General features: G+C 45.1%; 55 protein-coding genes and 1 riboswitch (1 of these 56 running past the window's edge). Of the genes, 4 read left to right on the top strand and 51 right to left on the bottom strand.

The features are described 5' to 3' along the window. The 29 genes from atpD to CSV73_RS12680 all read right to left on the bottom strand — a co-directional run. Nucleotides 1–1,069, bottom strand: partial view of a F0F1 ATP synthase subunit beta gene (atpD, locus tag CSV73_RS12820; RefSeq protein ID WP_085132717.1) — the 5' portion only. It extends 347 nt beyond the left edge of the window; 1,069 of the gene's 1,416 nt are visible here — the first part of the coding sequence; its start codon is at nt 1,067–1,069; the stop codon falls past the left edge of the window. Between the two features lie 33 nt (nt 1,070–1,102). Next, nucleotides 1,103–1,960: an ATP synthase F1 subunit gamma gene (gene atpG, locus CSV73_RS12815; RefSeq protein WP_085132716.1), complete on the bottom strand. Its 858-nt coding sequence runs from the start codon at nt 1,958–1,960 to the stop codon at nt 1,103–1,105. A gap of 43 nt (nt 1,961–2,003) precedes the next feature. Continuing rightward, nucleotides 2,004–3,515 carry a F0F1 ATP synthase subunit alpha gene (gene atpA / locus CSV73_RS12810; protein WP_099627793.1) on the bottom strand — a complete coding sequence of 504 codons (1,512 nt, stop codon included), beginning with the start codon at nt 3,513–3,515 and terminating at the stop codon, nt 2,004–2,006. 24 nt (nt 3,516–3,539) lie between these two features. Next, the gene (locus CSV73_RS12805; RefSeq protein WP_085132714.1) at nt 3,540–4,076 is read right to left on the bottom strand and encodes a F0F1 ATP synthase subunit delta; all 537 of its coding nucleotides are present in this window, start codon (nt 4,074–4,076) and stop codon (nt 3,540–3,542) included. Beyond that, on the bottom strand, nt 4,073–4,624 hold the full coding sequence (atpF, locus tag CSV73_RS12800) for a F0F1 ATP synthase subunit B (protein ID WP_369802596.1): 552 nt from the start codon (nt 4,622–4,624) through the stop codon (nt 4,073–4,075). Before atpF ends, CSV73_RS12805 begins: the two co-directional genes overlap by 4 nt. Before the next feature lie 147 nt (nt 4,625–4,771). Beyond that, nucleotides 4,772–4,984, bottom strand: coding sequence for a F0F1 ATP synthase subunit C (gene atpE / locus CSV73_RS12795; protein WP_029053447.1), 213 nt, complete (start codon nt 4,982–4,984; stop codon nt 4,772–4,774). Nucleotides 4,985–5,054: 70 nt separating this feature from the next. Continuing rightward, nucleotides 5,055–5,765, bottom strand: a complete 711-nt coding sequence (gene atpB / locus CSV73_RS12790) for a F0F1 ATP synthase subunit A (RefSeq protein ID WP_085132713.1) — start codon at nt 5,763–5,765, stop codon at nt 5,055–5,057. A gap of 32 nt (nt 5,766–5,797) precedes the next feature. Continuing rightward, nucleotides 5,798–6,166 carry an ATP synthase subunit I gene (locus CSV73_RS12785; protein WP_099627792.1) on the bottom strand — a complete coding sequence of 123 codons (369 nt, stop codon included), beginning with the start codon at nt 6,164–6,166 and terminating at the stop codon, nt 5,798–5,800. 704 nt (nt 6,167–6,870) lie between these two features. Then, nucleotides 6,871–7,989 carry a non-hydrolyzing UDP-N-acetylglucosamine 2-epimerase gene (gene wecB, locus CSV73_RS12780; protein ID WP_085132711.1) on the bottom strand — a complete coding sequence of 373 codons (1,119 nt, stop codon included), beginning with the start codon at nt 7,987–7,989 and terminating at the stop codon, nt 6,871–6,873. Between the two features lie 15 nt (nt 7,990–8,004). Continuing rightward, a complete protein-coding gene (upp, locus tag CSV73_RS12775) occupies nt 8,005–8,634 on the bottom strand; it encodes a uracil phosphoribosyltransferase (protein WP_085132710.1) in 630 nt (209 codons plus the stop codon). A 107-nt stretch (nt 8,635–8,741) separates the two neighbouring features. Beyond that, nucleotides 8,742–9,290: a hypothetical protein gene (locus tag CSV73_RS12770; protein ID WP_099627791.1), complete on the bottom strand. Its 549-nt coding sequence runs from the start codon at nt 9,288–9,290 to the stop codon at nt 8,742–8,744. Between the two features lie 53 nt (nt 9,291–9,343). Then, a complete protein-coding gene (gene glyA, locus CSV73_RS12765) occupies nt 9,344–10,597 on the bottom strand; it encodes a serine hydroxymethyltransferase (RefSeq protein WP_085132708.1) in 1,254 nt (417 codons plus the stop codon). A 56-nt stretch (nt 10,598–10,653) separates the two neighbouring features. After that, complete coding sequence (locus CSV73_RS12760; RefSeq protein WP_199093104.1) at nt 10,654–11,199, bottom strand: TIGR01440 family protein; 546 nt, start codon at nt 11,197–11,199, stop codon at nt 10,654–10,656. An 18-nt stretch (nt 11,200–11,217) separates the two neighbouring features. After that, nucleotides 11,218–11,658: a ribose 5-phosphate isomerase B gene (gene rpiB, locus CSV73_RS12755; RefSeq protein ID WP_085132706.1), complete on the bottom strand. Its 441-nt coding sequence runs from the start codon at nt 11,656–11,658 to the stop codon at nt 11,218–11,220. 367 nt (nt 11,659–12,025) lie between these two features. Next, nucleotides 12,026–13,318: a methyl-accepting chemotaxis protein gene (locus CSV73_RS12750; RefSeq protein ID WP_099627789.1), complete on the bottom strand. Its 1,293-nt coding sequence runs from the start codon at nt 13,316–13,318 to the stop codon at nt 12,026–12,028. Further along, nucleotides 13,315–13,761: a low molecular weight protein arginine phosphatase gene (locus tag CSV73_RS12745; RefSeq protein WP_085132704.1), complete on the bottom strand. Its 447-nt coding sequence runs from the start codon at nt 13,759–13,761 to the stop codon at nt 13,315–13,317. Before CSV73_RS12745 ends, CSV73_RS12750 begins: the two co-directional genes overlap by 4 nt. 54 nt (nt 13,762–13,815) lie before the next feature. After that, a complete protein-coding gene (locus CSV73_RS12740; RefSeq protein WP_085132703.1) occupies nt 13,816–14,319 on the bottom strand; it encodes a manganese efflux pump in 504 nt (167 codons plus the stop codon). Nucleotides 14,320–14,398: 79 nt separating this feature from the next. Beyond that, nucleotides 14,399–15,430, bottom strand: a complete 1,032-nt coding sequence (locus tag CSV73_RS12735; protein WP_099627788.1) for an L-threonylcarbamoyladenylate synthase — start codon at nt 15,428–15,430, stop codon at nt 14,399–14,401. A 60-nt stretch (nt 15,431–15,490) separates the two neighbouring features. Beyond that, nucleotides 15,491–16,057 carry a stage II sporulation protein R gene (locus CSV73_RS12730; protein ID WP_085132701.1) on the bottom strand — a complete coding sequence of 189 codons (567 nt, stop codon included), beginning with the start codon at nt 16,055–16,057 and terminating at the stop codon, nt 15,491–15,493. A gap of 47 nt (nt 16,058–16,104) precedes the next feature. Next, nucleotides 16,105–16,956: a peptide chain release factor N(5)-glutamine methyltransferase gene (gene prmC / locus CSV73_RS12725; RefSeq protein WP_099627787.1), complete on the bottom strand. Its 852-nt coding sequence runs from the start codon at nt 16,954–16,956 to the stop codon at nt 16,105–16,107. Then, on the bottom strand, nt 16,949–18,025 hold the full coding sequence (gene prfA, locus CSV73_RS12720; protein WP_085132699.1) for a peptide chain release factor 1: 1,077 nt from the start codon (nt 18,023–18,025) through the stop codon (nt 16,949–16,951). Before prfA ends, prmC begins: the two co-directional genes overlap by 8 nt. A 92-nt stretch (nt 18,026–18,117) precedes the next feature. Further along, nucleotides 18,118–18,714, bottom strand: a complete 597-nt coding sequence (locus CSV73_RS12715; RefSeq protein WP_085132698.1) for a thymidine kinase — start codon at nt 18,712–18,714, stop codon at nt 18,118–18,120. 382 nt (nt 18,715–19,096) lie between these two features. Then, nucleotides 19,097–19,312 (bottom strand): 50S ribosomal protein L31, encoded by a 216-nt coding sequence (gene rpmE, locus CSV73_RS12710; RefSeq protein WP_085132697.1) that lies wholly within the window; start codon nt 19,310–19,312, stop codon nt 19,097–19,099. A 362-nt stretch (nt 19,313–19,674) separates the two neighbouring features. Further along, entirely contained in the window at nt 19,675–20,955 is a 1,281-nt protein-coding gene (rho, locus tag CSV73_RS12705; RefSeq protein ID WP_085132696.1) for a transcription termination factor Rho, read from the bottom strand. Nucleotides 20,956–21,115: 160 nt separating this feature from the next. Continuing rightward, a complete protein-coding gene (glpX, locus tag CSV73_RS12700; RefSeq protein ID WP_085132695.1) occupies nt 21,116–22,081 on the bottom strand; it encodes a class II fructose-bisphosphatase in 966 nt (321 codons plus the stop codon). A gap of 137 nt (nt 22,082–22,218) precedes the next feature. After that, nucleotides 22,219–23,496, bottom strand: a complete 1,278-nt coding sequence (locus tag CSV73_RS12695; protein ID WP_099627786.1) for a UDP-N-acetylglucosamine 1-carboxyvinyltransferase — start codon at nt 23,494–23,496, stop codon at nt 22,219–22,221. A gap of 20 nt (nt 23,497–23,516) precedes the next feature. Then, nucleotides 23,517–24,164 carry a fructose-6-phosphate aldolase gene (gene fsa / locus CSV73_RS12690; protein ID WP_085132693.1) on the bottom strand — a complete coding sequence of 216 codons (648 nt, stop codon included), beginning with the start codon at nt 24,162–24,164 and terminating at the stop codon, nt 23,517–23,519. A 96-nt stretch (nt 24,165–24,260) separates the two neighbouring features. Continuing rightward, a complete protein-coding gene (locus CSV73_RS12685) occupies nt 24,261–25,118 on the bottom strand; it encodes a class II fructose-bisphosphate aldolase (RefSeq protein WP_085132692.1) in 858 nt (285 codons plus the stop codon). 97 nt (nt 25,119–25,215) lie between these two features. Further along, on the bottom strand, nt 25,216–25,584 hold the full coding sequence (locus CSV73_RS12680; RefSeq protein WP_085132691.1) for a response regulator: 369 nt from the start codon (nt 25,582–25,584) through the stop codon (nt 25,216–25,218). Between the two features lie 232 nt (nt 25,585–25,816). Between CSV73_RS12680 and CSV73_RS12675 the strand changes: the two genes are divergently transcribed. Next, entirely contained in the window at nt 25,817–26,344 is a 528-nt protein-coding gene (locus tag CSV73_RS12675) for a DUF2529 family protein (protein WP_085132690.1), read from the top strand. Between the two features lie 568 nt (nt 26,345–26,912). Here CSV73_RS12675 and CSV73_RS12670 read toward each other — a convergent pair. From CSV73_RS12670 to CSV73_RS12630, 9 genes are all read right to left on the bottom strand, one after another. Next, nucleotides 26,913–28,514 carry a CTP synthase gene (locus CSV73_RS12670; RefSeq protein WP_085132689.1) on the bottom strand — a complete coding sequence of 534 codons (1,602 nt, stop codon included), beginning with the start codon at nt 28,512–28,514 and terminating at the stop codon, nt 26,913–26,915. A gap of 169 nt (nt 28,515–28,683) precedes the next feature. After that, complete coding sequence (gene rpoE, locus CSV73_RS12665; protein ID WP_099627785.1) at nt 28,684–29,247, bottom strand: DNA-directed RNA polymerase subunit delta; 564 nt, start codon at nt 29,245–29,247, stop codon at nt 28,684–28,686. A 940-nt stretch (nt 29,248–30,187) separates the two neighbouring features. Beyond that, on the bottom strand, nt 30,188–33,445 hold the full coding sequence (gene icmF, locus CSV73_RS12660; RefSeq protein WP_099627784.1) for a fused isobutyryl-CoA mutase/GTPase IcmF: 3,258 nt from the start codon (nt 33,443–33,445) through the stop codon (nt 30,188–30,190). A 68-nt stretch (nt 33,446–33,513) separates the two neighbouring features. Next, nucleotides 33,514–34,131 carry a TetR/AcrR family transcriptional regulator gene (locus CSV73_RS12655; RefSeq protein WP_085132686.1) on the bottom strand — a complete coding sequence of 206 codons (618 nt, stop codon included), beginning with the start codon at nt 34,129–34,131 and terminating at the stop codon, nt 33,514–33,516. A gap of 16 nt (nt 34,132–34,147) precedes the next feature. After that, nucleotides 34,148–35,287: an acyl-CoA dehydrogenase gene (locus CSV73_RS12650; protein WP_099627783.1), complete on the bottom strand. Its 1,140-nt coding sequence runs from the start codon at nt 35,285–35,287 to the stop codon at nt 34,148–34,150. 381 nt (nt 35,288–35,668) lie between these two features. Beyond that, on the bottom strand, nt 35,669–36,805 hold the full coding sequence (locus CSV73_RS12645) for an acyl-CoA dehydrogenase (protein WP_099627782.1): 1,137 nt from the start codon (nt 36,803–36,805) through the stop codon (nt 35,669–35,671). 32 nt (nt 36,806–36,837) lie between these two features. Beyond that, nucleotides 36,838–37,689: a 3-hydroxybutyryl-CoA dehydrogenase gene (locus tag CSV73_RS12640; RefSeq protein ID WP_085132683.1), complete on the bottom strand. Its 852-nt coding sequence runs from the start codon at nt 37,687–37,689 to the stop codon at nt 36,838–36,840. A 15-nt stretch (nt 37,690–37,704) separates the two neighbouring features. Further along, nucleotides 37,705–38,895: an acetyl-CoA C-acetyltransferase gene (locus CSV73_RS12635; RefSeq protein WP_085132682.1), complete on the bottom strand. Its 1,191-nt coding sequence runs from the start codon at nt 38,893–38,895 to the stop codon at nt 37,705–37,707. A 158-nt stretch (nt 38,896–39,053) separates the two neighbouring features. Beyond that, nucleotides 39,054–41,315 (bottom strand): (Fe-S)-binding protein, encoded by a 2,262-nt coding sequence (locus tag CSV73_RS12630; protein ID WP_099627781.1) that lies wholly within the window; start codon nt 41,313–41,315, stop codon nt 39,054–39,056. Nucleotides 41,316–41,732: 417 nt separating this feature from the next. On the opposite strand from CSV73_RS12630, the gene CSV73_RS12625 reads away from it, so the two are divergent. After that, nucleotides 41,733–42,932 (top strand): iron-containing alcohol dehydrogenase, encoded by a 1,200-nt coding sequence (locus CSV73_RS12625; RefSeq protein WP_099627780.1) that lies wholly within the window; start codon nt 41,733–41,735, stop codon nt 42,930–42,932. A gap of 242 nt (nt 42,933–43,174) precedes the next feature. Here CSV73_RS12625 and CSV73_RS12620 read toward each other — a convergent pair whose 3' ends face one another. The 13 genes from CSV73_RS12620 to CSV73_RS12560 all read right to left on the bottom strand — a co-directional run bounded on the left by CSV73_RS12620 (nt 43,175) and on the right by CSV73_RS12560 (nt 55,036). Continuing rightward, on the bottom strand, nt 43,175–43,756 hold the full coding sequence (locus tag CSV73_RS12620; protein WP_085132680.1) for a cob(I)yrinic acid a,c-diamide adenosyltransferase: 582 nt from the start codon (nt 43,754–43,756) through the stop codon (nt 43,175–43,177). Between the two features lies 1 nt (nt 43,757). Further along, nucleotides 43,758–44,141, bottom strand: a complete 384-nt coding sequence (locus tag CSV73_RS12615; RefSeq protein ID WP_099627779.1) for a bifunctional adenosylcobinamide kinase/adenosylcobinamide-phosphate guanylyltransferase — start codon at nt 44,139–44,141, stop codon at nt 43,758–43,760. Continuing rightward, nucleotides 44,093–44,686 (bottom strand): histidine phosphatase family protein, encoded by a 594-nt coding sequence (locus tag CSV73_RS12610; RefSeq protein ID WP_099627778.1) that lies wholly within the window; start codon nt 44,684–44,686, stop codon nt 44,093–44,095. The genes CSV73_RS12615 and CSV73_RS12610 overlap by 49 nt, the downstream gene beginning before the upstream one ends. Beyond that, nucleotides 44,647–45,411 (bottom strand): adenosylcobinamide-GDP ribazoletransferase, encoded by a 765-nt coding sequence (gene cobS / locus CSV73_RS12605; RefSeq protein ID WP_099627777.1) that lies wholly within the window; start codon nt 45,409–45,411, stop codon nt 44,647–44,649. The genes CSV73_RS12610 and cobS overlap by 40 nt, the downstream gene beginning before the upstream one ends. Before the next feature lie 12 nt (nt 45,412–45,423). Then, nucleotides 45,424–46,242 (bottom strand): cobyric acid synthase, encoded by an 819-nt coding sequence (locus CSV73_RS12600; RefSeq protein ID WP_099627776.1) that lies wholly within the window; start codon nt 46,240–46,242, stop codon nt 45,424–45,426. Beyond that, nucleotides 46,239–46,811, bottom strand: a complete 573-nt coding sequence (locus tag CSV73_RS12595; RefSeq protein ID WP_099627775.1) for a bifunctional adenosylcobinamide kinase/adenosylcobinamide-phosphate guanylyltransferase — start codon at nt 46,809–46,811, stop codon at nt 46,239–46,241. Before CSV73_RS12595 ends, CSV73_RS12600 begins: the two co-directional genes overlap by 4 nt. Next, nucleotides 46,793–47,866, bottom strand: coding sequence for a threonine-phosphate decarboxylase CobD (cobD, locus tag CSV73_RS12590; protein WP_099627774.1), 1,074 nt, complete (start codon nt 47,864–47,866; stop codon nt 46,793–46,795). Before cobD ends, CSV73_RS12595 begins: the two co-directional genes overlap by 19 nt. Further along, nucleotides 47,853–48,806: an adenosylcobinamide-phosphate synthase CbiB gene (cbiB, locus tag CSV73_RS12585; protein WP_099627803.1), complete on the bottom strand. Its 954-nt coding sequence runs from the start codon at nt 48,804–48,806 to the stop codon at nt 47,853–47,855. The genes cobD and cbiB overlap by 14 nt, the downstream gene beginning before the upstream one ends. After that, nucleotides 48,806–50,278, bottom strand: a complete 1,473-nt coding sequence (locus CSV73_RS12580; RefSeq protein WP_099627773.1) for an adenosylcobinamide amidohydrolase — start codon at nt 50,276–50,278, stop codon at nt 48,806–48,808. Before CSV73_RS12580 ends, cbiB begins: the two co-directional genes overlap by 1 nt. Before the next feature lie 2 nt (nt 50,279–50,280). Further along, nucleotides 50,281–51,273, bottom strand: a complete 993-nt coding sequence (locus CSV73_RS12575) for a FecCD family ABC transporter permease (protein WP_099627772.1) — start codon at nt 51,271–51,273, stop codon at nt 50,281–50,283. Then, a complete protein-coding gene (locus CSV73_RS12570; protein ID WP_099627771.1) occupies nt 51,266–52,252 on the bottom strand; it encodes an ABC transporter substrate-binding protein in 987 nt (328 codons plus the stop codon). Before CSV73_RS12570 ends, CSV73_RS12575 begins: the two co-directional genes overlap by 8 nt. 141 nt (nt 52,253–52,393) lie before the next feature. Then, nucleotides 52,394–52,520, bottom strand: a riboswitch (cobalamin riboswitch). 435 nt (nt 52,521–52,955) lie between these two features. Next, nucleotides 52,956–54,623, bottom strand: a complete 1,668-nt coding sequence (argS, locus tag CSV73_RS12565) for an arginine--tRNA ligase (protein WP_085132670.1) — start codon at nt 54,621–54,623, stop codon at nt 52,956–52,958. Then, nucleotides 54,620–55,036: a YwiB family protein gene (locus CSV73_RS12560; protein WP_085132669.1), complete on the bottom strand. Its 417-nt coding sequence runs from the start codon at nt 55,034–55,036 to the stop codon at nt 54,620–54,622. Before CSV73_RS12560 ends, argS begins: the two co-directional genes overlap by 4 nt. Before the next feature lie 158 nt (nt 55,037–55,194). On the opposite strand from CSV73_RS12560, the gene CSV73_RS12555 reads away from it, so the two are divergent. Both CSV73_RS12555 and CSV73_RS16760 read left to right on the top strand, forming a co-directional pair. Continuing rightward, entirely contained in the window at nt 55,195–57,249 is a 2,055-nt protein-coding gene (locus CSV73_RS12555) for a transglycosylase domain-containing protein (RefSeq protein ID WP_085132668.1), read from the top strand. A 34-nt stretch (nt 57,250–57,283) separates the two neighbouring features. Continuing rightward, a partial coding sequence (locus tag CSV73_RS16760) for a hypothetical protein (protein ID WP_233202899.1) occupies nt 57,284–57,671 on the top strand: 388 nt, incomplete at its 3' end.

Here is a 57,671-nt window from a genome sequence, read left to right as displayed (position 1 = left end):
CGATTTCTGCACTCAATGCACGTGAAGAAGAAGCTAGTGGATCCACAGCTGGGTAGATACCCATCTCTGAAAGTTTACGCTCCAAGTTCGTTGTTGCATCTAAGTGAGCGAAAGTTGTTGCCGGAGCTGGATCCGTATAGTCATCCGCTGGTACGTAGATAGCTTGGATCGATGTAACTGATCCTTTATTTGTAGAAGTGATTCGCTCTTGTAACTGACCCATTTCAGTTGCCAATGTCGGCTGGTAACCAACCGCAGAAGGCATACGTCCAAGTAGTGCAGAAACTTCAGAACCTGCTTGTGTAAAGCGGAAGATGTTATCGATGAACAATAGAACGTCTTGTCCTTGCTCATCACGGAAATACTCAGCCATAGTCAAGCCAGAAAGTGCTACACGCATACGTGCGCCTGGTGGCTCGTTCATTTGACCGAATACCATTGCCGTTTTCTTGATAACGCCTGAATCTGTCATTTCAAAGTACAAGTCATTTCCTTCACGAGTACGTTCTCCAACACCTGCGAATACGGAAATACCACCGTGTTCTTGTGCGATGTTGTTGATTAATTCCTGAATTAGAACTGTTTTACCAACTCCCGCACCACCGAAGAGTCCGATTTTACCACCCTTGATGTATGGTGCAAGCAAGTCAACTACTTTAATTCCAGTTTCAAGAATTTCTACCTCTGTAGAAAGGAATTCAAATGTTGGTGCAGAACGGTGAATTGGGTCACGTTGTGAATCAGCAGGAACTGGCTCACGCAGGTCAATTTCCTCACCTAGTACGTTAAATACACGTCCGAGTGTAACGTCGCCGACTGGAACAGAAATTGGTGCGCCTGTATTAATAACTGACGTACCGCGTTTCAGACCATCTGTCGAGGACATCGCAATCGTACGAACTGCATCATCACCAAGGTGAAGTGCTACTTCTAAAGTCAATACTTCAACCACTCCGTTGGAACGATCGATATTAACCTTCAATGCGTTATAGATCGCTGGAAGTTGCCCGTTTTCAAACTTTACGTCGACAACCGGACCCATAACTTGAAGAATATGTCCATTACTCATGCTTTTCCCTCCTGTCTTACTGTTTCAAATCTATTATTCGAGTGCTGCTACGCCGGCTACGATTTCAGTGATTTCCTGAGTGATCGCTGCTTGACGAGCGCGGTTAAATTGTAATGTTAACGAATCGATTAGGTCAGACGCATTGTCTGTCGCCGTCTTCATCGCTGTCATACTGGAAGCATGTTCGCTCGCTTTTCCATCGAGTACCGCTCCATAAATGAGGCTCTCCGTGTATTGTGGGAGAAGTGTTTCGAGAATCGCTTCTGCTGAAGGCTCGAACTCATAAGATGATGAAGCAGATACAGATGAAATATCTGTGAGTGGAAGCAATTTACGTTCAGTTGCTTCGTTGGAGATGGCGGAGATGAAGTGGTTGTAATACAAGTACACTTCATCATAAACGCCTTCTGTGAACATGCCAACAGCCCGATTCGCGATATCTTTTACTTCTTCAAAACGAGGGTGATCCGAAAGTCCAATCAGGCTTTCTTCGATCTGGTAACCCAGACGGTCGAAGAATTCATAGCCTTTACGACCGATCGCGATAATGACCACTTCATCTTTCGATTTATGGCGTTGTTCGATTGCACGGGTAACTGCACGGAAAATGTGCGAGTTATATCCCCCAACTAGTCCACGGTCAGAAGTGACTACGATGTACGCAGACTTCTTTACGGGACGTGCAGTTAATAGAGGATGTCCGGAATCTTTCGTTACGGCTGCAATGGCACCAACTACTTCTTCTACTTTATCCATGTAAGGTACGAATTTCTTCGCATTCACTTCGGCACGGTTCAGTTTGGAAGCAGATACCATTTGCATCGCTCTCGTGATTTGACTCGTCTTTTTTGTTGAAGCAATACGGCTTTCTATCTCGCGTAAGGACGCCACTGGCTATTCACCACCTTTATTTTTAGATCCATTCAATGAAAAGTTATGCTTCAGAAGTCACAAAGTTTTTCTTGAATTCGTTGAACGCTGCGCTCATTACGTCATCAGCTGGAAGATCTTTCGTTGTACGAATGTGGTCATACACTTCCGTATGGTTGGATTCTAACCAGCTAGTGATTTCACTTTCAAAACGCAATACGTCTTTTACTGGAATATCGTCGAGGTAACCGCGTGTCAGTGCATATAGACTGATTACTTGGTATTCGACTTTCAACGGCTTGTTCAAGTCCTGCTTCAAGATTTCAACTGTGCGGTGACCGCGGTCCAGTTTCGCTCTCGTAGTAGGGTCAAGATCCGAACCGAATTGTGAGAATGCTTCTAGTTCACGGAATGCTGCCAAGTCCAAACGAAGTGTACCGGCAACTTTCTTCATTGCTTTAATTTGCGCTGATCCACCAACACGGGATACGGAAAGACCGGCGTTGATCGCTGGACGTACACCTGAGAAGAATAGGTCAGACTGCAAGAAGATTTGTCCGTCTGTAATAGAAATTACGTTTGTTGGGATATAAGCAGAGATATCTCCTGCTTGTGTCTCAACGAACGGCAATGCTGTAATAGATCCTGCTCCTAGTTCGTCATTCAACTTCGCAGCACGCTCAAGTAGGCGGCTGTGTAGGTAGAAGACATCCCCTGGATATGCTTCACGACCCGGAGGACGACGAAGTAGCAAGGACAGTTCACGGTAAGCTGCTGCTTGTTTAGATAGATCATCATAAACGATTAGCACGTGCTTGCCTGCGAACATGAATTCTTCTGCCATCGAAATGCCTGTGTATGGTGCCAAGAAAAGCATTGGCGACGGGCTTGATGCAGATGCAGTAACTACGATTGTGTAATCGAGTGCACCGTTTCTGCGTAGAGTTTCAACAACTCCACGAACAGTAGATTCTTTTTGACCAATTGCAACATAGATACAGATCATGTCTTGGTCAGCTTGGTTTAGGATAGCGTCAATTGCAACAGTAGTTTTACCTGTTTGACGGTCACCGATGATTAATTCACGTTGTCCACGGCCGATTGGAACTAGAGCGTCAATCGCTTTGATTCCTGTTTGCAATGGTTCGTGAACTGATTTACGCGCCATAACCCCTTGTGCAGGGCTTTCGATAGGACGAGTTTTTGTTGTATTGATTGGACCTAGTCCATCAACTGGTTGTCCAAGTGAATTGACTACACGTCCGATCAATTCTTCTCCGACTGGTACTTCCATAATACGGCCTGTACGACGAACTTCATCGCCTTCTTTAATGTCTGTGTATGGCCCAAGGATAACGATACCTACGTTGTTCGCTTCCAAGTTTTGTGCCAGACCCATTACGCCGGTAGAGAACTCAAGAAGTTCCCCCGCCATGACATTGTCGAGGCCATGAGCAAGTGCGATACCGTCACCTACACGGATTACAGTACCTGTTTCACTTACTTCCATTTCAGACTGATAATTTTCGATCTGTTGTTTGATCAGACCGCTAATTTCCTCAGCTTTGATGCCCATGTATGTCACCCCTCTTAATTCAAATTAATTGATTAATTGACGTTCCAGACGCGCCAGCTTTGCACTGACACTACTGTCGTAAATTTGGTTGCCGATCTGAAGGCGGATGCCACCGATCAAGCTTGGATCAATAATGTTCTCGATATGCAATGATTGTTTTCCTACTTTGTGTGCAAAGGCAGTAGAGATAGCTGTACTTTCTTCATCTGAAAGCAAACGTGTAGAGTAGACTTTCGCTTCGGCAACTCCGGAAGCCTCGTTAGCGAGTTCCTGGAAGTCTTCGATTAGATTGCCTATTTCTTCAATACGGCCTGCATCGATCAACACATATAGTGTGTTCAATACAAGTTGGTTTGCTCCATTGAAAAGCTGTCCAATCAATTCTTTCTTCTTCTGAATAGAAAACTTTGGCGAAATTAATAACTCGTCAAATTGCTTTTCTTCAGCGAATACTTTTTGCAATTGTTTTAAATCAGTTTGCACGGAAAGCGTTTGTTGCTTTTCCTGTGCTGCTTCGAATAATGCAACGGCATAACGTTTTGCGATTACCGATTGGCTCATCGCCCTTCGCCTGCCTTCACAATCGTTTCTTCGATCAATGCACGGTTATCTTCCTCAGAAATTTCTTTCCCAAGAACCTTAGACGCAGCCAAGATAGAAAGAGATACGAATTCTTCGCGAACTGCTGCAACGGCTTTCTCTTTTTCGGTAACGATTTCGAGAGTTGCAGATTCTTTCATACGGTTTGCTTCAGCGCGTGCAGCCATAATTAGCTCTTCACGTTGAGCTTCACCTTGTTTCTTCGCACTCTCTACGATAGATTGTGCGCTTTCGCGTGCTTCTTTTAACAGAACACGTTGCTCTTCAAGAAGCTTTGCAGATTCTTGACGACTTGCTTCGGCTTGTTCGATCTCAGTAGCGATCAATTGCGCTCGTTGATCCATCACGCCCATTAACGGACCCCATGCAAACTTCTTTAGAAGTACCATGAGAATCGTGAAAAATACTACAGTGACGATAATGTCGCCTAAATTTAGACGTTGGTTTAAACTAGCTAAAAATCCTGCGTCAGCGTTTGCTGATAAGAGGACGAAGGTATCCAACACGATTGTTTCACTCCCTTCAAGAGCTCATGACTCTTTCGTTTCTTACTCTAATTGGAACACTCTATTCATTCAGATCTATCAATTGTTTAGTTGTTGACATAAAGCAATGGCGAAGACCTAGACTGCATGCTTCGCCATATAACACAAATATTATTTGTTCATTACGATAAACGCAATAACTGTTGCGATGATTGGAAGTGCCTCAACCAATGCAACACCAATGAACATTGTTGTTTGTAGAACGCCACGTGCTTCTGGTTGACGAGCGATCCCTTCAACTGTCTTAGAAACGATTAAACCGTTACCGATACCTGCACCAAGTGCACCTAGACCAACTGCAATAGCTGCTGCTAATAAACCCATACCTGCCATTTTGTATTTCCTCCTAATATTCTTTGTAGTTTTGTTCCCTGATTACAGGGTAAATATATGTTTAGTGATCTGTGCTGACCTTGTGAGCCATATAGACCATCGTTAACATAACGAAGATAAATGCTTGGATCGCCCCGATGAATACCGAGAAACCGAGCCATGCAAGTGCTGGTATAACAGCTCCGGCAAGACCGAAGATGCTGGAAGCACCCAATGTTGCAAGTAAACCAATCAAGATTTCACCTGCGAAAATGTTACCGTAAAGACGAAGACCGAGTGTCAACGTATTTGCGAATTCCTCAATGACCTTCAATGGTGCCAAGAATGGAATTGGCTGGAAGTACGTTTTCAAATACTTGCCCATTCCGAGCTGTTTCACACCATAGTAATGCGTTAACGCAACAACTGTAGCAGCGAGGGTTAACGTGATAACTGGATCGGCTGTCGGTGATTTCCACCAGAGTTGGTGATCCCATACGATTGCGAATGGAAGTCCAATCATATTTGCAACAAAGACAAACATGATCAAAGTGATGCCTAGTACGTGGAAGCGGCCTCCCGTTTTCCAGTCCATGTTATTTTTGATGATGCCTTTGACAAAGTCCATGACCCACTCCATGAAGTTCTGCATACCCGTAGGTTTCATTTGAAGCCGCCGTGTAGATGCAACTGCAATCAGGAAGACAATCAGACACGTTACAAATAACATCAGTATATTCGATGGGTTAAACCCAATTCCGAATAAAATAAACTGTGGATTTTCATGATTCACGTTTTTGTTCACCTCCCCTTGCTAGTAAAGTGTCATTGCTTTAAATGGAACAGCAGATGACCAGTAAACAGCAATGCATAGGGTATCATTAACCCGATTACCGTGCTGATCAGATCAAACTCCTCCGGCATAACGAGTGCAATGGCCGTAGCCCCTACACCTGATGCAAAACGTAAGCCCATACCTAATGACTTCGCTCGCTTCCCTTCATCGATAGACCGGTCAAACCGTTCCATCCGTCGAACGAGAATCCAAAAGTTATACATACCGAAAAGTGAACCTAAGATGAGCCCAGCGAAGATAGTCCGGTAGTCCAAGAAGAACCAACCGAGCACGAACAATGCAAGCAAAAAAAAGAAACTCTTCTTCTGCTGTTTGAAAATTTCCTGCATACTTTGCATTGTTTATTCTCCCAATTCGTATTTTGGATTACAGCGTCTGAAGTGTTCAGTAATTCCCGACTTGTGTCGAGCAGTGAGTCTTTGTCGTTTTGATCTTTTTCAACGACATAGATTCCTTGTGAAGAAATCTGGAAATTGTAAGTGAATCGCCTTTTCCGTCCACCAGGTGACGTTGCTATGTGCGACGTCGACAAAGAGTTAGGATGTAGCGCTTCCGAGTGAAGACTTGAAACCTACGAAACATGATTTCTGTACTCAATTTATGTATGAGTTCCTTATCAATCTTACCCTTTGTTAGCATACAATAGAGGGTTTTTTATGTCAATTGATTCAGGTGAATAAATTCACAATGTGTTCTCATTGTCAAACATTCGACATATTTGTTTTCTGGTTATATATGGTTATTTCATCGTTTTTTTAGAGTGAAATATTGTTAGTGTTTTCAGAATGAAATGTTCTAGAGTGCAGTGGTTTATTGCTATGGGAGGTCGGCAGAGTGTTGGGGTGAGCTGAATTCACAAAATAACTATAGTTCAAATACTATTGTCGGTGAGTGATGTAATTTCAACCACTTAGTAAATAGGTTTTAACATACGCCAGCTGGAGCTTCAACCCGAACTACAAGCCCCTCCCCTCTCTTGTCTTAGCCACTTTTATTTTCGGACAAAAAAACAGCAGATGAGAATTCTCTGCTGTTTCGGTTCTTATAATGAAGATAAATATTTGAGTAGCGACTCTACTATTCGTGCAGATGCATGGCCATCACCGTATGGGTTATGAGCCTTGGACATTTTTTCGTACTCCGCATCGTCGGATAGCAGCGCGTCGGAAAGTTGGAAGATGTTTTCTTCTTCTGTTCCCGCCAGGCGCAGTGTTCCTGCATCAATACCTTCTGGGCGTTCGGTTGTGTCTCGCAGAACAATAACAGGTTTTCCAAGCGATGGTGCTTCTTCTTGGATACCGCCTGAGTCTGTGAGGATAATGTGCGAACGCGCTGCGAAGTTGTGAAAGTCGAGTACTTCTAGCGGCTCGATTAGATGAATGCGGTCGTTGTCGCCTAACAATTCATCCGCCACTTCACGAACAGCCGGATTCATGTGTACTGGATAGATCACTTGGATGTCATCGTGTTTGTCGAGCAAGCGATTGATTGCACGGAACATATTGCGCATTGGTTCACCGAGGTTTTCACGTCGATGTGCAGTCAATAGCACTAACCGGTCGTCTCCCAGCTGATCAAAAATCGGGTGATGATAATCCGGATCTACCGTTGTTTGCAATGCGTCAATAGCCGTGTTGCCTGTGACGTAGATGCGATCTTTGTTTTTACCTTCATCGATCAGATTTTGTGCTGATTTCTCAGTCGGTGAGAAATGTAGATCGGCAATCACGCCTGTCAATTGACGGTTCATTTCTTCAGGGTACGGCGAATATTTATTCCATGTACGCAACCCCGCTTCAACGTGACCTACTGAAATTTGATTATAGAACGCAGCGAGACTGCCGATAAATGTCGTCGATGTATCACCGTGGACGAGCACGATATCCGGTTGCGCTTCTTTCATTACTTTGTCCAAACCTTCTAGGCCACGTGTTGCCACATCGATGAGCGTTTGGCGTTCTTTCATGATATTCAAATCATAGTCTGGTGTGATTTTAAATGTTTCCAGCACCTGATCCAGCATTTGACGATGCTGGGCAGTGACTGTGACGATGGATTCGATTTCATCCGGGTGCTTTTCCAATTCAAGAACAAGCGGCGCCATTTTGATAGCTTCCGGTCTCGTACCGAAAATCGTCATCACTTTCCATTTCTTAGTCAATGAATGATCCCTCCATTATTTCGTGCCGAATAAACGGTCACCCGCGTCACCTAGTCCAGGGACGATATAGCCGTGTTCGTCCAACTTTTCGTCTAGCGCCGCGATATACACGTCCACATCGGGATGTGCTTTCGTCAGAACTTCGACGCCTTCAGGAGCTGCAACTAGACACATAAATTTAATGTTAACCGCGCCACGCTTTTTCATTGAATTGATGGCTTCAACTGCAGTTCCCCCTGTCGCAAGCATCGGATCCACTACGATGAATTCGCGCTCAGCCACGTCAGAAGGCAATTTCACAAAGTATTCAACAGGCTTTAAAGTTTCTGGGTCGCGGAATAATCCAACATGTCCTACTTTTGCAGCCGGAATTAAATCGATAATCCCGTCTACCATGCCGATTCCCGCACGTAAAATCGGAACAATCCCTAATTTCTTTCCTGCCAAGATACGAGATTTAGCTTCGCAGACAGGTGTCTGGATCGTGATTTCTTGCGTCGGAAGATCACGTGTGATTTCGAAAGCCATAAGTGTGGCTAATTCGTTCACAAGCTCGCGGAATTCTTTCGTTCCTGTATCGGCCTTTCGTATAAACGTCAATTTGTGCTGAATTAATGGATGATCAAATACATGTACTTTTCCCATTGGTATCGCTCCTTTTCGGAATATCTTGTACATTATAACAGAAATCACGCGGCAGGCGCAGTGAACTTGTGTGATTTGTCATAATGAAAATAAAGCGGGGTGGACATTTAATCTTGTGAAGAATCATATTTCTTTTGGGAGCGCTCTATTGGCTGGTGGATTCGCTCTATCTTCATGCTTGAGCGCTCTATCAGCTGGCTGGGCCGCTCTATCTTCACGCTTAAGCGCTCTATTGGCCGGCCGATCCGCTCTATCTTCACACTTAAGCGCTCTATCAGCCGGCCGATCTGCTCTATCTTCACACTCGAGCGCTCTATTGGCCGGCCGATCCGCTCTATCTTCCCACTTAAGCGCTCTATCAGCTGGCTGAGCCGCTCTATCTTCACGCTTGAGCGCTCTATCAGCCGGCCGATCCGCTCTATCTTCACGCTTGAGCGCTCTATTGGCCGGCCGATCCGCTCTATCTTCCCACTTAAGCGCTCTATTGGCCGGCGGATCCGCTCTATCCTCCCACTTAACCGCTCTATCAGCCGGCCGGGCCGCTCTATCTTCCCACTCAAGCGCTCTATTGGCCGGCCGATCCGCTCTATCTTCACGCTTAAGCGCTCTATCCTCCCACTTAACCGCTCTATAACACCAAACTTCCGCTCATACACACTCGCCCACCACATAAAAAAGCGCCCGACACAAGGTCAAGGCGCTAGTTTTCTTACTTATATAGAGGATGCTGATCTGTTAGAGCTGTAACGGCTTTGCGTGCTTCGTCTTTTGCTGACGGGTCTTCGTGGTTTTTCAATAATGTTGCGATGATACGTCCCACTTCCACCATATCTTCTTCTACGAAACCACGAGTGGTAACAGCCGGTGTACCGATGCGGATACCAGAAGTGATGAATGGTCCTTCTGTATCGAATGGTACTGTGTTTTTATTTACTGTGATACCGATTTCGTCCAGTACGTGCTCTGCTACTTTACCTGTTAGTTCAAGTGATTTTAACTTCACAAGTACAATGTGGTTGTCTGTGCCGCCAGAAACGACGTCGATACCTTCTGATTGTAGTTTTTCAGCCAATGCTACAGCGTTTTTCTTTACTTGTTGTGCATATTCTTTGAATGAAGGATCCAATACTTCTTTGAACGCTACCGCTTTTGCAGCAATTACGTGCATCAAAGGACCACCTTGAACGCCTGGGAATACTGTTTTGTCGATTTTCTTGCCAAATTCTTCAGCTGTTTCTTCATTCAATAGAATGATCCCGCCACGTGGTCCACGCAATGTTTTATGCGTTGTGGATGTCACGAAGTGCGCGTGTGGTACTGGGTTTTGATGCTCACCTACTGCGACTAGGCCCGCGATGTGCGCCATATCTACCATCAAATATGCGCCGACTTCATCCGCAATTTCACGGAATTTCGCGAAGTCGATTGCGCGTGGATATGCACTTGCACCCGCAACGATCATTTTCGGCTTGTGCTCAAGCGCTTTTTGACGAACGTCTTCATAGTCGATCACTTCTTCTTCTTTTGTTACACCGTAATCTACGAAATTATAAAGCTTTCCGGAGAAGTTAACTGGTGAACCGTGTGTTAAGTGGCCGCCATGAGAAAGGTTCATCCCAAGAACTGTGTCGCCCGGCTCAAGTGCTGTGAAGTAAACTGCCATGTTTGCTTGAGCACCGGAGTGTGGCTGTACGTTTGCATATGCCGCGCCAAAAATTTCTTTTACGCGATCGCGTGCGATGTTTTCGACTACGTCTACGTGCTCACATCCGCCGTAGTAACGCTTGCCTGGATATCCTTCAGCATATTTATTCGTCAAGTATGATCCTTGTGCTTCCATTACCGCTTCCGTTACGAAGTTTTCAGATGCGATTAATTCGATGTTCGAGTTTTGACGGTTCTTTTCAGCCATGATTGCTTCATAAACTGCTGCATCATTGTGTTGTACATTGCTTAAGTCCATTGGATAGTATCCCCTTTTTTTCTGATAGTTTTATATTTTCTTGTATTGTACACGGTTTATTCGTATTTCGCACGACTTCCGCCAATTAATTTTGGACGAGTTGTCGCAAGCGTGATGACAGCTTCACCGATTTTATTAATCGACGTACGGATCGGTACGACAACCGGCTTCATTTGCATGCCAATTAACGTTTGTCCGATGTCGATGCCGGCATTTGCCTGCACTGATTCCACTACGACAGGATCGCTAAATTGTTTGTATGCATAGGTAGACATCGAGCCACCCGCTTTAAAAACGGGTACGACGGATACAGGTTCCAAATGAAATTGCTGCGCCGTCTTGCGTTCCAATGTAATGGCACGGTTGATATGCTCACAGCCTTGGAAAGCTAAATGTACATGGTGTTTATCCGCAAACGCTTGAAGCGGCGCGAATAAGGCTTCTCCTATTTCCAGGGCACCATTCGTACCGATGCGTGCACCTGCTACTTCAGAAGTAGAACAGCCGATAACGAAAATCGTCTCCTCGGCAGGTGGTGCTTGTTCGGCAAATTCGGTCAATGCTTGTTCTAGCTGCAGTTTCCATAATTGAATGGCATCCACATGTTCCACCTGCTTTCTTTAGTTCTTTTCAAGCTCCATCATTTTATTTATACGACGCTCGTGACGGCCGCCTTCAAATTCTGTCTCAAGCCAAGTACTAACGATTTCTCGCGCTAGCCCTGGTCCGATTACGCGTTCTCCCATTGCTAACATGTTGGAATCATTATGTCCGCGTGTTGCTTTTGCGCTAAATACATCATGAACGAGCGCGCAACGGATGCCTTTGATTTTATTGGCGGAAATGGACATGCCGATTCCTGTGCCACAAATCAAGATTCCGCGGTCTACTTTCCCCGCTACGACGTCATTCGCTACTGGTACTGCATAGTCTGGATAGTCGACGGAAGTGTCGGCATCCGGTCCGTAGTCGATATATTCTATGTCGAGTTCGGTTAATAGATTGGTGATCTCTTTTCGGAGATTATTGCCTCCGTGGTCTGAAGAAATTGCAACTTTCACTGCGCACCCTCATTTCTATTTTTACTTATCGCTTATTCTATCATTGTTCAATAAAAAAATCATCGGTTTTACTGTACTATTTTTGAAATTATCATTTTGAAACGTTGAAGTTTTGTCATAAAGACGAATGTTATATGAATAAAACGAAATGATTGTACGTGTTTAAGCTATAAGAAGTCGTTTTTTCGTCGTTGCAAGATGAAGATTGGGCATTTGATTCAGAATGTTTCACCTTTGGGACCTGCACTACTGTGTAGTATTTATTCCGGTTATGGTTCTAAAGAAAGAAACTCCACGGCATCATTCCAAGCTCCACAAATAAAAAAACGATCCAGAGCGTGAAACACCTCAGAATCGTCATTTCATATTACATTGGCGTTCGGTCGAACTTCCGGATCACTTTATACAATTCTTCCGATTGCTCCTTCAGCTCCAACGCCTTGTTCTTGGTTTGATCTATCGACGCCACCTGCTCTTCAGTGGCCGCACGAACTTCTTCTGCTCCCGCGGAAGTATGTTCTGCAATCGTCGCTACTCCCATCGACTGCTTAGCCGTATGCTCGATCGTCTGCATTTGATTGCCGACGATTTGGCTGATTTCTTCTACATAAAGTGCCATTGTCTGAATGGTGGCGGTCATCGTTTCAACGTTTCCATTTGTTTTCGTCGCACGTTTGGCCTCAGTGGATGCCGTTTCCACTTGTTGCTTCATTTCAGCTACGACTTGTTTGACGTCTGATTGAATCGTTTGAACAAGTCCAGAAATCATCTGGACGGCCTTGGCACTTTCGTCCGCTAAATTACGGACTTCTTCCGCCACGACAGCGAAGCCTTTACCATGCTCTCCTGCCCGCGCCGCCTCTATAGAAGCATTAAGCGCCAGAAGATTTGTCTGCCCCGCGATGTTGCCGACAAGTTCCACGATTTCACCGATTTTATGTGCATTTTCATCTAGTACTTGTATCGTTTCCAATGAATGCTCGCTTTGGCTGCTCATTTGATGAATTCCCGCTAATACCGATTGGAAGATTTCTGTTGTCGCGTGTAATTCCTTTAACATCACTTTAGATTGCTCGGATGATTGTCCCGCTCGATGATTGACTTCTACCGCGAGTTGACGAATGTCTTCAATCGCATTGACTGTTTCCCGAATCGACTCCGACGTGTTTTCTGCACCATCGGAAATTTCTCCAATAGTACGCGCAATGGCATCAGATTGGCCGGACGCAGCGCTTGTCTCTTTTGTCAATTCATCGACGGATTGAGCAGTGGCTTGAAAGTTGGATTCGATTTGTTCGATAATGTTGCGCAAATTGATGACCACTTGCTGGAAAGCTTTGGAGACGGAATGAATTTCATCCGATGAGTTTGGCAGTTGAATGTCCGTACCAATTTTCCCATCCGCCACTTTCATAGCAGCAGTTTCCAAACGTTGCAATGGCTTGGTCAAAATAGTGCTGAACATGGCCGCTAAAATACCTGACCACATAATGCCCATCGCATATGTAAGCAGTTGAAAAACGAATGGCCGTACATTCGGGAAGAATGTTGGCTGGACCCAGTTAATGAATACCGCACTCGTCGTATACGTGATGACTGCCAGAATCACAATAAATAAGACGAGTTTCGCCCGTAGCCCTACTTTTTTCGGTTCATTCATAAGTTCTCCTCCGTTTGCTGTCGGATGACGGAGTTAATGAGTTTAGTCAGCTCATAAAATGTGGTGCGGTATGTTTCCAAATCTCCACCATATGGATCATGTACATCAAGATCCGTCATTGTCCCCGCGTATTCTTTTAATGTAAACACTTTTTCTTTCATTGCAGGAAAACGACTGTGTAGGATATCTCGATGGTTTGCTGTCATCGTTAAAACAATATCTGCCCACTCCATATCAGCTGACGTAACTTCATTAGAATAAGGAGTGAAAGGTATTTTTTCTTCCGTCAACAACTGTGCTGAGTTCTTGGAAATCGGCAAGCCATCTATCGCATGGATACCTGCTGATTTCGCCGTAATACCTGGCACATTGGCGTGATTGACTAATGCTTCTGCCAAAGGACTTCTACATGTGTTGCCTGTACAAATAAAATAAATATTCATTTTCTTCACCTACTTTACAGAATAACGGATTTATGAGAAAAAAGAAACACTTTTTTATAAAAACAAGGACAATACACCCATGCATATGAATATAATACCTGCCAATCGTCGAATAAATGTACCATTAATTATACGCAAACGGCCTGTGTACAATAAAGCGATGCCCGAAAATAGAACAGAAAAGAAGCCGGACGCCAAAACAAACAGCCATTTGTTCAGCTGCATCATACCGAATGTCACACTTACTCCGAATGCATCTATACTGACGATCAGCGCCAAGAAAAATGGAGATATTTTATTAACGACTGACGGCTGTTCACTGTCCGAGAGTAAAATGTGAAGACCTATGAGTGACAAGAGTACACTTGAGAGCGCATGACCCCATCCTACAAAATAGATCATCACCCATTCCCCTGCGTAGAAACCGATAAGTGGCAGCAAGACATTCAGTATAGTAGTCCACAGCATGATCATCAATCGACCTCGCCGCAATCGGAGTAATGTATAGACGATTAGGATATCGATCGTTGTAACGATAGCCGCTATGATTTCTATCAAAAAAGTAGCCCCCTCGCAAGTCTCGCATCTACTTATCTTATGCGGGTGCTAAAGGGAGCTATTCATCATTAGTGAAATGTTATTCAGTGAAACGCTTGCCGTCTGAAGCTTTATCGAGACGGTTCATCACCGCTGCACCGATACCCGAATGATCAGTCTCAATGGCGAGGATTATATCTGCCTCTGTGTGATCGCATTGGCGAATCGCTTTGTAGAGACTCGATGCCATCGCTTCCCGACTGTTGATAGAACCTGTGGAAAAGTACCAATCCGCGTTTTCTGTGTATAACTCATCAGGTCCAATGATCGCGACTCGCTTATTTTGTAGATGAATAGTCTCTAACGCATGCGCAATAGAATCTGCATTCGGCTCGATGATAAATAGCGGTGCTTCAGGTGCATAATGGGCATATTTCATCCCCGGCGCGCGCGGTGTTGACGTTTGATCTGTAGGTAGCTTCGCCATATGGACGGTGCCAATCAATTCTTCCAGCTGCTCTTTCGTAATGCCACCCGGACGCAAAATGACAGGCGGTGTAACTGTGATATCCAAAATGGTCGATTCGAGGCCTACCCCTGTCTCTCCACCATCCAAAATCAGCGGAACTCTTCCGATTAAATCGTGATAGACATGATCCGCTTCCGTAGGGCTTGGCTTTCCGCTACGATTTGCACTTGGTGCCGCTAACGGCTGATCCAGCTTGCGCAATAATGCCAATGCTATCGGGTGGTCAGGCATGCGGATGGCTACCGTACTAAGTCCCGCCGTCACTATATCTGCAATGACTCCAGGCTTTTTCTTCATAATTAACGTCAATGGTCCCGGCCAACATGCTTTCATTAATATACCTGCAATTTCGGGAATATCAGTTGCGTATTTTTCTACGTCTGACTGCTTCCCAATATGTACGATCAGCGGATTATCTGATGGTCTTCCTTTTGCTTCGAAAATCCGCTGTACTGCTTGCTCATTTGTCGCAATGGCTCCTAAACCGTAAACTGTTTCAGTCGGGAAGGCAACTATCCCCCCAGAATTCAGGATATCCACAGCCTGTTCATAGATTCTATCGTTATCCACTAGGTTATCCACTATTGTTTGTGTAGTGTCCACTTGCTCAACCCCTTTTTATACACATTTTATCGATCTTATCCACAATAAATGTGAATAGTTTCATTCGAACAGTGACTTTATCCACTCCCAAATGAAGAATGTAACAGCTTCTTCTTCTGTTTCATTCACTGTAGCTTCTTCCGGGAAGCAAACATTCGGAAACAATGAACACCACCAATTATCCCCACGACCCGCACCGATTTTCACGACATATGCATCGTAAACATCTTGAGGCTGAATAAAATACCCTACTCGTTTTGGTGGAATCACTGCGGCACTGCGCTCGAGCGTTACGTGCGCGCCGTTCCCTTCTGCTTTTGCGATTTCAAGAAGCGTCGGCTCTAATATTTGAAGTTTATCATTGATTTGCTGCATGTTCGTAGATTGATTGATCGCCTGCTCAAGTAATGGTGCAATTTTCTCTTGTACATTTCGTTTCACTTGTTGATCTGCTACCGTATTAGAGTTTGCGAGAACGCGAAATTGCGTCGCTTCACCTGTAGCTGCCTGCTGACCGAATACAAGTAACACCGCTTGAATAGTAAGTAATATAAGTACAAATTCTATAAACGCCAATAGTTTCGAAGTATGAGTCGGTTGTTGGTTAATCGGATAATCTTGTAACATGTCATCCCCTCCTGCACTCTATCTTGTCCCGCAGGAGGAGATTTTATTCATCGAATCTCACAAAATATCATTCGATCTTTTTTATTGATATCCTGAACGATTTCCACAGTCGCTTCCGGAAAGGATTTTTGCAAATAACCTTGCACGATAGCTCCTTGCTGATAGCCAATTTCGAAACCAATGAGCGCAGGGCGATTCATCAAAGGCAAAAGATTCTCTGCTAGTCTGCGATAAAAATAGAGTCCGTCTTCTTCAGCGAACAATGCCGTTTGCGGTTCAAAATCGTAAACAGTTGGCGACATAACAGATTTTTCATGTTCTGCGATGTATGGCGGATTGGATAGGATAATATCCCATTTTTGCGATTTCAACGGTTCTTCCATATCTCCTTGCATAAAGGTTACATCCGCTTCATTGCGCTTTGCATTGCGTTTTGCGACTTCTAGCGCCTTTTTACTGAAATCAGTGGCGGTTACGTTTGCAGTCGGTCGTTCTTTTTTGAACGCGACAGCAATCGCTCCACTCCCCGTTCCAATATCCGCCACTTGTATAACTCGGTCCTCGAATAATTGATTTGCTCGTTGTAATGCATAGTGGACGAGTTCTTCCGTTTCAGGACGTGGAATCAAGACATGTTCATTGACCTCGAATAAATAGCCGTAAAAAGACTCTTCACCGAGAATATATTGAATGGGCTTACCGGTCAATAATTCCGTGATGATTGACCAGTATTGTTCATACGTTTCACGCGAAATAGATTCACGGAAACTGGCTACATAATGAGCCCGACTCATTCCCGTGACAGAACGCATAGCCAGTTCAGCAGCATGCGTGTCCATATCGCGCACTTGAAGCAATTGTTGCGCTCGTTGTACAGACTCATACATTGTCTCAGTCATTGCGATCCAAACTTTCCAAGCGATGTGCTTGTTCTTCTATAATCAATGCATCAATTACTTCATCCAATTTCCCTTCTATAATCTGATCGAGTTTTTGGATGGTCAAGCCGATTCGGTGGTCAGTCACACGATTTTGCGGGAAGTTGTATGTTCGAATGCGCTCAGAACGATCCCCTGATCCAACGGCCGTTTTCCGTTTTTCATCGTATTCCGCTTGCACTTCTTGCATAAACTTATCGTAGACACGCGCACGCAAGACTTTCATCGCTTTTTCTTTATTTTTGATTTGGGATTTTTCGTCTTGAATCGATACCGTCGTCCCAGTCGGCAAATGCGTAAGGCGCACTGCAGACATGGTCGTGTTGACAGATTGTCCGCCCGGTCCCGATGAAGCGAATGTATCGGTACGGATATCTTTGTCATGAATCTCAATTTCTACTTCCTCTGCTTCAGGCAAGCACGCAACGGTAGCAGTCGACGTATGTGTTCGTCCACCTGATTCCGTTTCCGGTACACGTTGCACGCGGTGCGCTCCGTTTTCGTATTTCAACTTGGAATAAGCACCTTTGCCATCGATCATGAAAATAATTTCTTTGAATCCGCCAAGTTCAGTTGGTGATGAATCGATCACTTCCACTTTCCAATGATTCATTTCCGCGTAGCGTGTATACATACGATATAAACTACTGGCAAATAAGGCCGCCTCGTCTCCACCTGCAGCGCCTCGGATTTCCATGATGACACTTTTATTGTCATTCGGGTCTTTGGGAATTAATAATACTTTTAATTGTTCTTCAAGCGACTCGATACGGTCTTCAAGTTCATCGATTTCCATTTTGACTAATTCTTTCATTTCGTCATCAAGTGGCTCATCTTGCATTTCTTTCGCATGGTTATATTGAGTGTAGACACTTTTGTATTCACGGTATACTTCGACCGTGTCTTGTAAATCAGATTGTTCTTTTGAATAGTTTCGTAATTTATCTAGATCATTGACAATTTCCGGGTCACTAAGTAGTTCATTGAGTCGATCATAACGGTCTTCCACTGCTTGTAGTCTATCGAACATAGTCGGTTCACCTCTTCTGAAATAATGGGTTATATACTAGTATATAGCAGAACCGTCTATCCTTTCTTGCTTTAGGATAGACGGAAATATGTTTATTTTGCATGCTGCGCACGACTGACGGGCACTTGGTGGTGCTGACGGCAACGTGGTTCGTACGCTTCGGATGCACCGACAAGAATGATAGGATCATCTTGGCATGCAGGTTGTCCATCTATTAATCGTTGCGTTCGGCTTGAAGGTGATCCACAAACGGTACAGACCGCTTGAAGTTTTGTTACCAGTTCGGCCACTGCCATTAACTCCGGCATCGGCCCGAACGGTTCACCTCTGAAGTCTTGATCGAGTCCTGCAATGATCACGCGAAATCCGCGATCAGCAAGTGCGATCGCGACATCTATAATATCTTTGTCGAAAAATTGAGCTTCATCAATGGCGACCACATCGAAATCATCTGATACGAGGTCCAGTATTTCGCTCGCTTTGGAAATGGGATTGGCAATAGTTGACGTGCCATCATGGCTGACAACAGCTTCCTCACTATACCTATCGTCAATCGCTGGTTTGAATACCGCAATCTTTTGTTTGGCAAATTCCGCGCGACGAATGCGGCGAATGAGCTCCTCCGATTTACCTGAAAACATACTGCCGCAGATGACTTCCATCCAGCCGCCTTGCATTGAAACGTACATGGTCAATCTCCTTTCGATGTCGTGCTTATGTATGTGGTGATGTGATTAGAGCGAATAATGTGCGACTATGAGCGGGTACACACGCGGATTGAGCGCTTTTCACGCAACTATGAGCGGATTCACACGCGGACAGAGCGCTTTGCGTGCAACTATGAGCGAGTACACACACGGATTGAGCGCTTTTCACGCAACTATGAGCGGATTCACACACAGATAGAGCGCTTTTCACGCATCTATGAGCGGACACACACACAGATAGAGCGCTTTTCACGCAACTATGAGCGGACACACACACAGATTGAGCACTTTTCGCACAACTACGCAATAAATTAATAAAAATACCCGTCTGGCACGACTGCACCTGACGGGTATCTGGCTTTTATTACTCTTGTTCTTCTGACTTGATGCCGTATTTTTTGTTGAAACGGTCAACTCGTCCATCTGCAGTAGCAAACTTCTGACGGCCAGTATAGAATGGGTGACATTCTGAGCATACTTCCACTCGAATATCTTCTTTTACAGAACCTGTTTCAAATGTATTGCCACATGAGCAAGTTACTGTTGCAAGTTTGTAATTGGGATGAATTCCTGCTTTCATCGATATCTCTCCTTTCGCCCTGAACCATCTGGAACAGAGTGTGAAATTATGGATGTTTCATTGACCAGTTGCCAATAAAACGATCGATGCCGTACACGACCCGTGTTTGTCAGCCGTATATGCGGTGTACAGAAAACTGTACTTGATTAGTATAGCAAAATCCGATACGTTGTGCAACTGTTTGATTTGGGTATTTAATGGATAAGCGGACTTGGCGAAGGGTTGGGTTTCCGCAACAGCTGGGTGACGCTTTCCGGGGGACCACTCGTCCCTCAACTTTCGCTGCTACCTTGCCTTATGAGTACACACATTACTTTTTTATGTTGGATTAAGATTGAAAATCAACTTTCAATCTTAGTACATCAGATGAGTCCCTTACCTTTTTTTGCTTTCATTTCTTCGTTAAGCTTGTTGAAGAATTCTTCGTTGTTTTCGGACTGGCTCAATTTTTTCATGAAGCGTTCGGTGAAGTCGTGGGAATCTGAAAATGTTTTTCTAATGGCCCACAATTTTTCCAAGTTGTCTTTCGGAATGAGTAGTTCTTCTTTTCGTGTGCCGGAGCGACGGATATCGAGTGCTGGGAAGATTCTGCGTTCGGCTAGGTTACGGTCTAGGTGTAGCTCCATGTTGCCGGTTCCTTTAAATTCTTCGTAGATGACTTCGTCCATGCGCGAGCCGGTTTCGACTAGGGCTGTGGCAAGGATGGTTAAGCTTCCGCCTTCTTCGATGTTACGTGCAGCACCAAAGAATCTCTTTGGTCGGTGGAAAGCCGCTGGGTCGATTCCTCCAGACAGTGTGCGTCCGCTTGGTGGGATGACCAAGTTGAATGCGCGTGCCAACCGTGTGATGGAGTCCATTAAGATAATGACGTCGCGTTTACTTTCGACGAGACGCATCGCGCGCTCAAGTACGAGTTCAGCCACTTTGACGTGGTTTTGAGGTACTTCATCGAATGTGGAACTGACTACATCTGCTTTAACAGAACGTTCGATGTCCGTTACTTCTTCTGGACGTTCGTCGATCAGTAGTACAATGAGTTCCGCGTCAGGATGATTTGTTGTAATCGAATTGGCAATTTCTTTCAGCAACATCGTTTTACCGGCTTTCGGAGGCGCGACGATTAATCCACGTTGACCAAATCCGACTGGCGAGACGAGGTCCATGATACGTGTGGAAACATTGCTCTTTGACGTTTCCAAATTAATTTGACGATCCGGATACAAAGGTGTCAATGCCGGGAAATGAACGCGTTCGCGTGCAACTTCCGGATTTTGCCCATTGACCGCTTCCACTTGTAATAAACCATAGAAACGTTCGTTTTCTTTTGGCGGACGGACTTTACCTGTTACTTTGTCACCGTTACGCAGATCAAAGCGACGGATTTGAGATGCTGAGATGTAGATATCTTCTGAACTGGATGAGTAATTAATAGGACGTAGGAATCCGTATCCTTCAGATTGAATAATTTCGAGGACGCCTTCCATGAAGAAAAAGCCTTCTTGTTCGGCGCGGGATTTTAATATAGCGAAGACCAATTCTTTCTTTGTCAGTTTGCTATAGTTGGTAATCTTAAACTGCTTTGCAAGAGAGTATAACTCTTTAAGCGTCATATTCTCAAGGTCCGCAAGGGTAATCATTGTCATCTATGCGTACACCACTCTTCATTTATTGTATGGGAAATTCGGCATAGTAAATAGAAAGGAAAGTACATGGTGTACTTCCTTTCCTTCAGTAGCCGGACATTATGGATCTAGATAGTTTTAGGAAATAGAAACCCGGCTGTGACGCCGGGTATTGAGGGAGTTAGTCTTGCATTACGAGAAGAGGTTTTTTCTTCATGCTGTGGCGACCTTCTACGAAACGAATAGTTCCTGATTTCGAGCGCATAACGATCGACTGAGTTCGGCAGTACGAACCTTTAAACTGTACGCCATCCATCAATTCGCCGTCTGTTACGCCAGTTGCTGCGAAAATACAGTCGTCTCCTTTTACCAAATCGTCCATCATTAGCACTTTGTCTACGTCGATGCCCATTTTGATGCAACGTTCTCTCTCTTCATCATTTGAAGGAACGAGACGCCCTTGGATTTCTCCGCCAAGACATTTCAATCCGACCGCTGCGATTACCCCTTCAGGTGCACCGCCTCTACCGAATAAAATATCCACACCTGTATCATCGAACGCTGTGTTAATAGCAGCTGCTACGTCGCCATCTTCGATCAATTTAATACGTGCACCCGCTTCACGAATTTCTTCGATGATTGCTGCGTGGCGTTCACGATTCAAGACAGATGCTACTAAGTCAGATACAGATTTATTTTTCGCTTTTGCTACAGCCTTTAAGTTATCTGTAACGCTTGCGTCGATGTCAATTTTACCAACCGCTTCAGGTCCTACTGCGATTTTGTCCATGTACATATCCGGTGCATTTAGCAAGTTGCCTTTATCTGCAACAGCAAGAACTGCTAATGCGTTCCATCCACCTGCTGCTACGATATTCGTACCTTCGACTGGATCAACAGCGATATCTACAGCAGGTCCGTGGCCTGTTCCAAGCTCTTCACCGATATACAGCATAGGTGCTTCGTCCATTTCACCTTCACCAATAACGACTACGCCTTCCATAGGAATTGTATCGAATACCGTACGCATAGCTTCTGTTGCCGCGTCATCTGCTTCGTTCTTTAAACCGCGTCCCATCCAACGAGCTGCCGCAACGGCTGCTGCCTCTGTTACACGTACTAATTCCATTGATAAACTACGTTCCATAATGTTTTGTTCCTCCTGTTTGCGGTAAGGCGCGTATTGCGTATTACCTTTCATTTGCCTACGTCCGCATCCATCGGCTACTTTCTACGTAATGGATGTGTCGTTTGAGTCCATTATACACGTTTTGACAATTTGCGTCACTCAGAAATTGAAGATGGAGTGAGCACTTTTACTTTATTGATATCGGCACCGAGATTTTGCAGCTTCTCAATAATGTCGCCATATCCACGTTCAATATGTTCAATTTCATGAATTTCTGTTTCTCCGCTTGCTAATAAGCCCGCAATCAATAGCGCAGCGCCGGCACGTAAATCTGTAGCTTCCACTGTTGCAGCTTGTAATTCTGTTGGTCCTGTTATGATGGCTGATCGACCTTCTACTCTACCGTCCGCATTCATTCGACGAAGCTCATCGATTTGTTTAAAACGTGCTGGATAGATCGTGTCTGTCAGAATGGATGAGCCTTCTGCTTGTGTCGACAAAACGCCAAATGGTTGCTGCAAATCTGTCGGGAACCCCGGATAGACGAGAGTTTTCACATCGACGGCATGAAGTTTTTCAGTTTTCGGAATGAAAATCTGTTCTTCACCGACTTCTACTTTCACGCCCATTTCACGAAGTTTCGCTGTAACAGCTTCAACGTGCAACGGAATGACATTATCGATTGTGATGCCATTACCAATTGCAGCTGCCATAATCATATGTGTACCTGTTTCAATACGGTCCGGAATGATGGTATGTTTCGTACCGTGCAAGGTTTCTACGCCTTCGATTCGAATAACGTTCGTTCCTGCACCTTTAATATTCGCGCCCATATTGGAAAGCAAAGTCGCAACATCAATAATTTCAGGTTCTTTCGCAGCGTTTTCAATAACCGTTTTACCTTTTGCTTTAACAGCGGCCAGCATAATATTAATCGTAGCTCCCACGCTGACGACGTCTAAATAAATTTTCGCGCCATACAACTCATCTGCACGCAAATAAATAGCGCCATGTTCATTTTCGACTTTTGCACCAAGTGCTTCAAAGCCTTTTATGTGTTGATCAATCGGACGTGGCCCTAAATGACAACCTCCAGGTAATCCGATGACTGCATGCTTGAACTTGCCAAGCATCGCTCCCATCATATAGTAGGATGCACGAAGTTTTTTGACGTTACCGTTAGGCAATGGCATAGAAATGATTTCAGTTGGATCGATAATCATCGTGCCATCTTTCATTTCCACTTTGCCGCCGATTTCTTCGACGAGCGCCTGCAATGTATAGACATCTGAAATTTCGGGAAGACCTGCAATTGTAACAGGTGAGTCAGCTAGAATAGCAGCAGGAATAAGTGCCACTGCGCTGTTCTTCGCTCCACTCACTCTGATTGTTCCTTGCAGTCGTTTTCCCCCTTTGATTTTATAAACGTCCATTTCAAGCTCCTTTTGTTCTATCACTTATTCGTTCTGGTTTCCCAGTCCTTCAAAAACTGGTCAATTCCTTTAGTTGTCAATGGATGTGCAAACAGACTCTGAAGTACGTTGAATGGAGTTGTTGCAATATGCGCTCCTGCCAGTGCGGCAGCCGTAATATGCTGTGGATGTCTGATGGAAGCTGCGATAATTTGTGTATCTAAGTCGTGAATTGTAAAGATATCCGAGATCGTTTCGATTAATTCTACGCCATTTTGGCCAATGTCGTCTAAACGTCCGATGAACGGTGAAACGTATGTCGCACCTGCGCGAGCTGCAAGCAAGGCTTGATTAGCACTGAAAACGAGAGTAACGTTCGTTTTGATACCTTCTGCTGCAAATACAGAACAAGCTTTCAACCCTTCAGGTGTCATCGGTAATTTCACCGTGATGTTCTCTGCAAGTGCCGCAAGTTTGCGCCCTTCTTCAATCATACCTTCTGCATCTAGAGCGATTACTTCCGCACTGACAGAACCCGGTACGAGTGCTGTAATTTCTTTCAAGCGGTCATGGAATGAAATATTTTCTTTCGCAACAAGCGATGGGTTGGTCGTGACACCAGAGATGATCCCCCAGCTATGCGCTTCTTTAATTTCCTCAAAATTGGCTGTATCTATAAAAAATTTCACGTGTGTTGTCCTCCTAGTTGTTGGCTATTTATTTAGCTAAAAAGCAAAAGAAGGAGACATATTGCGCTCCTCCTTTGTTCTATCGAAATTCTGTAATTACGCTTGCTTTGAACTACCAAACTCACGCATTTTGCCGATTACTGTAGCTTTAATCGCTTCGCGCATTGGTCCAAGGTACTTACGTGGATCATAGACTTCGGAATCTTCGTTTAAGACATCGCGCACAACTTGTGTTCCTTGAATTTGATTTTCTGTGTTGACGTTGATTTTAGACGTACCAAGTGAAATGGCACGTTGGATATCCTTCGTCGGAATACCTGTACCTCCGTGCAACACAAGTGGAATATCTCCTTGTTGTGAAATTTCTTCCATCTCTTCAAACCCAAGATTCGGTTCACCTTTATACGGTCCATGTACAGAACCAAGTGCAGGTGCCAGACAATCTATACCTGTCTTTTCTACAAGCTCTTTACATTCAGCTGGATCTGCATAAATAACGCCGTCCGCAATCACGTCGTCTTCTTGACCGCCTACTACGCCAAGTTCAGCTTCTACCGATACATTATGTTGCTTCGCGAAATCTACCACTTTTTTCGTGATTTCAATGTTTTCTTCAAGTGATTTAGAAGATGCATCAATCATAACAGAAGTGAAACCTGCTTCGATCGCTTCTTTACACTTCTCAAAGCTAGAACCATGATCCAAATGAATCGCTACCGGCACAGTCGTCCCGTAGTCTTCCATTAATCCTTTGACCATCATAACGACTGTTTTGAATCCGCCCATATAACGTGCAGCGCCTTCTGATACACCTAAAATAACAGGTGATTTCTCTTCTTCAGCTGCTTGTAAGATCGCTTGCGTATATTCCAGGTTATTCAGGTTAAATTGACCGATTGCATATCCTTGCTCTTTACCTTGAATCATCATTTCCTTCATCGAGACCAGCGGCATATTAAATTCCTCCTTGAGTTTCCCACGAATTTTATGTGTTTTTATTATATTAATTTCTATCCACTAGCATATCAAATTCATACGCTGATTACTACTATCAGCCGTCTAGTGATTCCAACCTTTTTAAGACACTATCACGCACTTCAAATATATCAAACGGCTTGGTAAAGTGCTGATCAATACCAAGTTTGTTGGCATCTTCTAGTAATTCAATTTCACTGTACGCCGTCATCATCATGACAATTGCGTCAGGTGAGAGGGTTCGGATTTCTCGTAGTACTTCGACCCCATTCATACCGGGCATCTTCATATCAAGTAAAATACAATCTGGATTTTGTTTCTGAACTATTTCTAACGCTTCTTTTCCATTTGATGCAAGCGCTGTCATTATTCCTGTTGGTTTGAAGATTTCCTCCAGTAATAATCGAATCCCTGGTTGGTCATCCACAATTAATAAATGCTTCATCCAAATTTCCCCCATCCCGATCACCTTATTTTACATATTTGATCTAACTCCATCGGTTTAATCCTATTATTATTATAAGTATATAGTGATTCCCGATTTATAGAAATTCACTAATGCTTCTATTTGTATATGTCTTACTATTCAAGAAACTTCTAAAAACTCCTCTATTTTTCGTCAACTATTTTGCACTTCTTTCTTTTCTCACTTATACTGAGCTTTTGGAGGGATTTTCATGAAAATATTGACTACACAAATTAGGGGTCTACTGGAAAGAATAGCAGAAGGACAAGAAGAGTCAATGGAAGAAACTGCTCGTTTATTGGCGCAAGCGGTAGTAGGCGAAGGACGAATCATCTTGGCAGCTTTTGATGAATTGGCGGCTGTTACTGCAACTGCACTAGATGGTGTCGAACCGTTGGATGGAGCTATTCGCTATACAAAAGAGTTAGAGCTGACGACGGCGGATCGTGTATGGTTACTTGTGCGAAAGACAGATCACCCCGAGGCGCTTGAGCTAGCACGGAAGCTTGCAGATCAATTCATCCCGTTTGCTGTGTTGGCTGCCGATAAGGATGATGACGATAATGAACTCGCTTCTCTTGCCTACACGTATATTTCGACAGGTTTGAAAAAAGGATTGATTCCGGGTCCTACGGGCGAAAGAATCGTACAACCCCACGCGCTGGCTGCGTTGTTTGTGTATGAGGCGGTAAAGCTGTCGATTGATGATATGTTGGCGGATGAAGAAGACGGGCTTTAATCTGGGATAGGCTGGCAGTGGTGTTAGGGTGGGGATTTGCGCTACGGAGGGGACGCGTGTCTTATGGGTGGGCGGTGAACCACACCCCTCCGCTGCGCTTTTACTCGCAAAAGCCGTCCTTCGTTACGGCTCTCGCTCCAATCCCTTGCAATGTGAATGGGTGATACTTATCAGGGTCCATTGAAGTTCCGATTGTAATTACTTTTTCTGTTGGACTTTTATTTGAACTTGAACTGAACTAAGTTTAGAGCTAAAGAATATTTGCATACTACTTCCAGTAAGTCGTCTACATCCATCCACTACAAAAGTAGGATTGTAGCGGAAGATGGGGGCGACTCTGGGAGGATCAGCGCGAGTTCAAGACCCCGGACAGATGCCTTAATTTCTGCAAAGTACACAGAAATACGGCAAAGCGAACCCTTCGCTGTTCACTTGGCTTGGGCCGCGCCCTCCAGAACGCGTCCCCCATCTGGAGCGGAAATCCCATGCACTCACTCCACTTTCTTATCTCTAGTCATATATAAAGTCAAAAATGCCCACAGAAGAAAATCTTCTGTGGGCATTTTTTTTAGTTTTTATGCTCAAGCGCCGCGCGGATAAAATCGCGGATCAGTGGTGATGGACGATTTGGACGGGAAGCAAATTCTGGGTGGAACTGGCAAGCGACGAAGTATGGATGATCTTTCATCTCCATAATTTCGATCAAGCGACCGTCCGGACTAATTCCAGAAACGATGAACCCTGCCTCTTCCAATTGCGCGCGGTATGCCAAGTTCATTTCATAACGGTGGCGATGACGCTCGTACACTAACTCTTCGCCATATGCAGCAGAAGCCTTCGTGTTTTCGGCTACTTTACATGGATAAGCACCTAAGCGCAATGTACTGTCTGCTTCGCGTGCTGTACGGCAATCCGGATGGAATGTCGTAATCTGGTGCTCCGTCTCTGTGTCGAACTCAAGTGAATGAGCTGTTTTCAGACCGATGACGTTACGTGCGATTTCAGTAGCCGCTAACTGCAGACCTAAACTGATACCAAAGAATGGAATCTTCTGTTCACGTGCATACGTGATCGCTTCAATTTTACCATCGATTGCACGATCTCCGAAGCCACCTGGTACCAGAATACCATCTACGTCACCAAGAAGTTCCGCAACGTTTTCAGAAGTCAGATCCGCCGAGTTGATCCACTTAATATCGATGTCTGCATCGAACGCGTATCCAGCGTGACGCATCGCTTCTACTGCTGAAATGTATGCATCTTGTAATTCTACATACTTCCCAACTAAACCGATTGTTACTTTTTCTTTTAGTGACTTAACCAATCTCACTAAGTCTTCCACTTCCGAAAGTTCAGGCTGTGGTGTTTCAAGACCCAAGTAATCGACGACTAGCTGATCCATGTTTTGCTCATGCAAACGAAGAGGTACTTCATATAGAGTTTCCGCATCAAGTGCTTCGATCACTTCTTCTGGCTTGATATTACAGAATAATGCGATCTTGTCTTTCATTTCTTGCGGTACTGGATATTCGCTTCGCACAACGATCATATTCGGCTGAATTCCAAGACTACGCAATTCCTTCACACTATGCTGTGTCGGCTTCGTTTTCATTTCCCCAGCTGCATGCAAATATGGAATGAGCGTGTTATGAATGTACATGACGTCATCTTTCGCAAGGTCCGTTTTCAATTGGCGAATAGCTTCAAGGTATGGCAATGATTCGATATCCCCTACGCTTCCCCCAATTTCCGTAATAACAACATCCGCGTTCAATGTTTGGCCCGCACGTTTGATCAATTCTTTAATTTCATTGGTAATATGAGGGATTACTTGAACTGTTGCTCCGTTGTATTCGCCAGCGCGTTCTTTGCGCAATACTAGATCATACACTTTCCCCATCGTTACGTTGGAGTAACGGTTACATTCGATGTCGATAAAACGCTCGTAGTGACCGATATCCAGATCCGTTTCCGCTCCGTCTTCTGTTACGAAAACTTCCCCGTGCTGGTACGGGCTCATCATGCGTGGATCAATATTGATATATGGATCGAATTTTTGGTTCGTTACTTTCAAACCGCGATTCTTGAGTAAACGTCCGAGTGATGCCGCGTTAATACCTTTACCTAAAGAAGAGACGACGCCGCCTGTAATGAAAATATATTTTGTCATGTGTAGTGCCTCCATTTATTCTTTTTCCAAGCTATTAGGGTCGATATACAATCAAAAAAGCGCCCCGTTTGTAGCGTAACTACAATTAGGAGCGCGTATACACGAATTTATGTGTCCTTTTCAGGAGCCCATCCAAATCTTATATTTTTGGGCACTAAAAGTCAAGAAATTATTTCTCTTCCTCGTACTCTTCTTCTTCCTCTTCCTCTTCATCTTCTTCATCGATATCGAGTTCTACTTCAGGAATAACTTCCAGGTCGTCGTCAGGATCGATTAAATCTTCATCAATTTCGACTACTTCCTCTTCTTCCTCTTCTTCGTCGTCTGCGTCATCTTCTTCGCCAAGTTCAACGTATTCCTCATCGAAGATTTCTTCTTCGTCATCATCTTCATCTTCGATATCATCTTCGTCATAATCTTTTTTCTTCTTTTTCTTCTTGCGCACTTTTACGACAGGTGCAGTTTCTTCTTCGATCTGATCCACTGGATACCATTCGCGTAAGCCCCAACGGTTGTCTTGGATCGCAAGGAATCTACCATCGATGTTTAGGTCTGTATAAAATTGAAGCATTTTCGCTTTCAATTCTTTCTCGGTTATACCTGTAAGTTTACGGAACTCTTCCATCAATTCCGCCAACGTAAGGGATTCACGTCGCTCTGTCAGTACTTGGTGCGTAATGTTGATTAACGATTCTTCCAAAAGTTCTTCTTTTGTCATGTCATGGATATTCAATGTATGGCACGTCCTTTCTTCTATCAATCACACGCTGAACCGACCAAGTCAGTTAATGATTTGGTCGATCGACGTTTTTTGTCCTGTAGCATATAAGCATAGTGTACATTATATACGTTATTTCTACCAATATGCTACATTCTTTTACTTCTCTTTATATTTCTATACTCCGTAATGGTCAAATACCCCAGGTAGACCGCCGTAAAGGTAAAAGGGATTACGCCGAGTCCGCTGCTGTAGAAGATGAGTGTAAGTGTAGTTAAAAGAGCTATTATAATTGCATGATAGTACCATCTCACATTCAGCACGTCCCTTTTGTTTGTTGTTCTTATTATACTGACTAACTTACTAAATTATCCACTTTGACGAGGAATGAATTTTATACAACGCGTTGGGTTTCATAGGATACATAAAATAAAGTGGCTGGAATTAGTGTTCAGTAAGGGATTTGCGCTTCGGAGGGGACGCTTTCCTGAGCGTCCGCGGTGAGCCCCTCCTACGCGCCAATCCCTTGCAATGAGAGTCTCTGCTACTAATTTCCACCCACTATAACCAGTTTCAAAATCTATTCTGCACTTGACCTTAAATAAGACCAAAAACAAAAGTATTTCACATTCCATATCTAGTTAGTATTCTGTGTCCTCCCACTCCCTTCGTAAGGATTGAAACGGAAGCTGGGGCGACTCCGGGAGGATCAGCGTGCGCCTTGAGACCCCGGACAGATGCCTTAATTTCTGCAAAGCACACAGAAATACGGCAAAGCGAACCCTTCGCTGTTCACTTGGCTTAAGCCACGCCCTCCGGAACGCGTCCCCAGCTGGAGTTGCAATCCCATGCACTTAGCCCATGCACCTACACTCTGACTTTGACTTTAATCCCATATAAAAAAAAGGATGCCGCCAGAAGTTATGGCTTCTGTGACATCCCCTCTTGAGATGCGTTACATATTACGGCGGTACTGCCCGCCTACTTCATAAAGTGCGTTAGTAATTTGTCCAAGGCTGGCTACTCGCACAGTCTTCATCAACTCAGCGAATACATTGCCTCCTGTAATCGCCACTTCCTGAAGGTCAGCAAGCGCTTGGTCTGCTTCGTCAGCATGCTGAGCTTGGAAAGCGCGCAAGTTGGTAATTTGGGACTCTTTTTCTTGTTGTGTCGCACGGGCCAACTCCATATTATCGATATCTTCCTCAGATGGCGGATTCGGATTCAAGTACGTATTGACGCCGATGATCGGTAACTCTCCTGAGTGTTTTTTCATTTCATAATACATCGACTCTTCCTGAATCTTGCCGCGCTGGTACTGTGTCTCCATAGAGCCAAGTACACCACCACGGTCGTTCAGTCGATCGAATTCTTGTAATACCGCTTCTTCCACGAGACTTGTCATTTCTTCGATAATGTAAGCCCCTTGAAGCGGATTTTCGTTTTTCGACAAGCCGTGTTCTTTCATGATGATCATCTGAATTGCCATCGCACGACGAACAGATTCTTCTGTCGGTGTCGTAATGGCTTCGTCGTATGCATTCGTGTGGAGCGAGTTACAGTTATCTTGCAACGCCATCAATGCTTGTAACGTGGTGCGGATGTCGTTGAAATCAATTTCTTGAGCATGCAAACTACGGCCAGACGTTTGAATATGGTATTTCAACTTTTGACTGCGTTCATTCGCTCCGTATTTGTCACGCATCGTAATCGCCCAAATGCGACGCGCCACGCGACCGATTACCGTATACTCGGGATCCAGGCCGTTCGAGAAGAAGAACGACAGGTTCGGTGCAAAGTCGTCAATATGCATGCCACGGCTCAAGTAATATTCCACATATGTGAAGCCGTTTGCCAGTGTGAACGCTAGCTGGGAAATCGGATTCGAACCTGCTTCTGCGATATGATAGCCCGAAATCGATACAGAATAGTAATTACGAACTTTTTTATCGATGAAATATTGTTGGATATCGCCCATTAGACGCAATGCAAATTCTGTAGAGAAGATACATGTATTTTGCCCTTGGTCTTCTTTCAAAATATCCGCTTGTACTGTTCCACGAACTGTTTGGAATGTCATTTCACGTACTTCAGTGAACTCTGCGACAGTAAGTGTCCGTCCAAGTTCTTCTTCTTTTTTACGTACTTGCTGATCGATTGCGGCGTTCATGAACATTGCTAAAATAATTGGCGCCGGTCCATTGATTGTCATGGAAACAGACGTCATAGGCGAACAAAGATCAAAGCCGTCATAGAGCTTTTTCATATCTTCAAGTGTACAAATGCTCACGCCTGATTCGCCAACTTTTCCGTAGATATCAGGACGCTCATCGGGATCTTCTCCGTATAATGTTACAGAGTCAAACGCTGTGGATAAACGTTTTGCGTCGTCGTCTTTTGAGACATAATGGAAACGACGATTCGTACGTTCAGGTGTTCCTTCCCCAGCGAACTGACGGCGCGGATCTTCGCCTTCACGTTTGAATGGAAAGACGCCTCCAGTGTACGGGAATGAACCAGGAACGTTCTCACTGTATACAAAGCGTAGAATTTCACCATAATCTTTGTATTGTGGCAATACTACTTTCGGCACCTTCAAGCCAGATAGACTCACAGTATTAAGCGTCGTACGGATTTCTTTGTCGCGTATTTTCACGACATATTCATCCTGCTCATAAGACTCTTTCAAAGGCCCCCAGTTTTTCAAAGCACGCTTCGATTCGCTTGTTAATTGCTCTTCGACGCCTTCTTTCAAGCTATTCAATGAATCTAGTAACGCTTCATTGGAATCTGCTTCTTTCACCGCTTCCATCGCACCTTCAAGTTGGAATACGCGACGTGCCAGCTCTGCTTGCTGTTTGGATTTCGCATGGTAGGTACGGATTGTTGAGGCGATTTCACGCAAGTAGTGGCTACGGTCAGGCGGAATAATGACGGTTTGCTTTTGATTCGTCACGAAGTCTGTGTAACTTGTCGTCCAATCAGAATCCGTTGCATTGTTGAGTTTTTCAACTAGCGCTGCAAAAAGTGTGTTGGTGCCTTTATCGTTAAACTGGCTTGCAATCGTGCCATATACAGGCATCGTGTCAAGATCATGATCAAATAGCAAATGGCTACGTTGATATTGTTTGCGTACTTGAATCAATGCATCTTCCGAACCTTTCCGCTCAAATTTATTGATAACAATTAAGTCAGCAAAGTCGATCATATCGATTTTCTCTAACTGTGTCGGCGCTCCAAATTCACTCGTCATCACGTACATCGAAACGTCGGATACATCCGTAATGCGTGCATCTCCTTGCCCAATTCCGCTCGTCTCTACAATTATCAAGTCATAGCCAGCCGCTTTTGTGATATCAAGGACATCATGGATAGCCGTTGTTAACTCTGAACGTGATCCACGTGTTGCCAGACTACGCATGTAGACACGGTTATTAAAGATTGCATTCATACGAATCCGGTCGCCAAGTAAAGCACCGCCCGTTTTTTGCTTCGTTGGATCTACAGAAAGGATTGCCACTCTTTTGTCAGGGAACTCACGCAAGAAACGACGAATTAATTCATCTGTCAAGGAACTTTTACCTGCACCACCCGTGCCTGTGATCCCTAGTACTGGCGTTTGTTTAGACATGGCGCGTGCGCGATCGAGTAATTGCTTCGTCGCTTCATCTTTGTTCAAATGGTTTTCTTCTACGTACGTGATTAAATTCGCTAGGATACCTGGCGTTTCTGCTGTCAGTTGTTCCAGGTTAGCCTCTTCGCTTTCGGGAGTCGTGGAGAAATCCGATAGTTCCATGATTTTATTGATCATACCTTGTAGACCTAGTTTCCGACCGTCTTCCGGTGAAAAGATCCATTCGATACCGTATTCATGCAACTCTTTGATTTCTTTCGGGATGATGACTCCTCCACCACCGCCGAATATTTTAATATGGGAAGCGCCTCTTTCCTTCAACAAGTCATGCATGTATTTGAAATACTCCACATGACCGCCTTGGTAGGAAGACATAGCGATGCCTTGTACATCTTCTTGAATGGCAGCGTTTACAACTTCCTCAACAGATCGATTATGTCCGAGATGAATAACTTCCGCTCCGGTTGCCTGTAATATTCTGCGCATGATGTTGATCGATGCATCATGCCCGTCGAATAAACTAGATGCCGTCACGAAACGAATATGGTGTTTCGGTTTATAGATTTCCTCAGTTACCATTTGCCTTCCACCTTCCGTACATGCTGACCACCGCCACGAATATCTTCATGGCAGAGTCCGCAAGTTATTTATTTCTCTAAACCTTTGATAATTTGATCAGTTTGTATCTCAATGTAGCGTTGTAAAGTATATTCTCTGCGCAGTGCCCATCTTCTGAATGACCACATTTGGCCCGAAACGAGGATATGATGCGCGATCAATGATACTTCGTCCGGTCCGATGCGTAGATTCCCAGCTTCCATGCACTTCCGTATGATCGTCTCAAATTGCTCGACCATTTCTAGTTCTTTAGTAAGTACATACCGAAGCGCTTCGCTCGGTAACGATTTCGACTCTTGGTACATGACGAGAAACTCATCCGACATTTGATCGATGACTTCGTAATACCGTGCAATCGCCACACGTAGCCCTTCTACCGTGTTGTCATTATTATCGAGCTCAGATAAACGAACATTGACTTCATTATAAATATTGTCACAGACAAGATACAGAACATCTTCTTTTGTCCGAATATACTCGTATAATGTGCCAATACTGAAGCCCGCTTCTTTGGCGATTTCACGTGTAGTCGTTCGGTGAAATCCTTTGTCGATAAATAATTTCACAGCGCCCCGACTAATTTGTGCGCGTCGCTTCTGAATAAGTTCTTCATCTTTGACGGTAGATTTCACTTCATGTTTCGGCATTGCATTAGACCTCCTGTTATTTCGTCAGCATACGAGAAATGACGAGACGTTGAATTTCTTGAGTACCTTCATAAATTTGCGTGATTTTTGCGTCACGCATATAGCGCTCCACTGGATAATCTTTTGTATAACCGTAGCCACCGAATACTTGAACGGCTTCTGTTGTGACTTTCATTGCTGTGTCACCAGCCATTAGTTTCGCCATGGCAGACGCTTTACCGTATGGCAAGTCGTTAGATTCGAGCCATGCAGCCTGGTATGTCAACAGACGAGATGCTTCGATCGCTGTCGCCATATCTGCTAATTTAAAACTAATGCCTTGGTTGGCCACGATCGGCTTGCCGAATTGTGTACGTTCTTTCGAGTAATCGACAGCAGCGTCAAGTGCGCCTTGTGCAATACCCACTGCTTGAGCAGCAATTCCGTTACGTCCGCCATCGAGCGTTTTCATTGCGATAATGAATCCGTCCCCTTCTTCTCCAAGAAGGTTTTCTTTTGGCACGCGACAGTTATCTAATACGACTTCTGTTGTCGGCGAAGAACGTATTCCCATTTTCTTCTCTTTCTTACCTACAGAGAATCCTTCAAAAGTGCTTTCTACAATGAATGCGCTTGTTCCTTTATGTTTGGATTCCGGATCAGTTACAGCAAAAACGATATATGTGTCAGCAATCCCGCCATTTGTAATGAAGATTTTCGAGCCATTTAGCACGTAGTCATCACCGTCAAGCTTCGCTGTAGTTTTCATGCCGCCTGCGTCTGATCCTGAACCTGCTTCTGTCAGGCAGTATGCCCCCATCTTCGTACCTTCCGCAAGTGGACGTAAGTATTTTTGTTTCTGTTCTTCGTTACCGTATTTGAATAGTGGCCATCCTGCTAGAGACGTGTGTGCAGACAAGACGACACCTGTAGATGCGCAAACACGAGATAGTTCTTCTACTGCAATGACGTAGGCTAGGTAGTCGCTACCGATGCCGCCGTATTCTTCTGGCCATGGAATGCCTGTGAGTCCAAGTTCGGCCATCTTGTGGAAGATGTCCATGTCGAAAGTTTCGTCTTCGTCTCGTTGTGCTGCAGTTGGCGCTACTTCTTTTTGTGCAAAGTCCCGTACCATTTTTCTAATCATTTCGTGTTCTTCTGATAATTTAAAGTCCATTGTTCTCCCACCCTTTTGTTTGATTAATGAAAGTTTCATTGGAAATAGTAACGCTTGATGTTAGTTTGTGGTTTGGGGATTGGAGCTACAGAAGGGGACGCTTTCCGGGGGCGCAATCTTGAGCCAAGCGAACAGCGAAGGGTTCGCTTTGCCGTATTTCTGCGTACTTTGCAGAAATTAAGGCATCTGTCTGGGGTCTCAAGATCACGCTAATCCCCAGGAGTCGCCCCTTCTTCCGCTCCAATCCCTAATTTTATACTGGTGAAGCAAAAGAACGTCATTGAAAATAGTAAGTTGCGGTGGTTGCCATGGCGTAGTTTGTGCTGACAGTGCCAAAGTGTGGCTGAACCGCGCATTGCACTCCCCTAAGCGCTTCTAACATTAGTTTGTTAGATGTTTGGCGATGACTACTTTTTGAATTTCGCTTGTGCCTTCGTAGATTTGGCATACTTTCGCGTCGCGGAAGTAACGTTCTACTGGATAATCCTTCGTGTAGCCATAGCCGCCGAATACTTGGACGGCTTCTATGGAGTTATCTACGGAGGCTTGGGATGCAAATAGTTTGGCCATGGACGCTTCTTTGCCGCATGGTTTACCCTCTGAACGTAGCCAAGCTGCGCGGTAGACTAGTAGTCGAGCCGCTTCTGTTGCGGTGGCCATGTCGGCTAGTTTGAAGCCTATGCCTTGATTGGCTGCGATGGGTTTGCCGAATTGCTCGCGTTCTTTTGCATAGGCAACGGCAGCTTCTAGTGAGGCTTCTGCTATGCCTAACGCTTGAGCGGCGATACCGATTCGACCGACGTCAAGATTGGCCATGGCGATTTTGAAGCCGCCTTCTTCTTCACCCAGTCTATTTTCCACAGGTACTTTCATATTGTCGAAGCTAAGCGCGACGGTTCGCGAGCCGTGTAGACCCATTTTCTTTTCATCTTTGCCTATAGATAATCCCGGTGTATCCCGGTCAACAATGAATGCGGTGATGCCATACGTTCCTTTTTCAGGAGCGGTGTTAGCAAAGACGATGTAGACGTCCGCTTCCCCACCGTTTGTGATGAACATTTTCGAGCCATTGATTATGTAATGGTCGTCGACTCGCTTCGCTTTCGTTTTCAATGAACCTGCGTCTGATCCGGACGATGCTTCTGTCAGGCAAAATGCACCCAAGTATTCACCGGATGCCATTTTTGGCAAGTAGCGATTCTTTTGTTCTTCCGTACCAAAGTAGAGGATCGGATTCATTCCAACAGAAGTATGAACAGACAACACGACTCCCATGACGGCGCTGACTTTTGATAGTTCGTGAATTGCGATGATATATGACAAGAAGTCCATTTCTGAACCTCCATACTGTTCAGGTGCTGTAATTCCCATCAATCCGAGCTCACCCATTTTTTCTAGTAGTTCACGTGGAAATTCCCCATCTTCCATCCGTGGAATCCAAGGTTCGATCTCGTTTTTTGCGAAATCACGAACCATTTGGCGCATCATTAGTTGTTCTTCTGTTAATGTAAAGTCCATCCTTTTCACCTCTTGCTTTCAACTTAATTCATTTATTCGTATGAATAGAAACCGCGCCCTGTTTTTTTGCCGTGCCAACCTGCTTTGACGTATTTACGTAACAATGGGCATGGACGATATTTCGAGTCGCCGAATCCTTCATACAATGTTTCCATAATGTAGAGGCATGTGTCGAGTCCAATGAAATCTGCCAGTTGCAGTGGCCCCATCGGATGATTCATCCCCATTTTCATAACATCGTCAATCGCTTCTTTCGTTGCGACACCTTCGTATAATGTGAAGATCGCTTCGTTGATCATCGGCATCAACACACGGTTTGCGACAAAGCCGGGTGCATCGTTTACTTCAACAGGTGTTTTGTTGAGCTTTTTCGTCATCTCTTCAACTGCTTCGTAGACATCATCATCTGTTGCAAGTCCGCGGATGACTTCGACAAGCTGCATGACTGGTACTGGATTCATGAAGTGCATACCAATTACTTTTCCTGGACGTTTTGTAGCCGCACCGATTTCCGTGATGGGCAATGAAGATGTGTTCGTCGCTAAAATAGTATGTTCCGGTGTGATCTCATCTAGCTCTGCGAAGATCTTTGTTTTGATTGCCATATTTTCAACTGCCGCTTCGATGACGATGTCGGCATCTTTTGCATTTTGCATATCTAGTGATTTTGTGAAACGACCGAGGACGGCTTCTTTCTCTTCCTCAGTCATACGGCCTTTTTCCACGTTGCGCGTTAAGTTTTTCGTGATGACTTTAAAACCTCGGTCATATGCTTCTTCATTGAGATCATGAAGAGTTACTTGATAGCCCGCCTGTGCGCAGACTTGAGCAATTCCTCCGCCCATTTGTCCTGCGCCAATTACAAATACTTTTTCAATTGTCATCTGGAATGCCCCCGCTCAGTTAGTTTTGGGTACTTCAATCATGATCGCATCGCCTTGGCCGCCACCTGAACAGATTGCTGCGATACCGATTCCACCACCGCGACGTTTTAGTTCATTCGCCAATGTAAGTACAACACGCGCTCCACTTGCACCGATTGGGTGACCTAGTGCGACTGCGCCACCATTGACGTTCACTTTTTCTTCGTCCAGTCCAGCAATTTGTGAGCTTGCGAGCGCAACGACTGCGAATGCTTCATTGATTTCGTATAAATCAATGTCGTCTGCTGTTTTCCCTGTTTTCTCAAGTAATGCCTTAATGACGTGACCTGGTGTTTCTGGGAAACGTTCCGGTTCGATGGCTACTTCCGCGTGACCTAGAATAATAGCAAGCGGTTCTTTGCCTTGCTTTTTCGCTTCGTCTTCATTCATTAACACTACAGCACATGCACCGTCGTTAATGCCAGGTGCGTTTCCAGCTGTGACACTACCGTCTTTACCGAACGCTGGGCGTAGTTTCGCCAATGCTTCAAGTGAACTGCCTCTACGTGGGCCTTCATCTTCTGTCACAACGATTGGATCACCTTTCCGTTGAGGAATGCTAACTCCAACGATCTCCTCTGCGAACACTCCTTTTTCCATCGCTTCCAGTGCGCGTTCATGACTACGTAATGACCATTTGTCCTGCGTTTCACGGCTTACTGAGAAGTCGTTTGCTGTCCTGTTTCCGTATGTGCCCATGTGAACATTGCCTTCGGAGAATGAACACGTCAATCCATCATAAATCATGCCATCTACCAATGTGCTATCGCCCATTTTCAAACCTGAACGGACATTTGCATAATAGGGTGCGTTGGTCATCGATTCCATACCGCCTGCGACGATTGTTGTCTCATCACCAAGACGAATTAGCTGGTCAGCAAGTGTGATACTGCGCATTCCGGAAGCGCATACTTTGTTGATCGTTTCCGTTTTGACGCCATATGGAATGCCACCTTTGACAGCTGCTTGACGTGAAGGAATCTGCCCTTGCCCTGCTTGTAAAACAGTCCCCATAATCACTTCATCCACTTGATCGCCTTGTACGCCAGCACGGGCCAATGCTTCTTTGATCGCAATGCCCCCTAGATCGCTTGCTGTTTGTGATTGCAATGCACCGCTTAATTTTCCAAATGGTGTTCTAGCACCTTGTAAAATAACTGTTCTCATTTTCCCATTCCCCCTAGTTTATATGCTGACTGAACGCTCGCTCGATACATGACTACTAAATAAGAGGGGCTATGCACCCTCTTATTGTTTAGTTCATTCAATTGTTAGCGTTTTAGATAACTTAATTGTACGGTATTGACACGATATTCGCAATAATTTTAATTCCGTTTTCCATCGCCGATTTTCGATGTTTCATCCCCTGTTTCAACCGTTACAGCTAACTCAGGCTCCGAAATCAATTCCTTCGATTCTACTACTTCTTCCACAACTACTATTTCTTCTACCACTTCTTCTTCAGGCTCAGTGATTGTTTGGAATTCTCCAAAGATCGACCGTTCTAATAGTTCAGCAATATCGTATGTGCCGACTTGTTCTTCGACTTCAACCGCTTTCGTTCCGTCAGACAACATGGTCAAACAATACGGACAGCCAGATGAAATGATTCCTGGGCTAACTTCAAGCGCTTGCTCAGTACGAGCTACGTTGACGCGCTGGCCTGTATCTTCTTCCATCCACATCATACCGCCACCTGCTCCACAACACATACCTTCTTCACGGCTACGTTCCATTTCTACTAACTGAACGCCTGGAATCGCTTTAAGAATTTCTCTCGGCTGATCATAGACGTCGTTATAGCGACCTAAGTAACAAGAGTCGTGGAATGTGATGACTTCATCGATTGCATATTTCGGTACTAGCTTGCCTGCCATGACCAGTTCATGAAGCAACTCAGTATGGTGTTTAACGATGACTTGCAGACCGAAATCTGGATATTCATTTTTGAAGATATTGTAAGCGTGCGGATCGATCGTCACAATTTTCGATACGTTCGCTTTTTCGAATTCCGCGATATTCGCTGTTGCGAGCTCTTGGAATAAGAATTCATTTCCGAGACGACGTGGTGTGTCTCCGGAGTTCTTCTCTTTGTTACCGAGAATCGCAAAGCTTACCCCTGCTTCATTCAATAAATGTGCGAAAGATAGAGCGATTTTCTGTGAGCGGTTATCAAACGCACCCATAGAACCAACCCATAGTAAGTATTCGAAGTCTTCTCCTGCTTTCTTCGCTTCCTTCACCGTCGGGATGTGCAAGTCTGGACGTGCGTCTCTCCAGTTTTCTTTCTCTTTACGGTTAAGTCCCCATGGATTACCTTGGCGTTCAATGTTTGTCATCGCGCGCTGTGCATCCGCATCCATCTTTCCTTCCGTCATCACCAGATAACGGCGAAGATCGATAATCTTATCTACGTGTTCATTCATTACCGGACACTGGTCTTCACAGTTACGGCACGTCGTACATGCCCAAATCTCTTCTTCTGTAATGACGTCGCCGATTAATGAAGGACTATATAGTTCATCAATTGTCATTCCATCTGCCGTAGCAGCGAGTGCCAATTGATTTCCTTGTGAGTTTTTAAACATTAGTTGTGGTACCCACGGTTGTTGTTTCGTCATGACTGCACCGGTGTTTGTTAGGTGGTCGCGGAGCTTGGTGATCAAGTCCATTGGTGACAGCATTTTACCTGTACCCGTTGCCGGACACATATTCGTACAGCGTCCACATTCTACACATGCATAGAAATCGATCATTTGCGCTTGTGTGAAATCCGTGATCTTGCCAACACCAAGTGGCGGCATTTCGTCCTCGTCTTCAATTTCTTCAAGTGCTTCAAAATCGATTGGCTTCAAACGTCCCGCATGATCTAAGCGGTGGAAATACACGTTTGCTGGACCTGCGATCAAGTGTGCGTGCTTAGATTGTGGTACATACACTAAGAACGTCAGCAATGTCAGTAAGTGTACCCACCAGCCGACAAAGAATATCGCTGCGGCCACGCTTGTCGGAACACCGCTAAATACTGTTGCGATGATCGATGCCATTGGCTCTGTCCATGTAGTGCCTTCATTATGCCAAATCATATTCGCGCCGTTAGCAACAAGTGTAGAAATCATAAGTAGTCCAATAAATATCAGAACTAGACCCGATTTCCAGCCGCGTTTCAGACGCACTAGTTTCTCCATATAACGACGATAGAACGCCCATACGACCGCTACTAGGATAACGAATACGACGATTTCCTGGAAGAATGTAAATGCCGGATACAATGGGCCGAGTGGCAGATGTGATCCCGGCTTTAATCCTTTCCAGATCAGATCAATTGCCCCGAATTGTACGAGTAGGAAACCATAGAAGAACATGACGTGAATGGCCCCACTCTTTTTATCTTTCAGTAGTTTCTTTTGTCCGAATACGTATACCCAAATTTTCTTCAGACGCGCTTTGACGTCATTGTCGAACTCTTCTTTTCTCCCCAGTCGGATGAATTCGTAGCGAGTTTTTAATAAGTATAGGAATAGACCAAAGCCGTATACGACGACTGCTACAAATAATATCCAGTTTGCGATGAGTAATATATTCATCTCTTATTCCCCTTCCATTTCTTCTACTTGAGATTCCCTTTGAGAAACCGCTTTCAATTATATTCTATGTATAGTGTAATAATGAATGATCATTCAGTCAACTGTTTTTATAAGTTTATTTTTTATTTTCTTACTATGGTTGAAAGGTCTTTTTGTCAAGTACTTTTTTATTTATTAACATTATTCTATCATCTAAGCCCGCCCTTATAGGCTTTATTCTACATTACTTTAATTTACAAATTTACCTAGGGGCTAGAACTTCCAAATTAGAGAAAATCTATGCTCTATACAACTAGTATAACATTACTATCAAACTAATAGGAATATTCTTTTTCATTGTAACTCAATATAGCAAATTTAACCACTTCATGCTAACGTTTTCATAATGTGTTGCTAACAATAGAAAGGAGTTTTGTTATGAAGCGAGTGTATGCACGATTATTTCAAAGAGGGCTCAAAGTGGGAATGAACTTTTTACCTTGGCGAGAGCCTGAGTTACTAGTTGGACCTGGTAGCGTGGAAGGCCTTGCGGGGAAAGTGAAAAGTCTTGGACTGGATAATGTTTTCATTATTACAGATCGCAACATCGCCAAACTCGGCTTACTAGACGTCATGCTACTCGGTCTCGATTCACTCGGTATCAAATACTTGGTATATGACCAAACTGTCGCAAATCCTACAATAGTCAACATTGAAGAAGCACGAGGTTTGTACGTAGCGAATGAATGTCAAGCATTAATTGCGTTCGGTGGCGGTTCTCCGATTGATTGTGCAAAAGCAGTAGGTGCAAGAATTGCGAGGCCCGAGAAACAAATTCCCGAATTGAAAGGCTTATTCCACGTGCGCAAGCGAATCCCCACGTTGTTCACGGTACCTACGACAGCGGGAAGCGGAAGTGAAGCGACTCTCGCTGCGGTAGTGACAAATAGTGAGACGCATGAGAAGTATGCGATCAATGACACGTCACTGATCCCTCATTATGCTGTACTCGATCCATTGTTGACGATGAAGTTGCCGCCAGCGATTACCGCAGCTACCGGAATGGACGCCTTAACTCATGCAGTCGAAGCATATATTGGCAACAGTAATACGAAAGACACGTGGAATGATAGCCGGGCAGTAGTACAACTCGTGTTCACGAATTTATACGAAGCCTATCGCAATGGAGATAATTTGACCGCGCGAACGAATATGCAACGAGCTTCTTATTTGGCCGGTAAAGCATTTACTCGAGCATATGTCGGCAATATCCATGCAATTGCACACACGCTCAGCGGATTTTACAACGTACCACACGGATTAGCAAATGCGATTATTTTGCCACACGTACTGGAATATTACAGCAAAACTGTATACACTCCCCTTTCCGAGTTGGCTGATTTAATTGGCGTTACAAATCATTCGGATACGAAGCGAATGAAAGCTGAGAAGTTCATTGAGGCCATTCGAGCGTTGAATCATGCGATGAATATTCCGGAGCGAATGGATGGGATTATGGTAGAAGATATTCCACTAATGGTTAAACGCGCCTCAGCGGAAGCGAACCCGTTGTATCCTGTGCCGAAGATTTTGCGTAAGAAAGAGTTTATGGAACTGTATGATGTGATTCGGGTTTGAAGTGATTGTGTGGATAGAGCGGTTTGTCGTTGTGATTGAGCGGATGCGGGGATGGATTGAGCGGTTTTGCGTTGACATTGAGCGGATGCCCCGACGGATTGAGCGCTTAGGCGTCGACATTGAGCGGATGCGGGGATTGATAGAGCGGTTTTGCATCGACATTGAGCGGATACCCCGACGGATTGAGCGCGCCACAAAAAACAGGGACCCTGGAATTATCAGAGGTCCCTGTTAACGTATAATCACTTATCCTTTTTCACATTCGTGCGGAATACTTTTGCGCTACGGACGTATTCATTGTCTGAAATGCCAAGTCGAGCGTTCACGATGCGTGCCGCCACGAATAGATAATCTGATAGACGGTTCAAATAGCGCCCCACGACGGGTGATACGTCGTCTGCTGCGTTCATCAATGTGACGGTCACCCGTTCTGCGCGGCGTGTGACCGTGCGCGCGATGTGTAATGTCGCAGCCGCTGGTGAGCCGCCAGGGAGGATGAAGCGTTCTAGTTCGGGCGCTTCTTCCATTAGCTTATCGATTCGGTTTTCTAGAACAGTGATAGGTTCTTCGTCAAGCTTGTAATGACGCTCTTTCATGACGTTTGCTAAGTCTCCACCACCGTCGAATAATTCATTTTGGATCGTTTCAAGATCAGTCAGGATATCCGCAAACTTCTCCCCGTCTAGTTCCGTCATTGCTTTACCGATGAATGAATTTAGTTCATCGATCGTGCCATATGCTTCGACACGCAAATCGTCTTTTGCGACGCGTCCACCAATTAAACTTGTCGTCCCTTTATCGCCAGTCTTTGTGTAGATTTTCATTTCACTTCACTCCTTTGATTGTTTGAGGAATACCATACCAGATTCTTGTAACAGTTGTCGCTTCTGCAAATAATTGCTGATACAAACGGCCGCATCGATCGCGGAGTTCGCGTTGCTGTGCATCAATTGGCACAATGCCCCGCCCGATTTCTGTTAAAATGAAGACGGTGTTCGGGTCGCTGATTTCACGCACGGCATTGCTTGCTTCTCTTTCTGTTATGTCTGTAGTCTTTAGCCACTCATGCAAATCCGAAATGATGAGTAATTCACCGGGTTTAGCGGTTGCTGTTGTATCCATTGTACAGAAACAAGCTGCCGTATCGCCAATCCAACGTCTCACATAATCCGTTTTGCCGTTATAGGCACCTCCGATAACGACGTGCATGGCTTCCCCTCCTTGAATTCTTTCTCGCTAGCCCATTCGAGTTGCCAAATGGATCCGTTCGTTATGTTCCATTCCCAAAACGAACGATGGTCTTGTGTGAATGTATCGAGCACTACGCGAATCACGCCGCCATGCGTCACGACGACCGCTTCATTCGGCAACTCAGCTAATGCATCCAACACGCGTGACTTTACTTGTTGCAATGTTTCCCCATTGCGCGGTGGGATGTTCCATGAATCGTCTAGCCAGTTGCGATAGTCGGGGTCATTTTTCAACTGATCATACGTCTGTTCTTCAAAATCCCCGAAATGACATTCCCGCCAGCGTAGATCAGCTGTAAATTCTGCTTGTGGAAAATAAATGGCCGCGGTTTGACGGGTTCTGATCAAATCACTTCCAATTACCTGTTGGACAGCTACTGGTAATTCAATGGCCTCGCCTTCTAGTGACACCAATCCGCTATCCGTCCACCCACAATAAACTCGCTGTTCATTGGCAATCGTCTTTAAATGCCGAACGAGAAATATATGATAAGGACGAGCCATAAGAGCACCTCCATTCCTTCAATGAATGCTCCGCATAGATCCCCTGTGACGCCTCCGAAATGTTTGATCGTCCAGCGATGATAAAGCCAGATCGACAAGCATATGACGAGTAGCATAATGGGGAGTAATAAAATGGAGCGCAATTGAATAGTTAGCGGAATAATCGTCACGATAGTAATGGTGCTCGACGCAACTAGCATCCGTCCGCTTAGGAATTGTTGTTTAAAAAAGTACGCAATGCCGCTTGTCTTTGCGGTTTTCGTTAGTGTGTAATACGCTACTAAAGCGGCACGAGAGAGAACCGGCACCGCAACAAGCAATGCCCAACCGTTTACAAGCTGTAGAATTTCCATGAATAAACCGATTTTCAAGCAAAGTAAAACGAGTAACGACAATGTGCCAAATGCGCCGAGCCGCGGGTCATCCATGATGGTCAGACGTTTTTTACGATCTTGATAGGAAAAGAATGCATCGCCGAGATCCGCAAAACCGTCTACATGCAAACCGCCAGTCGCAATGAGGCCTGCTAGCAAAATCAGTACCGCCGCAAGGAAACTATTGAAATCACTCGTAATATACGCAACGCCTGCTAGTAGTAAACCGATTGCTCCACCGACGAACGGCAACGCGATGTACATACCGGACACTTCTTTTTTCCCAAGCGGCAATTCTTTATGGACAGGTAGCGACGTGAAAAATTGGAGCGCTAATAAAATGCTATTCATCTTCCCGCTCCTTTACGCCAAAATAGATTGAATCAACGGCCAGTCGACATGTTGCTTCACGTGAGCAGCCCATTGTTCGTAAACATCGATTCCTTCTGTTGCAGGAAGCGTGTTACGATCCATGTCTTCTTCTGGAATTCCATGGTTTTCTAAGACCGGAATGACACCTACAACCGGAATCCCGGTGTATTGTTCAATGAATTTCACCCCGTCTTCGAAAAAGGACGCGTCGCCGTAAAACTTATTGATGATAATCCCTTTGACACGCTGACGTCTTTCTGCTGAAAGAAGTTGAAGCGTGCCGACAATCGATGCAAAAGCGCCGCCTTTAGAAATGTCCGCAACTAGTATGACAGGCACATCTGCTAGCTCCGCAACGCGCATATTCGTCAGTTCACGGTCCATCAAATTTACTTCTGCGGTACTTCCCGCCCCTTCGATGATCAGCATGTCGTAGTGATCGGACAAATAATCTAATGCTCCTTGGATCGTTGCAAGACCTTTATCGAACCACTCTTCACGAAAGAATTGCCCGTCTATCGTCTCAAGCGGTACGCCCATGAAAAGAACATCAGCCCGCATATCCCCTCGTGGTTTCATCAAAATGGGATTCATTTCAACAATTGGTTGAGTACGCGCCGCTTCTGCCTGTTGAAATTGGGAGCGACTGATTTCACGTCCGTCCGCTAATGTTTCAGAGAAGCCCGACATATTTTGTGATTTAAAAGGTGCGACATGGACGCCTTCATTCGAAAGCAGTCGGCATAGTGCGTTGCAAATCATCGTTTTACCTACATCTGACGCAGTGCCTACGATCATTAATCCGTTCATAAACTCTCACCTTTCCAGACAATCGGAATGCCGTGATCCATTTCAATTGCATGATCTGCAAACTCCACGATTTGTTGATGAAGCGTGCCAATTGTTTGGCGGTAGATTTCCGTCTCTTCTTCGTATTGCGGCCACTCATCGAGGACTTCATTTGAAACAATGACTAGCTGTGAAACGATTTCTTTCATTTGCTTTACCGTGTGAAGTAGTTGTTTCTGCTTTTGTTCTACACATCCCGAGCGATGAACGCAAGGAGAACCTTCTTCGTATCCTTCATACATTTCATTGGCGAGCCACGTAGTCAGGCAGTCCCATAGAACGAGATCACCCGATTTTAGAAACGGCAACACTTCCTGGAGATTTTTCGGTTGCTCGATTGTGTGCCAATTCGCATGTCGACGATCTTCTTTATGTTGATCAATTCGACGCTTCATCTCTTCATCGGCTACTACACCAGATGCAATGTAGACGAGGCGACTTGCCTTTTGATTCGTAAGTAGGCGTTCCGCATAAGCACTTTTTCCACTGCGCGCCCCGCCACTGATGAATGTTACTGTCGCTTGAACCATGGATCCATCGCCTCCCGCAGTGTATCCATCATCGTTTCGGACTTCATTCCGATCCGTAACCAACGCCCTTCCATCCCACGGAAGTTTTCCGAATGTCGCAGGACGATCCCTTGATTCAATAAATCTTTATAAAGCTTCTTCGCATCTTGCATGGGCTTCATGACGAGATAATTAGTGGAAGAGTTGAGCACTTCACAACAATGTGAGCGCAAGAACTGTGTCATCTTTATGCGTTCTGTTTGCGCGTGCAAAATTGCTTGTTGACGGTACACTTCTTCCTGTAAACAGAACACACCGATTTCAGCAGCGAGTCCGTTGACATGCCAATGCGAAGCTCGTTGTTTCAGCGTTTTTATCCGTTCAGGATGTGCGATTACATACCCTAGACGGATACCAGGAATCGCGTACATTTTCGTCATCGAGCGGACAATGAATAAATTCGAATAGTTCGCGACTTGCGGAATAAAGGATTTTGATTCATCAACGAAATCAATGAACGCTTCGTCTAGCACAACATCTGTCGAACTGTTTTTGGCTGCTTCTATAATCGTTAGTAGCTCGTTTTTTGTAGGCAACAAGCCTGTTGGGTTATTAGGGGTGCAAATATAGATCGCATCCGCTGTAGGCAATGCCTCAAGAATTTGACGCATAGGCAATTCAAAACCTTCCGCTTCACTTGCTTGAAGAGATACGACCTCTGCACCATTCACTTCAAGCGTGGCGCGATATTCGGAAAAGGTTGGGTCAATCAAGAGGACCCGTTTGCCTCGGTAATTCCCTGCCAATAAAGATAGTATGTCTGCGGCGCCATTGCCGATCAGTACTTGTTGTTCGTCTACTTGATGAAAAACCGAAACTGCCGAGCGAAACGGCTGACCATCTGGATCGGGATAGCCGTTAAGTGTTGATATTAACGTAGGCCATGCTTCCACTACGGACGGTGGTGGTCCTGCTGGATTGCAGTTTTCACTGAAATCCAACACTTCATCAGGCATCGGAATATTAATTGATGTATACAGTCTTTTGCTGTTTGCACCGTGTTCAGGCAATCGCATAGAAAATTCCTCCTACTACTGTGCCGAGTGACCAGAAAGTCCAAGACACGACTTGCATTTGATATGTTGTGGAGCGGATATGTTCTTTATTCGCAACGACTGACGGGCCAAGTACCGCCCGTTCCGACACTACTCCGCGATATGTACTGCGCCCACCTAACTGGATATTGAGTTGCCAAGCTGTTGCTGCTTCCAAATAGCCGCTGTTCGGGCTCATATGTTTTTTTGCATCGCTTAACCAACCGCTAATTCGCTTTTTAATTGAATGTCCACCTTCATTCTGAGTACATAATAAAATGAGCAATCCTGTAATTCTTGAAGGAATCCAGTTAAAGAGATCATCCATGCGTGCGGAAACTTTTCCGAATTCCCGATAACGCTCATCGTTGTACCCTACCATGGAGTCGAGTGTATTGACCGCTTTATATAACCATAGACCAGGTGCCCCGAGCAAGAACGCCCAAAATAACGGTGCCGTGATGCCGTCAGACGTATTTTCCGAAACCGTTTCAATCGTAGCACGGGCTATCGCACTCTCGTCGAGCTTCTTTGTATCCCTGCCGACAATCCAACTTAGCTTTTCACGGGCTTCGTCCATATCTCCTGACTTCAATGGCTCATAGACGAGCAACGCCGCGTCTCGCAAACTTTTTTGTGCAAGTCCCGCCGCAATGAGCAGCGCTTCGATTGCGATTCCCGCCAATAGATGTAGGCGATAGGCGATACTGACGAGCCAAATGGCGAGTAGAAATGTCGTCATACAAATAAGTAACCATACAATCGCACCTTTTATTGTGCGCATACGGCCTTTATTCAATAGCTTCGTCAAGTTACTAATCGTCGTGCCTAGCCACTTGACTGGATGCGGCCAGTTGGGTGGATCCCCAATGATTCGATCGAGTACCATGCCAATCGCAATCGCAATAAAATGTGCAGGGATCATCGATGGTCACCTACTGCTAATCGATACGAATGAATTGCCCGTACCGTACAATCATAGACCCCTTTACCGATCAACTTCCCAAGTTGAGTAATCGGCCCCGCGTACGGCAAGTATTCTCCTTGTTGCGTAGAAGCGATCAACAAGCTATCTGTCGAAGTCCCTGTAGCGACCGTGCTCGATTCAGGATCCTTCACTTGCTCGTCTTGCAGTGCTTTCGCCTTCGCTTCTGTTGCGGTAATCAACGCCTGAACGAAAGCTTCTTCACTTAATTCACCATTAATGAATACCCATGTATTGATCGTACCTATGTAAGGAATATCTTCACGTTGCCAAGACTTCGAAACATCTACCGCGTTTCCGACACCCGCTGTCACGGCCACGACAATCGAGCCGAACTGTCCTTCATATTCTTCTACTTCAACGTGCTCCGGACTAACGGCAGTCATCATGGCGACTGTATCTGTCAAATGATAGCCAAGCGTTCGCAAGTATTCCGTGTTCTCGCGCTGTACATCATCGATCATATAATCCGCACGCACGCCTCGATTGACAAACGTCTTGTACCAACCAAGCCCCGCATTATGGACAGCGGAAGAAATCGTCTTCAGCGGTTGGCTTGATTGCAACAATACATGATCTTCTTGAATCGTTACGTCCGCTTTCTTTACACTGAATAGTTGCACCTTTTCTTGCAAGTTCGGCAACAGCGTCATTTGAGGCTTCGGCATTTCAGGATGGGGCTGTGTTTTGACGCGTGCGTTGTATACGTGATGAATCTCTTGCTCGAGTACGACGTCTTGCGGTTCGCCGATTGATGCTACTTCCCCGTTCTTCAACAGCAATAGACGATCGCAATAAAGAGCGGCCAGATTGATGTCATGAAATACCGAAATGACCGTAATCCCTTTCTGCCTCGCTTGATTACGGATCGTATCGAGTAATTGTTGCTGATGCGCGATGTCTAGATGGTTCGTCGGTTCATCCAATAATAAAATAGGAGCTTGCTGGGCGAGCGCTTGTGCAACAAATACGCGTTGTTGCTCGCCGCCAGATAATAATTCAATGGCGGTATTTTCATATCGCGTGACACCTGTATAGTTCATCGCTTCCTGCACTGCTCGCTCATCCAACTCCGACCAGCTCGAGAAAATCCCCGATTGATACGGATAACGACCGAGAGCAACAGTGTCTTTCACGCTATGAGAAAAGGCATGGGCATGGAGCTGCGGCAAGACGGCCACTTGCTGCGCGAATTGCTTTTGGGTATAGGCGCCAGAAGGTTTTCCTGCAATCATGACCTTCCCGCTTTGTTTCGGCAAAATTCCCGATATAATTTTCAATAACGTGGATTTCCCGCTACCATTCGGCCCTAAAATTCCGAGAACTTCTCCTTTTTCCACGTGGAACGACACATTTCGCACAATCGGTTCCTTGCCGTAGCTTCCCGATACGTTTTCCACTTGCAACATCTTCACATCGCTCCTTTTCTACGTTGTTTGTAAAAGATATAGGCAAACACCGGAGCGCCAATGAATGCTGTAATGACACCGACCGGTAATTCAGCCGGTGAAATAATCGTTCGTGCTACGAGATCGCAAATGATCAATAATGATGCACCGTTACATAATGATAACGGCAGTACATGACGGTGATCGGAGCCCCATAACATACGTGTCATATGGGGGACAACTAGGCCAACGAAGCCGATTGTTCCGGACACCGCAACAGCCGATCCAGTTAATACCGATCCGCCTAGCAAAATCATCAATTTACGCTGTTTGACATTGACTCCAAGATGATGCGCACGTTCCTCACCGAATAATAAAGCGTTCAATTCGCGGCGATTAAGCCACAGCATGAATGAGCCGATGATGAAAAACGGCAAGACCATTACAATATAATTCCAGCCGCGCATCGATACGCTACCAAGAAGCCAACCAACAATTTGACGGAGTTCTTCTTGCGTCAACGCGATCATCAGCGACAACACAGAACCAAGAAATGAACCGAAAATAATTCCTGTTAAAATAATTGTTTCCATTTTCATTGACCGGTCGACCATTCGAGCAAAACCGATCACTAAAAACATCGTCACTGCAGCACCGATCATACTAAATACAGGTAAGGTGAAAGCGCCAAGGACCGGCAGCGATATACCAAAAAAGAGTGTGATCACGGCGCCGACAGAGGCACCGGATGACACTCCGAGGGTGTAAGGATCAGCTAATGGGTTTTTCAGTAGCCCTTGAAAAGCAGCCCCTGAAATAGCCAATGAGGCACCGACGATTCCAGCCAGCAACACACGCGGCATACGAATCTTCCACAAAATATTACTTGCGGTCGTGTCCGATTGATCCCATAGCGTCTCTATTGGTATTTTCACTGTACCGATCGATACACCGAGCCAGATCGCCACAAGCAATGTGGCGATCGACACGACGTAGGCGAGAACGGTTTTATTCACCGAATACCTCCGGATAGATTGCTTTCGCAAACAATTCTAATCCGTCAGCTAAACGTGGACCTGTACGGCTTGTAATATCTTCATCCAGTTGAATGACTTGATCTTCTTTGATCGCAGTCACCGCATCAAAGCCGTCACGCGTTTTAATATTTTCTACGACATTTGGAACATAGCTATAGATCGCCAAAATCACATCCGGATTTTCATCTACAATCGTTTCAGGACTGATCATAATCCAGCCTTCTTCCGTCACAATGTTTTCAGCGTTAATGATATCCAAAAACTGCTGTGGGAATGTGCCTTTTCCTGCCGTATAGATTTCAGGTGCATCGGAGTTTTCAACGAACACGCGCTTCTTATCCGTGATATCTGCTGCTTTCTTTTCGATATCAGCAATTTTCGTTTTCATATCTTCGACGATTTGATTGGCTTCCGCATTTTTGTCCATGACTTCACCAATCATTTCAATCGTTTCATATGTTTCTTCAAATGTTCCTGCATTCTGTACGACGATCACAGGGATGCCTGCGTCACGAATTTGATTCAATCCTTCTTCATTCGAGCCCATCATCATTTCATGTGCGAATACCGCTTCCGGTTGCAATGAAATCACTTTTTCTATGTTGACCGTAAAGTCCCCTACGGTATCAAGCTCCGTTACTTCTTTAGGATAATCATCATTTTCTGTAACGGCGATGACTTGATCGCCTGCATCAATACCGAATAAAATTTCCGTGTTACTTGGAATTAATGAAATGACAGTTTCCGGCGCTTGTTCAAATGTAATTTCTTCGCCAATTGCATCTGTCAAGGTGTATGGGTAACTCGTTGTATCCGTTGACTCTTGTTCTGTTTTCGCTTCTTCCCCCGCTTGATTTTCATCTGCCGGTGTTTCTTCTTTTGTACTGTCGCTTCCGCATGCTGCAAGTAGTAGTACCGCAAGCATAGCCGTCAGCAGTAGTTGCCAAAACTTCTTCATGTGTGTTCCTCCTTCAATATGTGTATTGCATTACGCAAGCCGCAGACATGAAAAAAACCCTCCGATAGTTCGAAGGATTAGGTGGGATGAAATCAATGCGTGATCTCTTCCATCACACCTATCCTCGTAGGTTGCTGCGGAACTTCATTTTCCAAAAAGGCAGGTGACCTGGCTTGTGCATCGCACGTACAGTGGCGGGACCGCATCGGATTTGAACCGATTTCGCTTTTCATCTCAATTTTCGAGAACCTTTTTAGAAGATATGTAATTATGATTTATTATAGCGATAATAGTGTTGGTTGTACAGGGGATAGGAGGGTTTGGGTATGACATAGGGAGTGAGGCTCCAGCAGGGGGACGCTTTGCTGAGAGGCCTCGCGATGAGCCCTCCCAAACGCGTCCGCCTGGAACGTAGCGAAACGTTACCTTCCCCTTTCCAACCTCAAAATTTAATCACCCGTAAGCCCTTGAACTTCACTCTCTATCTCAAGAAAGAAACACCAGTGAAGCGAAGTGCAAGGCGGCGACTCGGGGAGGATCAGCTCGACAGGTAAGACAACCAAAAGGAAGCGAAGCGACCTGGTTGGCTTACCGCGGGCCCTCCCGAACGCGTCCGCCTGGAACGTAGCGTAACGTTACCTTCCCCTTTCCCACTCAAAAAGAAAAAGCCAAGCAGTAAACCCGCTTGGCCATTTTCGATATATTACATTCTTTCAGGTGCTTCAACGCCTACAAGTTTCAACGCGTTGGCAATCGTTGTTTTAGTAGCTGTAATCAATGCCAAACGTGCTTCGGAAAGGTCTTTGTTTTCCGGATCTAGCACCTTGTTCGCATTGTAGAAACTATGGAATGTAGCTGCTAGTTCCTGGATGTATGTTGTTACGCGGTGCGGTGCGCGCATACGAGCCGAGTCGCTGATTAGTTTCGGGAAGTCACCGAGTTTCTTCAGTAGCTCTAACTCTTTTTCGTCTTGCAATAGCGTGACGTTTTCTGTTGACGCTTCTACATTCTGTTCTTTTGCCTGACGCAAGATCGAACAAATACGTGCGTGTGCGTATTGTGCGTAGTAGACAGGGTTTTCATTGGATTTGGATACGGCTAAATCTAAATCGAAGTCCATTTGTGCGTCGCCTGAGCGCATCGCGAAGAAATAACGTACAGCGTCTAGTCCTACTTCTTCTACGAGTTCACGCAATGTGACGGCTTTTCCTGTGCGTTTGCTCATTTTGAATTTTTCTCCGTCTTTGTAAAGCTGAACCATTTGCGCCACTTCTACTTCAAGCGTGTCGCGGTCATAGCCAAGCGCCTGGATAGCTGCTTTCATACGTGGAATATATCCGTGGTGGTCTGCTCCCCAAATATTGATAAGTTTATCAAATCCACGACTCAGCTTGTCTTGGTGATAAGCAATGTCTGGTGTTAAATATGTGAATGAACCGTCTTGCTTGATCAATACACGGTCTTTATCGTCACCAAATGTAGTGGAACGGAACCAAGTAGCACCGTCTTCTTCAAAGACATGGCCATTTTCACGTAATTTATTGAGCGCGACATCGATTTTACCATTGTTATATAGGGACGTTTCCGAGAACCAGTTGTCGAAATGAACGCGGAAGTCCGTCAAGTCTTTCTTTAGTTTATCCAGTTCGATATTCAAGCCGTGTTCACGGAAAAATGCAAGTCGCTCTTGTTCTGGAACATGGACATACTTGTCGCCGTATTGTTCGACGAGACCTTTTGCGATCGTAATAATATCTGCGCCGCGATAACCATCTTCTGGCATTTCTTTTTCCAATCCAAGTGCTTCGAAATAACGAACGTCAATCGATAACGCTAAATTATTTATTTGATTACCTGCATCATTGATATAGTATTCACGCGCTACGTCATAGCCTGCTTTGTCGAGAATATTACATAATGAATCTCCAAGGGATGCCCCACGTGCGTGTCCTAAGTGCAAATCGCCTGTTGGGTTCGCTGATACGAATTCAACTTGGATCTTCTGTTGCTGTCCGCTATCGGAACGTCCGTAGTCTGCTCCTTGATCCAGGACAGATTTCACGATATCCCCGAGGCTGTCTGTTTTCAAGCGGATATTGAGGAAGCCAGGTCCAGCGATTTCAATGGAGTCGATTGCGGTGTTCTTCGTATCGAGGTGCTCTAAAATACTTTCCGCAATTGCACGTGGCGGCTTTTTCGCTAGTTTTGTCAACTGCATAGCGATATTCGCTGCATAATCTCCGTTCTCTTTACTTCTTGGTGATTCCAATTTAATGTCGGGAATATCTGCACTTTCGACTAGTTGCGCTTTCTCAATGGCTTGGTGCAATGCTTCTTTAATTTCATGTTGAATCTGCTCTACTGCATTCATTGTGTTACCTCCGAGTAGGTTATTGTCAAATGGTATTTCCCTAATAAGCTTTCGTCTGAATGTAAGTCGTACGCTACCGTAAAGCGTCCAGGAACCCACTCCAGTTGATTGGTATAAACGGCTAAATCCATAACTGCAGGGCCATTACCGTACGTGCCGAGGCGCATATCGTCTTGTCTGAACGGCAATCGCATCTGCACGCCGCCTTTACGCATGATGAAGGCATCTTCAGCATGTAATTTCACGGTCGTTCGGACTACTGGCATTCCTTCTGTTCGTTCTTCAAACAATAAATAAGCCTGTCCTTTTTTCTCAATGAGTTCTCCAGTTGCCTGCATCGTATGCGTTTCCGCTTGCTGGTCTGGATGTTGAATAACGGAACGGAGCTGAACTTCCATTTTTGGCGCTTCCATTCGTTCACCGCCTTAAGTAAATAGATTCACTCATTATACACTTCTTCCGGCACCAGTTTCAATGTTACACGTCTAAACTTTTCCTACAGTCCGTTTAATCCGTCCATAACCGTCCCATACTGTCAAAAGATACTGAATGGAACGGGATGTGATGAGCAATGAAACGTACCGATTATATAAAGTCCACTAATAGAAAAAGGTGGAAAAAGATTGTATTATCCCTGTCGATCACGTCGATAGCCGCGATCGTGACTGTCTTAATCGCCCTTCGAATATATGCCCAAGTACTTGGTGCCCCTTCATTGAGCGTACCAAAGGCTTCATTGTTCCTCGATCATAGTGGGCATCAGATCGGGGATCACTTTTCACAACATAGACGGTATTGGATGAAGCTGTCCGATATATCCCCTTTTCTGACAGATGCTTTTGTAGCAACAGAAGATAAGAAATTTTATTCGCATAATGGATTTGATTATAAACGACTTGCCGGTGCCATTCTGAAGGACGTTAAAACGATGAGCAAGGCGCAAGGTGCGAGTACGATTACCATGCAATATGCGCGGAATCTGTATTTAACACACGAAAAGTCTTGGACACGAAAAATCCATGAGGCGCTGTTTGCTTATCGCCTCGAAATTTTCTATGACAAGGATACGATTTTGGAAGGTTATTTAAATACTGTCTACTTCGGTCATGGAATGTACGGTGTGGAAGCGGCCAGCCGGTTTTATTTTTCTAAAGCCGCGAAAGAGCTGACATTGGAAGAGGCCGCCACGATTGCAGCAATCGCAAAAGGTCCTTCCATTTATTCACCTCTTGATAATCCCGAGAATTCACGCAACCGCCAACTGCTCGTACTCGATCAAATGGAGCAATATGATTATATTTCAACTGCGCAAAAGGAACGCGCGGTGGAAGAGAGAATTGTGCTAAAAACAGAGAGTTGGAAAGATATGAAGCAAGTGGCTCCTTATTTTTTGGATGCTGCATGGCAACAGGCGGAAGACATCCTCGCGTCTAAAGGCCGAGTACCCGCAGAAGGTGGCTGGCAAATCCGAACGACGTTGAATCAACAGCACCAGCAAGCCGCGGAACAAGCCATTAAACAAGCGATGCCTGCAAATGACCTGCAAGTTGGATTCATCTCCATGGCTGCAGACACGGGTTTCGTCACGTCGATGGTAGGTGGAGTGGATTTTGGCGACAGCTCCTTTAACCGAGTGACTCAAGCGAAACGTCAGCCAGGGTCTGCAATGAAGCCGATCCTCTATGCGGCAGCAATGGAAAAAGGCATGAGCCCGTTAACCTTCATGACGGCCGAAAAGACACTGTTTACCTATGATGACGGTCGTTCGACATATGAGCCGAGTAATATTAACGGGGAATTTGCGGTGAAGCCGATTTCATTGGCACAGGCGATTGCCATTTCAGATAATATCTATGCAGTCAAGACGCTTGAGCAAGTCGGTTACAAGCCGTACACAAAAATGGCGCAACGGCTAGGCATCGATGTGGCATTTCCCGAATCTCCAGCGGTCGCGCTTGGAACATCCGATGTGACATTGTACGAGATGACGACAGCGTATAATCGTATTGCGTCAAAAGGTAAACAAGTCGAACCTCAAATGATTCTATCGATTACAGATGCGAACGGAAAACTGGTCTATGAACATCCTTCGAAAAAACCGAAGCAAGCGATGTCGGAACAAGACGCATTTGTGCTAACGCATTTGATGACGGGGATGTTCGACCCTGTCTTCAATGACTATTTAACCTCTACAGGCTTGTCGATGCGACCGAAACAAACGCGGCCTTATGCAGCGAAGTCCGGAACGACGATTTCGGATCAATATTTGATTGGATTCTCGCCCACATTAACAGCGGGCATTTGGACAGGCTTTGACCGCGGCAAGCAACTCGAAAATTTGGAGGATAAATCCGTTTCGAAAAAGGTATGGATTGATTTCATGGAAGCGGCACACGAAGGAACAGCCCCACAACCATTCCTCCCCCCTTCAGGCGTGCAAGGCGTCATTGTGGATATCGAAACCGGCGGGATTGCGGTCAATGAATGTGCGAAGCAACGGTTGATCTATGTGAAGGATAAAGATGTGCCGAAGAAATTATGCACGGATCGCTCGTTGAGAGAACAACATTCCGGAGAAGAGGAAAATTCTAAAATGGAGTTATTCCCGTTTTCATTTTTTGAGTGATTTGAAGCATTCGGGTTATGAGCGGGTAGCGGGGATGATAGAGCGGTTAGCGCTGGAGTATGAGCGAACTCACGCTGGCATAGAGCGCTTAACGATGGACTATGAGCGAACTCAAGCTGGCATAGAGCGCTTAACGATGGACTATGAGCGAACCTACGCTGGCATAGAGCGCGTAGCGACAAACTATGAGCGAACACACGCCAACATAGAGCGCATAGCGACAAACTATGAGCGAACACACGCCAACATAGAGCGCATAGCGACAAACTATGAGCGAACACACGCCAACATAGAGCGCGTAGCGACAAACTATGAGCGAACACACGCCAACATAGAGCGCGTAGCGACAAACTATGAGCGAACACACGCCAACATAGAGCGCGTAGCGACAAACTATGAGCGAACACACGCCAACATAGAGC

This window comes from Sporosarcina sp. P1, assembly GCF_002743155.1.
GTDB classification, from domain to species: domain Bacteria; phylum Bacillota; class Bacilli; order Bacillales_A; family Planococcaceae; genus Sporosarcina; species Sporosarcina ureae_B.
Note: the sequence above shows the minus strand (reverse complement) of the source record. Positions and strands in the feature narration are given on the sequence as shown.

Coding starts and splice junctions, on each gene's coding strand:
- atpA (WP_099627793.1), bottom strand. CDS start 3,515: ATGGGCATCAAAGCTGAGGAAATTAGCGGTCTGATCAAACAACAGATC.
- CSV73_RS12805 (WP_085132714.1), bottom strand. CDS start 4,076: ATGAGCCAATCGGTAATCGCAAAACGTTATGCCGTTGCATTATTCGAA.
- atpE (WP_029053447.1), bottom strand. CDS start 4,984: ATGGGTTTATTAGCAGCAGCTATTGCAGTTGGTCTAGGTGCACTTGGT.
- CSV73_RS12785 (WP_099627792.1), bottom strand. CDS start 6,166: ATGCAAAGTATGCAGGAAATTTTCAAACAGCAGAAGAAGAGTTTCTTT.
- upp (WP_085132710.1), bottom strand. CDS start 8,634: ATGGGAAAAGTACATGTATTTGATCATCCATTAATTCAGCACAAATTG.
- glyA (WP_085132708.1), bottom strand. CDS start 10,597: ATGGACTTAAGCAATGTACAACACAATGATGCAGCAGTTTATGAAGCA.
- CSV73_RS12750 (WP_099627789.1), bottom strand. CDS start 13,318: ATGAATGAACCGAAAAAAGTAGGGCTACGGGCGAAACTCGTCTTATTT.
- CSV73_RS12745 (WP_085132704.1), bottom strand. CDS start 13,761: ATGAATATTTATTTTATTTGTACAGGCAACACATGTAGAAGTCCTTTG.
- CSV73_RS12730 (WP_085132701.1), bottom strand. CDS start 16,057: ATGTTACAAGATTATCCGATTAACCAACAACCGACTCATACTTCGAAA.
- prmC (WP_099627787.1), bottom strand. CDS start 16,956: ATGACTGAGACAATGTATGAGTCTGTACAACGAGCGCAACAATTGCTT.
- prfA (WP_085132699.1), bottom strand. CDS start 18,025: ATGTTCGATAGACTACAAGCAGTGGAAGACCGTTATGATCGACTCAAT.
- CSV73_RS12715 (WP_085132698.1), bottom strand. CDS start 18,714: ATGTACGTTTCAATGCAAGGCGGCTGGATGGAAGTCATCTGCGGCAGT.
- rpmE (WP_085132697.1), bottom strand. CDS start 19,312: ATGAAAGCAGGAATTCATCCCAATTACAAACTTGCAACAGTAACTTGC.
- rho (WP_085132696.1), bottom strand. CDS start 20,955: ATGACAATGATTACCCTTGCGGACCTTGAGAATATGACGCTTAAAGAG.
- glpX (WP_085132695.1), bottom strand. CDS start 22,081: ATGGAACGTAGTTTATCAATGGAATTAGTACGTGTAACAGAGGCAGCA.
- CSV73_RS12695 (WP_099627786.1), bottom strand. CDS start 23,496: ATGGACGTTTATAAAATCAAAGGGGGAAAACGACTGCAAGGAACAATC.
- CSV73_RS12685 (WP_085132692.1), bottom strand. CDS start 25,118: ATGCCGCTGGTCTCGATGAAGGAAATGATGATTCAAGGTAAAGAGCAA.
- CSV73_RS12680 (WP_085132691.1), bottom strand. CDS start 25,584: ATGAAGCATTTATTAATTGTGGATGACCAACCAGGGATTCGATTATTA.
- CSV73_RS12675 (WP_085132690.1), top strand. CDS start 25,817: ATGAAAATATTGACTACACAAATTAGGGGTCTACTGGAAAGAATAGCA.
- CSV73_RS12670 (WP_085132689.1), bottom strand. CDS start 28,514: ATGACAAAATATATTTTCATTACAGGCGGCGTCGTCTCTTCTTTAGGT.
- icmF (WP_099627784.1), bottom strand. CDS start 33,445: ATGGTAACTGAGGAAATCTATAAACCGAAACACCATATTCGTTTCGTG.
- CSV73_RS12655 (WP_085132686.1), bottom strand. CDS start 34,131: ATGCCGAAACATGAAGTGAAATCTACCGTCAAAGATGAAGAACTTATT.
- CSV73_RS12650 (WP_099627783.1), bottom strand. CDS start 35,287: ATGGACTTTAAATTATCAGAAGAACACGAAATGATTAGAAAAATGGTA.
- CSV73_RS12645 (WP_099627782.1), bottom strand. CDS start 36,805: ATGGACTTTACATTAACAGAAGAACAACTAATGATGCGCCAAATGGTT.
- CSV73_RS12640 (WP_085132683.1), bottom strand. CDS start 37,689: ATGACAATTGAAAAAGTATTTGTAATTGGCGCAGGACAAATGGGCGGA.
- CSV73_RS12635 (WP_085132682.1), bottom strand. CDS start 38,895: ATGAGAACAGTTATTTTACAAGGTGCTAGAACACCATTTGGAAAATTA.
- CSV73_RS12630 (WP_099627781.1), bottom strand. CDS start 41,315: ATGAATATATTACTCATCGCAAACTGGATATTATTTGTAGCAGTCGTC.
- CSV73_RS12625 (WP_099627780.1), top strand. CDS start 41,733: ATGAAGCGAGTGTATGCACGATTATTTCAAAGAGGGCTCAAAGTGGGA.
- CSV73_RS12620 (WP_085132680.1), bottom strand. CDS start 43,756: ATGAAAATCTACACAAAGACTGGCGATAAAGGGACGACAAGTTTAATT.
- CSV73_RS12615 (WP_099627779.1), bottom strand. CDS start 44,141: ATGCACGTCGTTATCGGAGGTGCCTATAACGGCAAAACGGATTATGTG.
- CSV73_RS12610 (WP_099627778.1), bottom strand. CDS start 44,686: ATGGCTCGTCCTTATCATATATTTCTCGTTCGGCATTTAAAGACGATT.
- cobS (WP_099627777.1), bottom strand. CDS start 45,411: ATGAATAGCATTTTATTAGCGCTCCAATTTTTCACGTCGCTACCTGTC.
- CSV73_RS12600 (WP_099627776.1), bottom strand. CDS start 46,242: ATGAACGGATTAATGATCGTAGGCACTGCGTCAGATGTAGGTAAAACG.
- CSV73_RS12595 (WP_099627775.1), bottom strand. CDS start 46,811: ATGGTTCAAGCGACAGTAACATTCATCAGTGGCGGGGCGCGCAGTGGA.
- cobD (WP_099627774.1), bottom strand. CDS start 47,866: ATGCGATTGCCTGAACACGGTGCAAACAGCAAAAGACTGTATACATCA.
- CSV73_RS12580 (WP_099627773.1), bottom strand. CDS start 50,278: ATGTTGCAAGTGGAAAACGTATCGGGAAGCTACGGCAAGGAACCGATT.
- CSV73_RS12570 (WP_099627771.1), bottom strand. CDS start 52,252: ATGAAGAAGTTTTGGCAACTACTGCTGACGGCTATGCTTGCGGTACTA.
- argS (WP_085132670.1), bottom strand. CDS start 54,623: ATGAATGCAGTAGAGCAGATTCAACATGAAATTAAAGAAGCATTGCAC.
- CSV73_RS12560 (WP_085132669.1), bottom strand. CDS start 55,036: ATGGAAGCGCCAAAAATGGAAGTTCAGCTCCGTTCCGTTATTCAACAT.
- CSV73_RS12555 (WP_085132668.1), top strand. CDS start 55,195: ATGAAACGTACCGATTATATAAAGTCCACTAATAGAAAAAGGTGGAAA.